The organism is Pseudomonas sp. 1912-s (genome assembly GCF_029269205.1).
Taxonomy (GTDB): domain Bacteria; phylum Pseudomonadota; class Gammaproteobacteria; order Pseudomonadales; family Pseudomonadaceae; genus Aquipseudomonas.
In genome coordinates, this window is sequence record NZ_JARIXR010000014.1 from 113,564 (window position 1) to 165,175 (window position 51,612).

Below are 51,612 nucleotides of genomic sequence, written 5' to 3' on the forward strand. Positions count from 1 at the left end.
CCTTGCCCGCGATGTAAGTGCCCGCATCGGACGCCGCGCTCGGCATCAACAACGCCTGGGCATCGGCATCCAGGTTTTCGACTTCCTCGATCACAAACTCCGGCCCGGCCTGCACCACTTTTTTCACGGTGCAACGGTCGATGGACCGCAGGATGCCCTGGCGGTCCTTGTCGGAGATGTCCGCCGGCAACTCGACCTGGATCTTGAAGATCTGGTTGTAGCGGTTTTCCGGATCGACAATGTTGTTCTGGGACAGGCGAATGTTGTCGGTGGGGATGTTGCGGGTTTCGCAGTACAACTTCACAAAGTAAGCCGCACACAACGCCGACGACGCCAGGAAGTAATCGAACGGACCGGGGGCCGAGCCGTCGCCCTTGTAGCGAATAGGCTGGTCGGCCACCACGGTGAAGTCGTCGAACTTGGCTTCAAGTCGAAGGTTGTCGAGAAAATTGACCTTGATTTCCATGCGGGATTACCAGAATAGCGAGCAAAATATGGCCGCCATTATCCGGGTTTCGAGGCGTAAGTCTTGTGCTTTCGGGCCTGGCCGATCGCTGGCGGTGGAGATCAACCGCGCTGAAAGTCCGCAATCTGTTGCCACATCGCGATCGGGTTGGAGTACATCGGGAAGTGCCCGCACTGCGCAATCGGCGCCAATCGCACGCCATGGGCCTGGATATGCGCCAGGTACGACAGGTGAGCATTCTGCTCGCCGTACATGAACATCCGCGGGCATTCCAGGCCGAGGAATTTACCCATCAGGTCGCCATCGTCGGACAGCTCTACCATCGACTGGAAAATCCCCCGCACCGCACCGGCGCGCACCTTGTGCCTCAGGCTCGCCGAATACAGCGCGCTGGCGTAGGCCGGTGCCTGGCGGGTGCGCTCGATGAAGGCGCTGAAAAATGCCTCGGGATCCTCTGCCGGGTAGTCGACGATCTGCCGGCTGAGGAAGCAGTCTTCCGGGGCGATATTGCCTTCGATATCGACAAAGCTCAGCACCCGGCCCGGAAACCGGTGCGCCAGCATCAGCGCGGTCAACCCGCCCATGGAGTGGCCCACCAGGTGGAACTGCTCGACACCGAAATGCTCCAGCACCTGCACGGCGGTCTGCAGCAGGAACGGGATGGAAATTTTCGACAGGTCGCTGCACTGGCTTTCACCGCAACCGGGGGCGTCGTAGGCAACAAACGGGTGACCATCAAACGCTGGCTGCAGGACGATGTCGGCGTAGTCTTCCTTGGTGGAGCCGAAGCCATGCAGGAACACAATGGGTGCCAGGGTGCCGGCGCGGTGGATTGTGGCGATGTTCAACGGCACGCCGTCGACGGTCATGGGGAGTTGCGTGTGGGTGAATGGCATGGTGAAGACTCCCTGAAAACCCGGATTGGCGGCTCAAAGCCGCTAATTTCAATGGTATTCAGGTTTCTGTAAATTCCTGATTAAGGAATGTATTCATAGGCTGATCGTATGAACTCATCGCAGGTTCACCTTGTTCAATAATGCGGAAATGTCGTCCTTGCTGCGCTGCGCCGGTTTGCACTCGATAGGCTCAAAGAGGTAGCCAAGCTTTTCATCGGGGATCGCGATGGCTGCCCTGCCGTCCGTCACGGGGGCAATCGCAACCCCTTTGGTTTCAGGCAGTCCGCAATAGGTGCCAGGTAAATGGAAGGAGGCAAATGCTATGGCTTGTCTCAAGCGTTTCTCGTAGAAATGTTTGCTGAGTAACAGCTCGGTCAAAGCGAACAGAATCAATACACAAAGAGGAATAGCCACCACCGCGCTGACGTCGCGAAGGCTGGAGCTCTTTTTCCCTTTGCGCCTTTGCTTCGGGCTCTCCCGATACATACTGCGCACAAACAAAATGACCATCAGCGCAACACTCAGATAGCCCGCCAGTGGTAGCAGCGCCATTAACCAAAAGGTCGGTGTCAACAGCACGGTCAGCAGCAACTGCGCACCCGGCAAGTCCTGCGGTGGCAGGCCGGTGAGTTCTGCAATACCTGAGTCAGAATAGATCTTCGATGCCGTCGCGATACAAAGGGTTATTCCACCCAACAGGAACTTGAGCGCTATCCCGTATCTTTTGATTTTGCCTGTAAGGTCAAAATAGCAGTAGAGGTAACCCAAAGCAGTCAGGCAAGTCAGCGAAAGCAGTGATATGGACAGAATAGGGTTGAGCTTCAACCCCAGCATCGCGAGCGTGCCGACCGTATACAGCACTGCGGTACAGCCCAAAAACAGTGCCAATGAATACTCAACTACGGTCCAGCTCTTTACCTCCCGATACTTGCGAAGATACCAGGCGCGCTTCTGCTGTGACCGTTGGACATTAGCGGCATAGCCCAAGACGACCGGCACGATGACGAACAGGCCAAATAACGCAGTAACGACGAGCATTGACGAGGCTTCCCTTTACTTTTTAACCGGCGCATCCCAGCACTCGGGGTTCCGTGCGCACACGTTGTATTGCCGGTCCATCAAGGCCATACGATTGATATGCGCATCGGCGGCGGCGCGCAGCGATTGCTCACTGGTGTTGATGTACTGCGACATTCTATCGGCCATGCGAGCGTTCCACTGGCGCCGCGTCTGTTCATCCAGGGTTTTGGGCGCCGTGACCATTACTTGCAGCGTGCGGTCATCTGCCCGCGTCAGCTCGTCGCGATAAGTCTGCACGTACTGCTCGCGGGCGGCGTCATGCTGATGATTGAGGTCGTACTGCATCGCTTCAAGATTTTGCTTATAGAGCGCCCAGTAACCTTCAGGCAGCGTGCCGCCGTCTGCTTTTTTTAGCTTGGCGATACGCGCGTCGTTATCAGAAGGCGCCAGAACCGGCTTTTGCGATGAGATCACCACCGGGTCCTTGGCGAGGATTTGGTGAATCAGCGCCGTACGGGCGCTGGTCTGCGCCAGCGGCTGGCCCAAAGGTTCCAGATTAAAAGGCTCCTGCGGCGCGAGGGAAACCTGAGGGGCTGAACAACCTGAAAGCAGCAACGCTACAGCGAGATAGCTAAAAATGAGGAGGTTGCGAAATGGCATAAGCTCTCCATGAGCATTAAGGTAAGGGTGAAGCATGGTCACTCAATCACCGCCACCGCCTCGGCAAACTGCGCATCACTGACATCATCGTTACCGCCCGAGCTACGAAAACTCAGTAGCGCCTGTTCGAAATACGCGCCACGAATCTCGCCGTCGGACCCTACAAACGCCAATGCGTCATTCTTGGCCGAAAGAAAGCTGCCCGGGCGCGTCGTCAGTTCCGACGTCAGCAAGGTGAAGGTGGAGAACCTCAGGCATGACCAACCCAGCGGATCGTCGGCAAAGGAGATACCGTCTTTGGCCTGGGCGGAAGTGGTGATGAGCAAGGCGAAGATGAACGCGAAGATTCTCAACGATCAGCCGCCCAGTTCGCAGACAGCGGTGCCTTTCATACCCGAGGCTTGCACGCTGACGTGCCGCACGGAAAAGCCGGGTTGCGTCACGGTTTTCTTTTCGGACCATTGCCCACCACTGGCGACCTGGTAACTGATGGAGCCATCGTCGGCCCAAGCCAGGCGCAGTGAGTAGACCCCGTTGTGATCGGCAGTGGTCAGCACCAGGCTATCAGTGACCCGCTGTGCCTTGTTGAACAGCCGCAGCTGGAAAGCCCTTTGATCGTCAGTACCTAGCGGGTAGCTGGAGAGAAACAGGATATTGTCCTGGGCATCATCTTCACCCGCCCCGAGAATGACCGAAGACACCCATTCCTCACCGAGATTGTTTTTTTCAGTGGTCACGTTGCAGGTCAACTGCCCGTGATTCCCGACCTTCTGCTTGAGGTAGGTGCCGTAAAAGCCGTGGGGCACATTGAACTTCAGCGTTTGCACCGGCCCAGTGCTGCAGCCGAACAGCAAGCTCAATAGCGATAGCCCGATCACTCCTTGAAAAACCTTCACACGCGCTTCCTTGCTTGAAATGGCTGATGACATCGGGGCGCAAGGCTAACCGTCTTGCCCCAGGCATACAATCGTCGCCCTACCCCGCACTCAACCCCCACAACACCTCCAGCACGTGCTGCGTCGGCCGTTCGACGTCTCCGGCACGATGCGCGATACCCAACTGGCGCCACAACAACGGCTGCAATGGGCGCATCACAATCCGGCTGTCGGTCAACGGTGTGGACGCTTCATGGGGCAACAACGTCGCGCCATAACCGGCGGCCACCAGGCTTTTGATCGCATCGTTGTAGTTCAGTTGAATGCGCGGCGTGGGCTGCAATCCTTCACTGGCAAACCACTCGGCGGTCAGGCGCGAAAGCCGGGTGGTGTTGTCATTCAGGATTAACGGCTGGGCAGCCAGCCAGGCGGGTGTTACCACCTCCGGGCATTCCCGGCGCGCCGGTAAAAAAGCCATGACCGGGTCGCGACGCCAGGGCTCGATGCGCAAGCCCTTCACCGGTGCCTGCGGCAGCGCCACCAGGCCGATCTCCAAAGCACCCTCGGCGAGCTTCTTCAAGGTGTCCTGGGAGGTGAGCACCGCGACCTGTACATCGATCGCGGGATGGTGCTGGCTCAAGGTCTCCAGGGCTTGCGGCAGCAACTGGGCGATGGCCCCGGTGGACGCGCCCAAACGCACACGCCCGGCCAGGCCCTGCACCTGGCGCTCCACGTCCTCCAGCGCCTGTTCCGCATCCGCCAACAATCGACGCGCGCGCTCCACCAGGGTTTCGCCAATCGCCGAAGGCTGCACGCGCCCACGGGTACGCGACAATAACTGCCCGCCTACCCGGGCTTCCAGGTCGGCAATGTGCAAGCTGACCGTAGGGGGCGCCAGGTTCAACATGCGCGCCGCTTCGGCGAAGGAACCGAGGTCGGCAATCGCCACCAACGTGCGCAGGCGGTCAAGGCTGATTTCGCGCATGGGTCGATCCTCATTCAGAAAACCTGAATATCATCGTTATGAAATTCAACTTTTCCTATCCTAGCCGCTCATTGAAGATTGGGACATCTGATTTCCTACCGAGCGCATTCCATGGCAACTCCTCTTGTATTTATCGACGGCGACCAGGGCACCACCGGGTTGCAGATCCATCAACGCCTGCGGGACCGCACCGACCTGCAACTGGTCACCCTCAGCCCCGAACACCGCAAAGACCCGCAGCATCGCGCCGAGATGATCAACGCCTGTGACATCGCGATCCTGTGCTTGCCCGATGACGCCGCGCGGGATGCGGTGGCAAGCATCGAAAACCCTGCCGTGCGGGTGATCGACGCGAGTTCCGCGCACCGTACTCATCCCGACTGGACCTACGGTTTTGCCGAGATGAACCCGCAACAGGCTCACCGCATCGCCACGGCGCAGCGCGTCAGCAACCCCGGTTGCTATCCCACCGGTGCGATCGGGCTGTTGCGCCCCTTGCTTGAAGCCGGGCTGCTGCCAAAGGATTACCCGGCGACGATTCATGCCGTGTCGGGCTATTCCGGCAAGGGCCGCGCCGGGGTGCAGGAGCATGAGGGCCCCGACGCCTCACAGGCGCCCGCCTTCCTGGTCTATGGCCTGGGGTTGGCGCACAAGCATGTCCCGGAGATTCAACGGCAAAGCGGGCTGACGGAGCGTCCCGTGTTTGTGCCGTCCTACGGGGCGTTCCGCCAGGGCATCGTACTGACCATCCCGCTGCAACGGCGGCTGTTGGCACCGGGGGTGGATGGGGTGCTGTTGCATGACTGCCTGACGCAGCATTACCGCGACGCCAATCACGTCGAGGTGCTGTCGATGCAGGCCGCCAACGAGCTGACCTGCCTGGACCCTCAAGCGCTGAACGGCACGGATGACTTGCGTTTGATCGTGCGTGAAAACCACGAGACGGGCCAGGTCTTGCTGGCAGCGGTCTTCGACAACCTCGGCAAAGGCGCCGCAGGGGCTGCCGTGCAAAACCTGGACCTGATGCTCAAGCCGAAACAGTAGCGATAAAGGCTCTAAAATCCGCCAGCATCAACGCCGGCTGCTCCCAGGCCGCAAAGTGACCGCCGGCAGGCATTTCGCTCCAGTGCACGATGTTGAAGGTTTTCTCGACCAATGAGCGCGGCGGCGGCACGAACACCGGGTCGCGAAAGGCGGCGAACCCGGTCGGCACCTGGATGCGGGTGCCGGCCGGAAACTTCGACGAGCCCTCCAGGCGTTTGCCGTGATACATCCAGGTTGCGGTGACCATGGAAGACGGTGCGAGATACAGCATGATGTTGGTCAGCACTTGCTCTTCGGTAAACCGGCTCCAGAGGTCCGGACTGCCGTCGGTGGTCTTGGGCAGGTCGGCCCAGGTGCCGATTTTTTCCAGAATCCAGCCGGCGGCCCCTACCGGGCTGTCGGCCAGCGCAACACCTAACGTCTGTGGGCGGGTTTCCTGCAGGTGGTTGTAGCCGGTCTCCCAGTCGATCAGCACGTCGCGCCGGGCCACAAATTCTTTCTCTTGCGGCGTGGTAGCGACAGTGCCCTGGGCCACCAGGTCGGCCATGTTCAGGTGAATCCCGAGTAATCCGTCAGGCCGATCATGGGCCATCCAGCCCGCAATACCGGAGCCCCAGTCGCCGCCCTGGACGATGAAACGGGTTTGCCCGAACAACCGAGCCATCAGCCCGTGCATCAGCTCGGCAGCCCGACGCGGGCCAATCACCCCGGTGATCGGCTTGGAGAACGCAAAGCCCGGCAGCGATGGCACGATCACATCGTGTCCGTCAGCCGCCAGCGGTTCAAGCAGTGCCTCAAACTCAAGATACGAACCTGGCCAGCCGTGCAGCAGCAACACCGGCGGCTTGGAACCGTCGCCCCGTACGTGGACGAAATGCAGGTGCTCGCCCTCGATCTCGGTGATGAAGTTGGGCAGTTGGTTAAGGTGCTTTTCCACCTTGCGCCAGTCGTAGGCGTCCAGCCAGTAACGCGCCAGGCGCTTGAGGTCAGTGACGCCCACGCCCGAGTGCCACCCGCCCAAATCGGGAAGTTGGGTCCAGTCGTAGGTGGCGACTTTGTCGCGGATCGCAGCAAGGCGGTCATCGGGGATGTTGATGGTGTAAGGCAAGATCATGGGATTCTCCGGTGAGTTTCCGTATTACATTGCTTTACGCAATACTGGACGCCATAAAACCGGATGTGAACCCCATTACACCGCTCAAGGCCTTTGCGCCAAACGCATAAGTGAGTGTCCCGTGGACATAACGGACGAACTGGAAATCTTCACCCTGGTGGCCGAGACTGCGAGCTTCTCGGCGGCGGCGCGTCGCCTGAACCTTGCGCCGTCCTCCATTGCCCGGGTGCTCGACCGCATGGAAGCGCGCCTTGGCGTGCGCCTTTTGCTGCGAACCACGCGGTCACTGACCGTGACCCCGGAGGGCGCGGCCTACCTGTCGTGCGCGCGGCGCATCCTCGTCGACCTGCGGGAAACCGAGCAGCAGATAACCGACCAGAGTTCACCCCGTGGTCGCCTGCGTGTGAGCAGTTCGCTGCTGTATGGCAGGACCTTCGTGATCCCGCTGTTGGCCGAGTTCATCCAGCGCTACCCGGATATCCTGGTGGACATCAACCTGACCGACACCGTGGTCGACATCGCCGCCGGCCAGGCCGACGTCGCGGTGCGATTGGGCCCGTTGCCCGACAGCGCCCTGACCTCCCGCCGGCTCGGCGCTACCCACAAGGTCATCATCGCCTCACCTGGCTACCTCGCGCGGCGCGGCACGCCGCAGGTGCCGGAAGACCTGCTGAATCACGACTGCATCGGGTTCAACTTCAAACGCGCCGCGCCCACCTGGCCGTTTCGCAAGGATGGCCACGACTACTCACTGCCGATAAAGGGTCATGTGGAAACCAATAACGGCGACACCCAGGGCCAGTTGGCGGCCGAAGGCATCGGCATCGCGCGGGTCTGCGCCGAGACCGTTGAAGACGCGATCAAGGCGGGCCGGCTGGTGCCACTGCTGGAGGCCTTCAACCCCGGCGACGGGGAAGAGATTCATGCCGTGTTCCTCGGTGGCACCCACACGCCGGCGCGGGTGCGTTGCTTTGTCGATTACCTGGTTGAGCGGTTCAAGTAAGCGTTAAGCCGTATGGCTGCTCAGCTCAACATAGCTCGACTCCCCGCCGCCCTCCGCACCCGACAACCAGCCCCACACGAAGGCCAACGTGGTACGTCCGGCGTCATCCACGCCGACCGTGCCCCGTGACCATCCGGCCAGAATCTCGCCCTCGGTGGTCAGGCACTGATACAACAACTCGATGGTGTCCGTGCCGGTGGCGCGCCCGACTTGATTACCCATGCGGATCCGGCCGCCCTGGTACGTGCCCCAGATGGCATTTGCATCGACGTGGTACTCAAACACAGTGCCCGTACCCGACAGCCCATGGGTGTTGCCCGCCACGATAAATCGGCGATTGTTCAGCCGTTCGCTTATTTGGGAAAAGGCGGTTTGCATATAAAGCACTTCCTTGATCGACAGGGTCCGTTCCGGGCAATAAACCTACCTCATAAGTCTTTAACCGGTCATTTAAAAGCTGCACAATTGCCGGCTTTACCGCGACAGGACGTCCTCATGCAACGCATCGTGATTCTCGGCAATGCCGGCAGCGGAAAATCAACCCTCGCCCGCACTCTCGGCGAACGCCTGGGCCTGCCCGTGGTGCACCTGGACCGCCTGTTCTGGTCCCCCGGCTGGGTCGAGCCCGACGCCGAGCAGTTCCGCACGCGGGTGCGTGAAGCGGTCGCAACGGATACCTGGGTGTGCGAAGGCAACTACGCCCGGCGTACCTTCGACCTGCGCCTGCCCCGTGCCGACCTGATCATCTGGCTCGATACGCCTCGGCTCACCTGCTTTACCCGGGTGATCCTGCGCAGTGCACTGAAACGCCCGCGCCCGGACATGGCGGCAGGCTGTACCGATAGAATCGACCGGGCGTTCCTGACTTTCCTGAAGTTTGTGTGGACGTTTGATCGCAGCTACCGGCCGGGAATCGAGGCGGTGCGCCTGGCGGTAGGGCCGCAGATTCCGGTGGTGCACTTGCGGGGTAGTCGGGAGATTGAGGAGTTTCTCGTTCACGGACCAAACTGCATAGAAGGAGCACTATGATTGTTTGCCTGGATCAACCGTTCCCCGAACAGCAACTCGCTGAAAACGATGAGCTTGACCTTCGGAACGTTTCAGCAAAGGTATGGCCAACGGTGCTGTCCCGGTGCACCGCCACGGAGCTGCGCCTCTACAACCTCAAGCTCTCCTCGCTCGAGGGACTCGATACCTTGACCCACACACGCAAATTGAAGCTTGAGCGGGCGACAAGGATCGAAGTGCTGGACCCTGTTTTCAACCTGAATGCGTTGACCGATCTGTCAGTGGGAGACTTCCCGAAACTGCGTCGACTCGACGGCATCGAGGCGCTGGGTGAGCTGAGCGAACTGCGCTTGATGGGTAACCTGGGTGGCGGGTCGTCACCTCTGCACCTCAGCTCAATCGAACCGGTATCCCGCCTACCCACACTCACCAGCCTCTCGTTGGCGTTTGTAAAGTTTGAACTCGACGATATCACCAGCCTGGCTCGTTGCTCGCACTTGCGCCATTTGAGCCTGACCAATCAGTTTGATCGGGCGCAGGTGGCTTTTCTTGCAAGTCGGTTAAACCATCAACTTGTAGAGCCCCTTACGGCGTCTATCACGACACATCTGCGCTGCAAGCAGTGCGATGGCCACACGTCGATGTTCACCGGACGACGAATGCCTTTCCTCTGCCCGGCCTGTGATGCATTGCGGTTTGAAAAGCTGACCCGGCAGTTCGAGCAGATGGTGGCGAACGCGTAATGGAACCTCTCAGTGCGATGGAGGGGTGGGGACCGGAACATTCGAGCAACCGTTCAACACCAGGGCCAGGGTATGGCTGCTTCAACTCAGCAACGGGCCAAGCGGGGTTAGTTTATTTATAGATAAATTCATACCTTACGATATAAGAGCCCAGTTTGTTTGAGTGAGCAGTCACCCACAGGGCATTCATGCCTCTTTTTCTTCGTTCCGACAATTCCAGATTATCAGTGCACAGCACAATCCAGCGATCGGTGTTTAGATCCTTAAATCCCAAACCTGCCTCACAACGGTTAGTCCTTCCAAGGGAAGGGCCTGGAAATCTCAACTCATACGCCGCTTCATACTGAACAAGGTCACCAGGCAATAGGTAAACACAGACTTGATAAATATTCAGAGAAAGAAAAAAACTAAGGCAAAAGCCACCAAAGAAAGACTCTGCGAGACGTTTCAGGCTTTTCCCCTCAGGGCGAGAGTAGAATGTTCTGCCCGCAAACACGAGTCCAACAAGAGAGGCGAACGCTATATAGGTACCCAACTCTGGAATCCACGGCATTAAAACTGTTTGTCTCGCAATGCGAGCCCCCTTGGACATATAAAAAAAACATAGCCCAAGCAACAAAAGTACAATCATCAAAGCCATTGCTTTTTTAAACTTGCTGCTAAATGGGGACTCTTTCACTTCTTGCACACTCTATTTATTTTAATTCCGGCACGAGTCGAAAGCAGCGCGACCTTGCGGGCTTATATCTAACCAGGGTAACCGCCAGCATCAATGAATAACTGGCGAAGCTTCTTTTGGGCGGTCGCTGAAAGGCGCAGTGAATAGCGTTGAAACTCCTCCTCCGCGGCATCAGGCTTGCCATCCATGGCCAACACAAAGGCATATGCAAGAGGGTGCTGTGTGTAGTTGTAGAAACCCAGCCCCCCTTTCGACAGATGCTGCCTGACCCGCTCGAAGGCGCCAGGCAAGTCGGCTATCGAACGAGCCGCGCTCCAGAACGACTCAGCATCTGCAATGGCCGCCCTGAGGATATCGGGTGCACACCTCGCGATGGTTTCAGGTCCATAACTGTAGGAAATATCAAACGCACGATCTCGCACATCGAATATCAGGTCAGGTCGCGCTGACTTGGGCGTTCTGTGCCATTTGAAGTCATTTCCGGAGAGGTGCGGGACAAAATCCAACGACAGCCCCCATGACGGTGCCAGCTTGCCGCCTTTCCACTGCGCAAGGCGAAAGACCTGGCGAATGGGGGCATCAGCGCTGCGAATCCAAGTCAACGGGCCTTGAACCTCGAAACCCAGCGGCTGCAACAGGGACTCTACGGTGGGCGAGACTATTTCGTGGATTTGATCTATTCGGACTATCTGGAACGCTGTTCCTTGCATTGCCAACTCCATGCTCATGGGGACGGATCCATGGGTGCGCAAGGTTACGTGATGCAATCCGGCACCTCAAATTGTGCTGCCCCCCTTAAACCCCTTATCCTCGTGATATTACCTGCCACCGCCCGCCGGAGCCCACATGGACGTCGCCACTCTCACCCTGTTCCTCCCCGCCTGTTTCGCCCTGAACATGGCGCCCGGCCCGAACAACTTGCTTTCCGTGAGCAATTCCACCCGCTACGGCTACCGCACTTCCTGCCTGGCGGGCATCGGGCGTTTGTTGGCCTTCGCCGGGATGATCGCCCTCGCCTCCGCCGGGCTGGCGGTGGTGCTGCAAACCTCGGAGTTGTTGTTCTACGGGATCAAGATCCTGGGCGCGGCGTATCTGTTTTATCTGGCGTATCAATTGTGGCGTGCCAACCCGCAGGCGGAAGTTGAATCGACGGTGGCCAGGGCGGGGTTGTGGGCACTGGCGCGGCAGGAGTTCCTGGTGGCCGCCGGCAATCCCAAGGCGATCCTGATTTTCACCGCCTTCCTGCCGCAATTCGTCGACCCGGCCCAGCCGATCACCCCGCAATTCGCCCTGCTGGGTGCGATGTTCCTGGCGCTGGAGTGGATCGCCATCAGCGCCTACGCCTACATGGGTTTGCATATGCGCCGCTGGTTTGCGCTGCCTCGGGGCAAGCGGATTTTCAATCGCTGCTGCGCCGGGTTGTTGTCGGCGGCGGCGACGGTATTGCTGATGGCGCGCCGGGCCTGAACAAGAGGATGAACGATGAGCTTCGCAGGCAATATCAGAGTAGCAGCCACCGCAGATGCCCCAGCCATCCAGGCGATTTACGCACCGATGGTGGAGCGCACCGCGATCTCTTTCGAGCAGGAAGCGCCGAGCGTCGAGGAGATGGCCCAGCGGATCAGTACCACCCTGAATCTCTACCCTTACCTTGTGGCCGAACGGGATGGACAGGTCGTGGGCTACGCCTATGCCAGCCAGCATCGGGCTCGGGAAGCCTATCGCTGGTCGGTCGATGTTACGGTGTATATCGATCCGGTGGCGCACCGCATCGGAATCGGCCGGGCACTGTACGAGCGGCTGTTACCCCTGCTTATGCGCCAGGGCTACCACGCCGCTTATGCCGGGATCGCCCAGCCGAACGCCGGGAGCGTAGCGTTGCATGAGGCGCTGGGGTTCACGCATATCGGCACGTACCCTGAGGTGGGATTCAAGCATGGCCAGTGGCATGACGTAGGCTACTGGCGCAAGGCATTGGATGGATCGACGCCGCCCAGGCCGATCATTCCATTCCGCGAGTTGCAGGTTGATACGAGCCTTTAAAAAACGCGAAAGTTGATCAATACAGCCAGCGGTGAGCGCTGCGAAAAAGCCACCCGAACGCTTACAATCGCCGTCTCACCGCAACTCAGGCAGGCCAGTCCATCCATGGCGCTCGACCCCATTACCATTCTGGTCCTCACCATCGCCCTCGCAGGCGCCGCCGCGCTGTACCTGGCGGTCGAGTGGCGCAATGTCCGCGAGCCTTCGCTGCTGTACTGGACCGCTGGTTTCGCCATCATCAGCGTGGGCAGTACCTTGGCCTTGCTGCGAGCCAGCGGTCTGCTGTTGATTGGCATCTGGTTCGCCAACGGGCTGCTGATCACCGCGCACTGGTTTTTCCTGCTGGGCGTCGCGCGTTTCACTCAGGTGCGGCTGTCTCGCGGCTGGTACCTGATCTTCGTCGCCTGGTTTGCCATGCTGCTGTTGCCGGAAGGACAGTCGTGGTCCAAAGCCATGCTGCTGGCCAATTCACTGCTGGTCGCGCTGCCGACCTTGCGCGCAAGTTTCCTGCTGCGCCCCCATGGCCGCTCGCTCAGTGTGGGCGCGGTACAACTGCGTTATGTGCTGCTGGCCCACGGGCTGTTTTATCTGGCCAAGGCGCTGTCGGCGGTCGTGCCGGGTACGCTGATCGACCTGACGGCGTTTCGTGGCGAAATCATTCAGGTGTCGCTGGTGGAGGGTGCGATGGCGATCATGCTGATTGCACTGTCGATGACCGGCACCGAGCGCTACCGGCGTGAAGAGCAAATCGCACGGCTGGCCGCCCGCGATCCCTTGACGGCCTTGTACAATCGCCGCGCCCTGGAGCTGCGGGCACCGAGCCTTCTGAACGAGGTTTCGTACGCCCGGCCAGGCGCGCTGCTGGTGATCGACATCGACAACTTCAAACTGATTAACGACCTGTACGGCCATACCGCAGGCGATCGGCTGCTGGTGGCGCTGAGCGAGATGATCCGTGCCCAATTGCCCGATGATGCGCTGGCGGCGAGGCTGGGCGGTGACGAGTTTGTGATCCTGCTGAACAACACCTCGAGCGAGCGGATCGTCGCGCTGGGCAGCGCCCTGCGTGAACAGTTTCACCACGCCGCCTCCCAAGCATTCGTCACGCCCGAAGCGGTGACCCTGAGCATCGGCGCCTGCCTGTTCGACACGCCGCCCGCGAGCCTGGCGGCGTTGATTGAGCAAGGCGATGCGGCGCTGTATGAATCCAAGCGTGGCGGACGCAACAGTGTTCGTCTGGTTGACCACACGGCAGTGGGCGCCCATGCACTGCCGACCGATTGATTCAGTCGGCCGAGTCACTGCGTCGCTTCAATCACTGCTATATCGATCCTGGTCATCCCCATCATGGCATCAAACGCCCGCTTGGCGGCTGCCCGGTCGGGGTTGGTGATCGCCGCCGACAACACCTTCGGGGTGATCTGCCACGAGATGCCCCATTTGTCCTGGCACCAGCCGCAGACGTTTTCCTGGCCGCCATGGCTGACAATCGCGTGCCAGAGGCGATCGGTTTCCGCCTGGTCGTCGGTGGCCACCTGGAACGAAAACGCCTCGTTGTGCTTCACGCCAGAGCCGCCGTTCAGCCCGAGACACGGGATGCCCATCACCGTGAATTCCACGGTCAAAACGTCGCCCTGCTTGCCCGCCGGATAATCCCCGGGGGCGTGATGAACTGCCGTTACGGCACTGTTCGGGAAGGTCCTGGCGTAGAAGTTCGCCGCATCCAGTGCGTCGCCGTCGTACCAAAGGCAAATCGTGTTTTTGCTCATCATGACGATTCCCCTGAAGGGAGGTTTGGACTTGCAGTGTAGTACCGGTAACGACAAAAATGCGCTCGCGTATCGGCGCGCCTCCCGCCTTCCCCAACGGTGCAGATCATGAGTAACGGCGTAAAAATCGACCTCCGAATCATCCCGGTTCCCCAGTCCATCAGCCCCGAAGCCCAGGCGGCATTGCAGCGCCTGGTGAATGAAGATGGCGTGCCGTTGAACAGCCTGTACACCCTGCCCGCCGCCGACGACCACGACGGCTGGCGCCGCATGCAGGCGGCTGTCGCCCAACAGTACGCTGCGTCACAGGCGGGGCAGGCCGCGAACCTGCGAGCCCGTATAGAGACGCTCACGCTGGAAAGCGCCACGGTGTACCGGGCCACGCCAGCCGACGGGGCCGAGTTCGCCTACATCGACCTGCACGGCGGTGCGCTGGTGTTCGGCGGCGGCGAAAACGCCCGTCTCGCTGCCGGCAAACACGCCGACCTGCACGGCATGACCTGCTACGGCGTGGACTACCGCATGCCACCCGATCATCCGTACCCGGCGGCACTGGATGACTGCATGGCGACCTACCGGTATGTACTGTCGCATCACGCACCGGACAAGATCGTGATCGGCGGCCGATCAGCGGGCGGCAACCTGGCCGCCGCCACCGTGCTGCGAGCCCGCGACGAAGGCTTGCCGTTGCCGGCAGCGCTGGTGTTGCTGTCGCCCGAAGTGGACCTGACCGAATCGGGCGACAGTTTCCAGGTCAACCGCACCGTCGACCTGGTGCTGCCCAATCCGCTGATGAGCGTCAACCTGCTGTACGCCGCCGGCGCCGATTTGGCTCACCCGTACCTGTCGCCGCTGTTCGGGGATTTCACGCAGGGCTTCCCGCCGACATTCGTGCAAAGCGGCACCCGGGACCTGTTCCTGTCCAATGCCGTGCGCCTGCATCGGGCGCTGCGACGGGCCGACGTCCCGGTGGAGCTGCACATTTTTGAAGCCATGCCCCACGGCGGTTTCATGGGAACACCGGAGGATGCGGAACTCTCGGCGGAAGTGCTGCGTTTTGTGCGCCACTGGCTGAAGCGCGACTGATCTCTGCGAGTTGACACACCCTGTAATAATCCATAAAGATGAGCGTCTTCTTCAGGGTGTGTCCTCAATGTCTGCAACGACCTTCAACTTTTCCGTCATTGGCTTGATTGCCAAGGCGCAAGGTTGCGTTGCGCACGCCCTCAAATCGAAGAAACAGTCGCTCATGTGACCGGGGCGCGCTGTCCCGTCAGATGAGCTGACAGGACATTGAGCGCGAAGGCCCCCTCCTCTTGCTTACCTCCCTCTGCCCTTCTGACGGTGACGAAATCGGTCAACCATCAGGAGAAAGCGCATGTCATCGTTTCAAGGTATCTGGGTTCCCGTCGTCACACCGTTTCATAACGGCGCCATCGACTTCATCGGCTTGCGCCGCCTGGTCTGCCATCTGCTGGAAAAGGGCGTGGCCGGGATCATGGTCTGCACCACCACCGGCGAAGCTGCCTCGCTGAGTCGCCAGGAGCAACTGGCGGTGCTGGATGCCGTACTGGAGCTGGTGCCGCCGCAGCACGTGGTGATGGGCCTGGCGGGGTATAACCAGATTGAGCTGTTGCAGTTCCAGGCCCAGATTCTAAAGCGCCCGGTGGCCGGTTTACTGGTGCCGCCGCCGAGCTACATCCGCCCGTCCCAGGCTGGCCTTGAGGCGTTCTTCCGCAGCGTGGCCGATGCGTCCAGTGTGCCGATTATCCTGTATGACATTCCCTACCGCACCGGCATTGCGTTCGAACAGGCGACGCTGCTGAACATTGTTGCCCATGAGCGAATCGTCGCGATCAAGGATTGCGGCGGCAACCTGGCCAACACCCTGGCGCTGTTGGCCAGCGGGAAGGTCGATGTGTTGTGTGGCGAGGACGTGCAGATATTCAACGCGTTGTGCCTGGGAGCGACCGGCGCGATTGCCGCGTCGGCGCATGTGCGTACCGAGGCGTTTGTGAGGCTGCATCGACAGGTTCGTGATAACCAATTGATGGCGGCTCGTCAGACGTTTTTCGAGCTGCTGCCGTTGATTCACACGATGTTCGTGGAACCCAACCCCGCGCCGGTGAAAGCCGCGCTGGCGATGGAGGGGTTGATTGGCAGTGAGTTGCGCGCGCCGATGCTGGAGGCGAGTGAGACAGTGGTGAATCAATTGCAGCAAGTCTTGGCCACGCTGGAATAACCTGTGGCGAGGGAGCTTGCTCTCGCTGGGGTGCGAAGCGCCCCCAAAACCGGACACCTCATTTTATCGGATGAAAAGAGGTGTCTGGATTGGGGCTGCTGCGCAGCCCAGCGGGAGCAAGCTCCCTCGCCACAGGGATTGGGGCCAGCCAACTTTTCAGTGTGAAGGGCTTATCCCCTTGCCACCGCCAACCGGTGCAATGTGATCTTGCGCACCTCCTGCTTGCTCACCTCAATATGGGCCTTGAGCAGTTGCTGCGCCTGATCGCTTTGCCGCTGCAGGATCGCCCCGAGGATCAACCCGTGCTCCTCATACGTCGCGGCAATACGCGATTGCCGGGTGAAATCCAACCGCCGAATAATGCGGATTTTCTCGGTGATCTCGTAATGCATCCGCGCCATTTCGGCGTTGCCCGTGGCCTGTACCAGCCCGCAGTGAAACGCCTCATCCAGTGCCGAGACGACCTGGGCGTCATCCAGCCGTGCACTTTCGTCCACCCGCCAAATCGCCTCAAGCGGTTCAAGCCCCTGCTGCGCCATGCCACACAAGCGGCTGATGGCGGCTAACTCGAGCACGATCCGAACGTCGTACAGCTCCTCGAAGTAGTTGAAGTCGAACGGACGCACCTGCCAGCCACTCCGGAAAAACACCTCCAGGTACCCTTCCCGCTGCAGTCGGTAAAGCGCCTGGCGCACCGGCGTGCGGCTGGCCTGCATGCGCTCGGCTATCTCGCCTTCGCTGAAGCGATCACCCGGCAGCAGGCGAAAGTCGAAGATGTCAGCCTTCAACCGCTGGTAGACCTGCTCCGCCAGGCTGTCCGGCCGCTCGCTGGAGGTGCTCGTAGTCGAGAGCTGCATGCCTACGCCCTGCTCGCCATGTAGGCGCGCCAGCCGCCGAACTCGGTGATGTCGGTGGCGCCTGCCAGGGCCCAGGGTTCGCAGATAAACCCCTTCACGCTGCGCCCGTCAGCCAGGGTCAAATTGCCGATGCCCAGCGGGGCCGGAATCTCGGCGACAAACTCGCCAAAGCGCGCGACAGGCATGTCCCACAACTCAACGATGATCGAGCCGCCCGAGTCATCCTTGACCAACCCGGGCTTGGGCGGCACGGTGCCCGGCAGCGCATGCAGGCGGTACTGGCTTGCTGTCAGGGTTTGTTCCACCAGCACTGCATTGCGGCTGGTCAACTGGAAGTTCAGCGGCATCCCGGTGAGGTGCGCGCCCACCACTGCCACCCGCACACTGCCGGGCGCCTGTCGTGCAACTGCGGGTGGCGGCAGATAGCGTTCGGTAGCCCCCAACGGCAGGTCGAGGCCGGTCTGCCAGCGTTTGCCCAGATGGGTCAGCGCCGCGTCATGCCAGGCAGGCGCGATCAGGGTGATGCCGCATGGCAGGCCATCGCTGCGCAGCCCGGCGGGAACGGCCAGCGCCGAAAGGTCCGCCAGGTTGGTGAAGTTGGTGTAGAAGCCAAACTGCGAGTTGTAGAGCACCGGCTCCACGGCCATTTCCGCCAGGGTACGAATCGTCGGCGAGGTCGGCACCAGCAAGGCGTCGAAACCGATGAGGGTGTCGTTGATACGCCGGCTCAGTTCGGCCCGCAGGTATTCGGCCTTATAGGCATCGCAGGCGCTGTACTTGAAGCCGTTTTCAACGATGCCGCGCACCACCCGGTTGATCGCTGCGGGGCGGCTGGCGAGCATGCCTTCCAGCGCGACCGTGCGCTCCGCCACCCAGGAACCGAAATACAGTTGCTCGGCGAGCTGCTGAAACGGGCTGAAATCCACTGGGGTGATGTCGGCGCCGAGGGCCTTGAACCTGAGCAGCGCCTGTTCAAACACCGCCTGGTTCTGCGCGTCGCCAAAAAATTCCAGGTCGGCCGGCACCGCCAGCTTGATCGTGGCGCCGACCGCGACCGGCGCGGTGTTGGGATTGACGCGGGAATACGCATCGCTGGCGTCGTACGCCGCGGCCACACCGGCAACCCGTTCGGCATCTTCGACGGTCAATGCAAACACCGAAATGCAGTCCACCGTGCGACAGGCCGGCACCAACCCGGTGTTGGACAGGCGGCCCTTGGTCGGCTTCAACCCGACAATATTGTTGAAGCCCGCCGGTACCCGCCCGGAACCGGCGGTGTCGGTGCCCAGGGAGAACGCCACCAGGCCACGGGCAACCACCGAGGCCGAACCCGAGCTGGAGCCACCGCTGACATAGTCCGGGTTGAAGCTGTTGCCGACTGCACCGTAGGGCGAGCGGGTGCCCACCAGCCCCGTGGCGAACTGATCAAGATTGGTCTTGCCCATCAGGATCGCCCCCGCCGCCCGCAGCCGGGCCACCACCGACGCATCGGTCTGCGCGGTGTAGGCAAATTCAGGGCACGCAGCCGTGGTCTCCCAACCCGCTGCGTCGATGTTGTCCTTGATGGCGAACGGCACGCCATACAGCGGCAGCTTGTCGATATCGCCGTCGACCGCCGCAAGCCGCTCGGCCAGTTGCGCCAACTGTGCACTCAACTGCTGCGGCTGCACCCGGCTGATCCAGGCGGTGTCCTGGTCGGGAAAGGTGCTTGCCAGGGTCAACAGAATATCGGGGGTCAGCGCCTGGCTGCGGTAAGCGGCCTGCCATTCACCCAGGGTCCAGCCGAGTTGTTCGTTGCGCATTGGGGATTCCATCTTGTATCCAAGTTTGGATTTCTTTTAGCAAGCGCTGGGCCAATTCGCTGCAAGCCAGTGAACACGTGGCCTCGGCAAAAAACTGGCGGATTGGCCGCCCTCAACCGTGCTCCGTGATGAAGCAGCAATGCGCCAAAAAAAGACATTCAGGCGGCCGCAAGGTTGCGAGCGGCTCGATACCGGCCTATGTTCGAAACCATGCTGCAAAAGCTGCTGTCCATCCCATACGCCCCTTCCGTAGCCAGGTGACGACATGCCCACCGCTTCTCGCCCCGCCGTGCTCGAACTGATCGGCAATACCCCGCTGGTGCGGGTCAGCCGTTTCGATACCGGCCCGTGCACGCTGTTCCTCAAGCTTGAATCCCAGAACCCCGGCGGCTCCATCAAGGACCGCATCGGCCTCGCCATGATCGACGCCGCCGAACGCGACGGCCGCCTGCGCCCCGGTGGCACCATCATCGAAGCCACCGCCGGCAATACCGGCCTCGGCCTGGCGCTGGTAGGCCGCGCCAAAGGGTATCGGGTGGTGCTGGTGGTGCCGGACAAGATGTCCACCGAAAAGGTCTTGCACCTGAAAGCCATGGGCGCCGAGGTGCACATCACCCGCTCCGATGTCGGCAAGGGCCACCCCGAGTATTACCAGGACGTCGCCGCCCGGCTGGCCAAGGACATTCCCGATTCCTTCTTCGCCGACCAGTTCAACAACCCGGCCAATCCCCTGGCCCACGAAACCAGCACCGCGCCGGAAATCTGGGCCCAGACCCAACATGACCTGGACGCCATTGTGGTCGGCGTCGGCTCGGCCGGCACCCTCACCGGCCTGACCCGTTTCTTCAAGCGCGTGCAACCCGACCTGGCCATGGTGCTGGCCGATCCGGTGGGGTCGGTGATGGCGGAATACAGCCGCAGCGGCACCATGACTGAACCCGGTTCGTGGGCGGTGGAAGGCATCGGCGAAGATTTCATCCCCTCGATCGCCGACCTCTCCAGCGTGCGCCACGCCTATTCCATCAGCGACGAAGAAAGCTTCGACCACGCCCGCCAACTGCTGCGGGCCGAAGGCATTCTCGGCGGTTCTTCCACCGGCACCCTGCTCGCCGCGGCGCTGCGTTATTGCCGCGAACAGACCGAGCCCAAGCGCGTCGTGACCTTCGTTTGCGACACCGGCACGCGCTACTTGTCGAAGGTCTACAACGACCAATGGATGAACGACGCCGGCCTGCTGCAATACAAACACTACGGTGACCTGCGCGACCTGATCGCCCGGCGGTTCGAGGACGGCCGCGTGATCAGCGTCGGCCCTGACGACAGCCTGCTCACCGCCTTCCAGCGCATGCGCCTGGCGGACGTCTCGCAACTGCCGGTACTGGTGGACGGCCAGCAACTGGTGGGGGTGCTCGACGAATCGGACGTGTTGCTCGGCCTGCATCAGGACGCCGCGCATTTCTCCATGACCGTGGCCAGCGCCATGACCAACGCCCTTCACACCCTTGCGCCCAGCGCCAGCCTTGCGCAATTGCAGGCCGAGCTGGATCGCGGATTGGTCGCAATCATTGCCGACGCGTCGGGCTTTCACGGCCTGATCACCCGCGTCGACCTGCTTAATCACTTACGGAGATCCCTTGCATGACCCAGCACGATAAAAGCGCCTTCGCCACCCGCGTGATCCATGCCGGGCAATCCCCGGACCCGACCACCGGGGCGCTGATGCCGCCGATCTACGCCAACTCCACGTACCTGCAGGACAGCCCCGGCGTTCACAAAGGCTTTGACTACGGGCGCTCCCACAACCCGACGCGCTTTGCCCTGGAACGCTGCGTGGCCGACCTTGAAGGTGGCACCCAAGCCTTCGCGTTTGCCTCCGGGCTGGCGGCGATCTCCACCGTGCTGGAACTGCTCGACGCCGGCGCCCACGTGGTCTCCGGCAACGACCTGTACGGCGGCACCTTCCGCCTGTTCGACAAAGTGCGCCAACGCAGCGCCGGGCATCGCTTCAGCTTCGTCGACCTGACCGACCTGTCGGCCTTCGAAGCGGCGTTGCAGGACGACACGCGGATGGTCTGGGTCGAAACCCCAAGCAACCCGCTGCTGAGCCTGACCGACCTCGCCGCCATCTCACGCATCTGCCGGGCGCGCGGCATCATCTGCGTGGCCGACAACACCTTCGCCAGCCCATGGATCCAGCGCCCGCTGGAGCTGGGATTCGACATCGTGGTGCACTCCACCACCAAGTACCTCAACGGCCACTCCGACGTGATCGGCGGCATTGCAGTGGTCGGCCAGAATCCCGAGTTGGCCGAGCGCCTGGGCTTCCTGCAAAACTCCGTCGGTGCGATTGCCGGGCCGTTCGACGCCTTCCTGACCCTGCGCGGGGTGAAGACCCTGGCGCTGCGCATGGAGCGCCATTGCAGCAACGCACTGGAACTGGCGACGTGGCTGGAGCAACAGCCGCAGGTGGCGCGGGTTTACTACCCGGGGCTGGCCTCGCACCCGCAACATGAACTGGCCCGCCGGCAGATGCGCGGGTTTGGCGGGATGATTTCGGTGGACCTGAAAAGCGACCTGGCGGGGGCGACACGCTTCCTGGAAAACGTGAAGATTTTTGCGTTGGCGGAGAGTTTGGGCGGTGTGGAAAGCCTGATCGAACACCCGGCAATCATGACCCACGCGAGCATTCCGGCGGCGACCCGGGCGCAGTTGGGGATTGGGGATGGGCTGGTGCGATTGTCGGTGGGGGTTGAGGATGTGGAGGATCTGCGGGCGGATCTGGCGCAGGCGTTGTCCACGATCTAAATAACAACGCAGAACACTGTGGCGAGGGAGCTTGCTCCCGCTGGGCTGCGTAGCGGCCCCAAAATTCCGGGAGCGCTGCGCACTCCAGCGGGAGCAAGCTCCCTCGCCACAGGTTACTCGGTGAGGCTAAGGCCGAGCAGACCGGCCAGCCCGCACAGGCAAGCCACTCCCACGCAGTAAGCGACCGTACGCCACGGCTGGCGGCCGTTCAAGTACATCAGCGTATGCATCACCCGGGCGACGGTAAACGTGCAAAACAACCAGGTCGTGGCAACGCTGGTCGCCTCCAATGCGACGCACAACCCGCCCAGGACAAAGAACAACGGGATATTCTCCAGGTCATTCGCCCAGGCTCTGGCACCTCGGCTGACTTGCGGCAGTTCCTGCGAATTAGCCGCCCGCTTGAAGAAGCCGGCATCCTCACTGTTGATGAACGCAAGGTGCCTGAGGCGGAAATAGCCTTGATAGCAAGAGATCGCCAACATCTTGATGAACAGTACCAACACGCACAGGGCATACACCGTCATCGTCGGCTCCCCGAACAGCGGCGGAACCCGTTGACCACGAGATACAACAGCGGCCCCACGGACACAAAAACCGCCGTTATCAACCAATACGGCAGCACCGACGCCAGTGACTTTCCTCTGGCCCGCGCATCCCGGTACATCCACACGCACGCCATCACTGCCATCAGGTACAGGTCAATCACCACCTGGGCAGTGTCCGGCCTCGCCATCAATTCACGCCCGAACGCCATGAGCGACTGCTCGGCCATCAGCATCGTGATCACGGTGTACAGGGCAAACGCCAACAACCCGACAAGGGCGATCCAGGGTCTGTGCATGCTCTCCTCCTTGGAGACAACGGTTCGGGAAGCTGCACATTAGTGATAACGTCCGTCCCTTCTCAATGACCTCACAGGTCATCGACATCACCGACCCGCACGGCCAGAGTCAGCCCATGAGCAGCCCACCTTTCCCCCGCGCAAACCCCGACACCACCGCTGGCTCGCAACTGCGCGCGCTGCGTCGGCAAGCCCGATTGAGCCAGCTGGAACTGGCGCTGATCACCGGGGTTTCCCAGCGCCACTTGAGCTGTGTCGAGACCGGTCGCGCCAAGCCCAGCCCGGGCACGTTGCATAATCTGTTGATGGCCCTGGAGGCCCCGCTGGAGCAGTGCAACAACGTGTTCCTGGCCGCCGGCTTCGCCCCACGCTATGAGGCGACTCCGCTCGCGTCACCGTCGATGGAAGCCATTCGCGAGGCCATCAACCATGTGCTGCACGCGAACAATCCTGCACCGGCCATCGTGCTGGGCAGCCATTGGGAAGTGCTCGCCGCCAATGCCAGTACCCAGGTGCTGTTCGATCTGGTGGGGATCAAGCCGGAGGCGGCTGAGGGGCTGAATTTGCTGGTCACCCTGCTGCAGCCTGGCCGCCTGGGTGATCATCTGGTCAACGCCGAAGAAATCCGCACCGTCGCCTGGCAACGTGCATCCCGCGAGGCGTTGGGCAATCCGGAACTTGCCAGGATTCTGGACAGCCTGCCGGCCCCGCAGAGCCCCGGGGCCTTGGCCAATGAACTGCCGCCACTGGTGCTGACATGCCTCCACTCCCGGGAAGGTGAGTTGAACTTCATGTCGACCTTCACCACCTTCGGCATGCCGCAGGACATCACCGTGACGTCCCTGCGCATCGAGCATTTGATTCCGGCGGATGCACAGACGTGGCAGGTGATGACTGCGGCGTATGAACGGTCGAAATAGGCAATGCCTTGCCGGATCCGGCAACCCCTGACCACTCTCCTGTTCCCGCGCGCCCCGCAGCACAAGGCTTGCAGCACATGGCCTGACTCTTGCTGTGCTCCCGTTACCAACCAGGGAGCAGCATCATGATCGGAAGCACCAGCCTTATCGCACTGGCCCAGAAGAGCCTGACTCAGTCCATGGAAAACGGCACGCTTCGGGCCGGGAGGATTGAGGTCATCAACGCCACACCAGAGATCAAGGCCAAGCTGGAAGCCAGCTATCAGGAGCAAGTGCGCTCGACCGCGCAAACCGTTGCCACCGCCAGAGCCAATCCGTCGTGGGCGACCTTCGACGATAAAAACAATGCCGTCGAATTGCCTGATGTGCAGTCCCTCAGCAAAAGCGACGCCACTCACGTGGCCAACGGTCTGCAGTACCTGCTCGATATCGGGCGCCTGGACGGCAAGACCGTCACCGCGAAAAACGGCGACCAGTCGACGGACAACATCGCGGTGTACAAGGACTGGCTGCAGGCGCACATCGGCGTTGATGTGCAAGCCTGAAGCGGCTCACACCATCGGCACGGCAATCAGCAAAATCGCCCTGCCATGGGTCGCCGTCGCCGCCACCACGCCGTAGCGCAGGCGCACCAGCCCGCAGGCCAGCAGCAGGATAACGATGCGCACGCCCGGCACTGTTTTCGGCGTGAGGACAAACCACAGGCCAAACAGGATCAGCCCGGGAAGCAGATACACCCCATAGTGGACCAGTACCGCAAAGGCCTCGGCGATCACCCGGCGTCAGCCCTGTGCCACGGCGACCATGTCGATTTCCACCGCTGCGCCCTTGGGCAGTTGCAGCACGCCCACCGAGGTGCGTGTGTGGGCCCCAGCCGCGCCCAGAATCTCGTTCAGCAGGTCGGACGCGCCGTTGGCCACTTCGCTTTGCTGGTCAAAGTCCTCCGCGCTGCGTACGTACACATTGATCTTCAGGATCGCCTTGACCTGATCCAGCGAGCCCAGCGCCTGCTTGAGCAGCCCCAGGCAACGCAACGCGCTGACGCCCGCCGCAATCTGTGCGTCGGCCAGACTGAGGCTTTCACCGACCTTGCCCGGCAGCACGATGGCGTCGCCCACCCGCGGGATCTGGCCGCTGATGTAAACGTGATTGCCATCCCTTAACAGCGGCGTGTAGTTGCCGCCGATCTTGAACTCGTTGAGTTGATAACCCAGGCGCACCATGGCGGCCGCGTACTTTTGATCCGGTGTCATGTGTGGTTGTCCTTGTTGGCTGTTGCGGCGCTGGCATTCATCCACCGCATCGCCCAGGGTCTTGGGGATATGGGTGTTCCGGCCACAGCATAGCCATGTGCCATTTGCTCTGGAAGTACTGCCGAGCATTTCATCAGTGATACGACAACCAACAGTATTCGATAGCGCCTATATACGGGCCCACGAGAAATTTCACTTTCCTTGACGACCTGAAATACGGCATGGTTGTACGACGACTACAAAATCTCTCCTGTGTCGTACCAGTACCCCACAACAACAAGGAAACACCCATGCAAAACGTCAAGGTTCTGATTGGTTTTCTGTGCCTGTTCAGCGGCTACGCGGCCGCCGCCCCTGCTGCGAGTGACAAGGATGTAGCCGCTGCGGTCGATCACCTGACCCAGGCCATGCTGCACAAGGACATCCCGCAACTGCAGGCCCTCACTGCGAACAACCTCACCTACGGCCACTCCAGCGGCAAGACCCAGAACAAGCAGGAATTTATCGCGGACATTGAAACCGGCAGAAGCGGTTTCAAGACCCTGGAAATGCAGAAACAGACCATCACCCTGAATGGCGACACCGCCCTGGTGCGCAACCACTTTTCCGCCCAGGCGGTGAACAGTGGCGTTGAGGTGCCTACCGAAATTGAGAACTTCCAGGTCTGGCAGAAACAGAAAGGCAAGTGGCTGCTGATTGGGCGCCAGGCCTACAAGTTCTGATAACAGCCGGATGCTTTCCTGTGAGGAAGGAGCTTGCTGTGGTGAGGGGGCTTGCTGTGGCGAGGGAGCTTGCTCCCGCTGGAGTGCGCAGCGCTCCCAAGGTTTTGGGGCCGCTACGCAGCCCAGCGGGAGCAAGCTCCCTCGCCACAGGGGCTCCCGGGCCACACTCAAAAAGGGGTAGGATCGCGCTTTAACCAGACGCCGAGCCTGAACATGGACTTTCACTCCCTACTCGCCTACACCCTCGTCGCCGCCATTGCCATCGCCAGCCCGGGCCCGGCGATCCTGATGGCGCTGAACAACAGCCTGGCCTATGGCGCACGCTCAACGCTGTGGTCATCGCTGGGTAATGTCAGCGGCGTGTTCTGCGTATCCGCCGCGGCGATGCTGGGGCTGGGTGCGTTGATCCTCAGCTCCGAATGGGTGTTCAACGGGGTAAAAATCCTCGGTGCCGGCTACCTGTTTTATCTGGGTGCCAAAAGCCTGTTCAAGAAGACCCCATTGCTGGCCGCCAACTCCCAGGCACCGACGCGGGTCAACGCCCCTTCGCCCTGGAAACTCTACAAGCTGGCGTTCCTGACCGCCGTCACCAACCCCAAGGCCGTGTTGTTTTTTACCGCACTGTTCCCGCAGTTCATCAACCAGCACGGCGCACTGCTCCCACAATTCATGGTGCTGACCCTGATTTTCATGGCGCTGTCGGCATTGTCGCTGACCCTGTACGCCCTGCTCGCCGCACAGGCCAAAGGCTTGCTTGCGCGGCCAACATTTTCCAAGTGGGTGGACCGGGTAGTGGGCTCGACCTTTATCGCGTTCGGCACACTGCTGCTGACGATGCGTCGGCAAACGGCCTAGTACGCCTCCACCGCCCAGCGCACTTTCACCAGCGCCTCGCGCAGCACCTGCAGATCCACCGACCCCAGCGCCACGCGCAAGGCATGGGGCACGTGGGCCGAGACGGCAAACGGCTCGGCGGTGGACACCGAGATATTTTCCCGCGCCAGCGCCATGGTGATCTGGTCGGCGCGGGCGTCTTCCGGCAAGGGCAGCCACAAGAAATACGAGGACGGATGGCGGATCACATTGAGCCCCGCCAACACCTCATCGGCCACCGCCTGGCGCGCCCGGGCATCCTCGCGTTTTTGCGCTTCCAGTTGCTGCACGGTGCCGTCGTCGAGCCACGCAGCCGCGACGGCAGTCATCACTCCAGGGGTGTTCCAAGTGGTGGCCATGACCGTACGTTCCAGCGCCGCCATCCACGGCTGGGGCGCGGCAACAAAACCCACCCGCAGCCCGGTGGCGACACTCTTGGACAGCCCCGACACATACACCGTGCGCTCCGGCGCCAGTTCAGCCAAGGGTGGCGGCGCGTCCTCGGCTAGAAACGCGTAGGCGGCGTCCTCGATCAGGGTCAAATCATGCCGGCGGGCAATCGCCACCAGGTGCTCGCGCTGCTCCATGCTCATCACCCAACCCAACGGGTTATGCAAGGTCGGCATGCTGTACACCGCACGTACCGGGCGCCGCGCACAGAGTTTTTCGAGGAAGATCAGGTCCGGCCCGGTCGCAGTTACCGGGATCGCGACGATTTCCAGGTGCAGTGTCTCGGCCAGTACCTTGAACCCGGAATAGGTCAGCGCATCCACCGCCACCACATCGCCGGGCTTCAACAGCGACATCATGGTCACCGCCAGCCCGTGCTGGGCCCCGCTGACAATCAGCACCTGCTCGGCTTGCACCGTCAGGCCACGGCTCGCCAGATGCCGCGCCACCGCCGCCCGCTCATGCAGGCGGCCGGCATGAGGCTGATAGCGCAGTAGTGCGGCCAGGTCGCCGGAGAGCGCCAATTGGCGCAACGCCGTGCGCAGCAGGTCAGTCTGGCCCGGCAGCGACGGGTAATTGAAGTTGAGGTCGATCATGCCCGCGGCCACCGCGATCTGACCGACGCCCTGCCCCGGCGACAACGCGATTTCCCGCACAAAGGTCCCGCGCCCGGTCTCGCCACTGACCAGGCCCATGGCTTCCAGCTCGGTGTACACCCGGCTGGCCGTGACCAGCGCCAGGCCGTGGCTGGCGGCCAACTGGCGGTGGGTCGGCAAACGGGTGCCCGCCGCCAGTGTGCCGGAGCGGATATCCCGCGCGAACGTATCCACCAGGGTCTTGTAGCGGGCGCGAGGCATAGGCGATGTATCCATGACAATTCTTTGATTGTCTTAAGGGTGAATCATAGGATGCGAAGGACGCAACTTATCCTTTCATCGAGCCCTACGCCCATGGAACGCACCACCCACCTCAACACCCGGGAACACAACGCCAGCGGCTGGATCAATGGCTTTATCGGCGTGGTGATCTTCAGCGGTTCACTGCCCGCCACGCGCCTGGCGGTGCTGGAATTTGATCCGGTGTTCCTGACCGTCGCCCGCGCCACCATCGCCGCCCTGCTCGGCCTGTGCCTGCTGTGGCTGTTCAAGGAAAAGCGCCCGGCCCGCCACCAGTTACTGCCCCTGGCAATCGTCGCGCTGGGCGTTGTGATCGGCTTCCCGCTGCTCACCGCATTGGCCTTGCAGTACGTCACCAGCGCCCACTCCATCGTGTTTGTCGGCCTGCTGCCGTTGGCCACTGCGGTGTTCGGCGTGTTGCGTGGCGGCGAGCGGCCCAAGCCGGTGTTCTGGCTGTTCTCGATCCTCGGCAGCCTGCTGGTGGTGGGCTACGCCGTGTCCCAAGGACTGAGCGCCGCGCCACTCGGGGATGTGCTGATGCTGCTCGCGATTGTGGTGTGCGGCCTGGGTTATGCCGAAGGCGCCAAACTCTCGCGCACCCTGGGCGGCTGGCAGGTGATCTGCTGGGCACTGGTGATCTCGCTGCCGATCGTCGCGCCACTGACGGCGATTTTCGCCCCGCAGTCTTTCACCGGCATCAGCCTGCCCGCCTGGCTCTGCCTGGCCTATGTGTCGCTGTTCAGCATGCTGATCGGGTTTGTGTTCTGGTATCGCGGGCTGGCCCAGGGCGGCATCGCCGCCGTGGGGCAGTTGCAGTTGCTGCAACCGTTCTTTGGCCTGGCACTGGCGGCCACGCTGCTGCGTGAACAGGTGAGCCTGGGCATGCTGGTGGTGACGGTCGCGGTGATTGCCTGTGTGGCGGGCGCGAAAAAGTTTGCGCGCTAGGCGGTCTTCCTCAACATCAGCAACGCGATAAACAGTCCACCGGCCACGCCGACACTGATCATCAAGCCATGAGGGCTGACGTAAGACACCGTCGCCCCCGTGGCAATCGGCCCGAGCACGCTGCCCAGGGTGTAGAACAGCGCAATCGCAGTCATCGCGGTAGACACCTGATGCTCGGCCACCCGGTCTCCCGCCTCGATCACCGCCAGGGTGTTCATGCCGCCAATCGCGCCGCCCCACACAAACACGATCAGCGTCGACAACCACGGCAGCGATTGGCTGAAGGGAATCGCCAGGGTGCCCAGCAGCACCACCAGGCCGCAGACCAACTGGCCGGTCTTGTACGAGCTTCTGTCCGCCATCCAGCCGATGGGCAGTTGCAGCACGGTACCGCCGATGCCGAATACCGAGATCAGCAACGTCGCCGCCGTCAGCACATAGCCCGTCGAGAGACTGTAGGCACCGAGGAAGGACACCGATGAGGTCTCCGAGAACCCGGCGATAAACGCGCCGCACAACGCCACCGGGATCACGCTGAACAGTTTGCCGTGGCGTTTCTCCGCCGGTGTTTTCGGCCGCGAATCGTGCCCTTTCAAGCTCAACGCAAGGCCACCGGACAGCAGCACGATGGCCGCACAGGCGTAATAGGGAATCGCACTGTCGACCCCGAACACCACCAGGAGCAAGGGCCCGACGGCAATTCCCAGGCCCATCAGGGTTTCGTGCACGCCAATGGCCCGGCCGCGTTCGCTGTCGGTGGCCACGGAGACGATCCAGGTATCACAAGCGATCCAGCGCAGGATCAAGCCAATGCCCAGCACAAAGTTCAACGTGAACAGCAGCGCCAGTTCACTGGTCAGCGTCATGCCGATCAGCCCCAGCACAGTCAGGACCACACTGAGCAGATTGGCCCTGACCAACCCCAGGTGCCCCAACAACCGTGGCACGACCTTGTACAGCAGCAGGATCGCGATCCACGAGGCGCTGACGATCACCCCGATTTTCGCCGCGTCCACGCCCTTCTGTTCCAGGGACAACGACAGCAACGGCGTGATGGTGCCGATTTGCACAATCTGGGACAGCACCGACAGGGTGTTGATGCGGGTCAGGGCCAGCCAGCGTTGTTTGTCGCTGTAAGCAATATCGTCCATGACGTTACCGGGGGGTTATTCAGAGTCGCCAGAGTCTCAGCTCTCAGCGTTCAGGCGCAACCATCTTGAACTTGATGAGGATCTCGTTCGACACCACGCTGTCAGCCCACTCGCCCGCGCCGATCTTGAAGTCGTCGCGCTTGAGCACGAATTCGCCGTCGAACACGCCAATGCCGCTTTGCTCCTTCAGGGCCACCTTGACCTCCACCGGCCTGGTCTGGCCCTTGAGGGTCAGGTTGCCGCTGAACAGGTAGCGGTTGTCGCCCAGGTCGGTGATATGGGTGGAGGTAAAGGTGCCCACCGGGTAGGTGGTCATGTCGAACCAGCCGGGCTTGGGCAGTTCGGTGTTGGCGTCGTCGCTGCCGGCATTGATGCTCGGCAGTTGGATGGTCAGCACGGTGCTGGCGGCAGCGGGGTTTTGCGTATCGAAACGCAGAGTGGCCGAATACGTGCCGAAGGTGCCGTACACCTGCTGGCCCATCTGGTCATAGGTGAAGCTGATGGTGCTCGCCGCCGGGTTGACGTCGGTGTATTCCACGGCATACGCGCTGGACAAGGTGCCGAGGGTAAGGAAGGCGGCTAGCAATCGACGTTTCATGGGGTACTCAACTGGAAATGAACACGCTGTGCAGTAGTAACAGCGTAGGTGCTGGATTTATTCCCGCGCCTGGCATTAGGCTCGTGCCCCGACGGAACTCAAACAACAAGGAGCCACGATGCCCGCGCTTTCCCTGCAAGACACCACCGCCCCCGAAGGCGTCTGTTACGGTTGCGGCAGCAGCAACCCCCACGGCCTGCACATCAAGAGTCGCTGGGACGCCGACGGCATCCACGTGATCGCCGAGCACCAGCCCGACGCCCAATACTGCGGCTGGCCAGACCTGGTCTACGGCGGGTTGATCGCGATGCTGGTGGACTGCCATTCGAACTGGACCGCCATGGCCTATCACTACCAGGCCGAACAGCGTGAACCGGGGACCCTGCCGCGTATCGACTGCGTCACCGGTAACCTGGGCATAAAATTTATCAAGCCCACGCCGATGGGCGTGCCGCTGACCTTGCGCGCGAAAGTCAAGGGTGAGGTCGGCCGCAAGACCCGCGTGGTGTGCGAGGTGTACGCCGATGGCGTGCTGACGGCAATTGGCGACTCGGTGTTCGTGCGGGTCGACACCGGGCGATTGGCCGCCGCGGCCCATGGCCGGGAAGCCTGATACTGGTCTACATTCAGTCCCACCGCTAATCGAGGACGCCACCGATGACTCGTTTGACCGCCAAAGACTTCGCCCCTGAACTGCTGGAGCTTTACGACGGCTACGCCCACGGCAAGATCAACCGCCGGGAATTTCTCGACCGCGCGGCGCTGTTCACCTTTGGCGGGCTGACGGCGTCGGCCCTGCTCGCCGCCCTGAGCCCCAACTATGCCTTGGCCGAGCAGGTAAAATTCACCGACCCGGAGATCGTCGCCGACTACATCACCTACCCGTCACCCAAGGGCAACGGTACCGTCCGGGGCTACCTGGTGCGCCCGGCCAAGGCCACCGGCAAGGTGCCAGCGGTGGTGGTGGTGCACGAGAACCGTGGGCTGAACCCGTATATCGAAGACGTCGCCCGCCGGCTGGCCAAGGCCGGGTTTATCGCCCTGGCGCCGGACGGCTTGACCTCGGTGGGTGGCTATCCCGGCAACGATGAGAAAGGCGTGGAACTGCAGCAGAAAGTCGACCCCGAGAAGCTGATGAACGACTTCTTCGCCGCCATCGAATGGCTGATGCACCACGACGCCAGCACCGGCAAGGTGGGGATCACCGGGTTCTGCTACGGCGGCGGCGTGACCAATGCGGCAGCGGTGGCGTATCCGGAACTGGGCGCGGCGGTGTCGTTTTACGGGCGCCAGCCGCAAGACAAGGACGTGCCACGGATCAAGGCGCCGATCATGCTGCATTACGGTGAACTGGATACGCGAATCAACGAGGGCTGGCCGGCGTATGAGAAGGCGTTGAAGGCCGCGGGTACGACGTATGAGGCGTTTATCTACAAGGGCGCCAATCATGGGTTCCACAATGATTCGACGCCGAGGTATGACGAGGCGGCGGCGAATCTGGCGTGGGAGCGGACGTTGGGTTGGTTCAAGAAATACCTGGCCTGAAACCGATCATGTAGGAGCTGGCTTGCCTGCGATGGCATCACCTCGGTGTGTCAGATGCACCGCGGTGATGCCATCGCAGGCAAGCCAGCTCCTACAGTGATTCAGGTGTTTCCCGGGTCAGTGCTCCAGCGCATACCGCCGGCAATGATTCAAATACCCTTCCTCGTGGCTCCCCACCAACTGCACCACGCTGGTCCACAGCCACGAAGGCGCATCCAGCCGCTTCGAGCGGTTCTCCTGCAACATCGCCATCCAGTCCTTGCGCGTATCCCGGTCCATCTGCCGTGCATGCGCGACGCCGACCACCCGCGCCAGGTACCCGGCCGCGTGCATCGCATCTATTTCGCTGAGTTCATCCAGTTCCAGTTTCATGTCCTGGGGCAGCAATTCACGGATGAAAAACCCGTGGTCCAGAAACCGCGTCGCCAGCATCCGTTCTCCCAACGCCGGTGACAAATGCCGTGCGCCCTCCACTACTCGCCGGCCGTTATCCCGAGGCATCTTCGCCCGGGCCGCACGCGGCGCCGCAGCGCCAACCGCTTCCTTGATATCGATCAGGCAATACTCCTGATCAGCCCCATCCCCTACCCCCAACAACACCGCATACCGCAATAACCCAAGGGAGCTGCAACCCTTGACCCAATACGCCGAGTCCAGCAACTCAACCTGGTCATCGTTGGACCGGCCTTTAAGGGAGGTGACCAGCCGGTGGATTTCATCCGAGGCGCACAACGTCTCCAGGGCTGACTTTTCCGCCCGGGACAACGACCAGAAATGTTTGCCCAATGGAATCGTCGGTCGAGTGCTTTCGATACGTTCCCGGGCCAGATTTTTCCAGGTGCGCTCCACCGCACTGCGCATCCCGGCCTTGACCTGGGACGGGCGCGGCGGTGCTTCGTCGGGCTTGTCCTTAAACGCCTGGGCGTACCCCACCATCATCTCTTCGAGCATGCGGGCGGTGGTCACCCCCGGCAAATCCGAACCCCGGGCAGCAGTGGCCAAAGACAACGCCAGGCGCACCAGGTCATGGGCCGGGTTACCGATCACCGCCTGGTCAAGGTCACGGATATGCATGTCGATCCGGCCCTTGGTGTCGCCCGTGGGCCCGAGGTTGCCGGCGTGGCAGTCGCCACAGATCCAGATCGCCGGCCCGTGAGGCAAGCGCCGGCCGTGCTGGCTGTGCAGCCACTCATAAAACTGAACCGTACTGCCCCGCACATAAGCGTGGGCGGAGCGCGCCATCTTCAAGTTGCGCAGTTGCGTGAGGTGGGGCATTCGCGAAGAGGGACGCGGCGTTTTCATAGAGGCACTCGTCATGGGGCTACGGTAGAGGCTTGCCCGCGACAAATGTTTCATTTTGTTTCAAGAAGCTCTATTAACGGAGCGCCTGATTAATAAGCCACACCAAATAATCCCACTGCAATCGGTCTTTCTATTCCTCCCGCCCCCGGGACTAGCATCGGGGCAACTCGATGCAGCGAGTCACAACCCTAACTGCACACATCCCCAAACACTGCCGCCCTAACAAAAGAGATAAAGCAGATGAATGAAGTGATGAACACCGCACCCGCCAAGATCAACCTGGTCAAGGCCCGAGGCTCGCTGGTATGGGACGACCAGGGCAAGGAATACATCGACTGTACCGCCCAGGCCTGGTCAAACAATTTGGGGGCGAATGACCCGCGGGTGGTGGAAGCCGCCGTCGCGCAATTGCGCGAAATGACCCACATCCGCCCCAACTTCGGTTCGCCCGCCCACACCCGGCTGGTGAAGAAGCTACGAGAAGTCTCCCCCGGCGCCCTCAACCAGATGGGTTTCGCCCTGCATGGCAGCCTCGCCGGTGAAATGGCAATGAAACTGGCCTTCAAGAACCGCCCCGGCGCGCAAAACCTGCTGGTGCTGCAAGACGGTTACCACGGCCGCTCCCTCGCCACCCTCGGCGCCAGTTGGCCCCATCCGAACAACCCGTTTTTGCCGATTCAACCGCGCTTCACCCGTGTGCCCCATCCCAACCCCTACCGCACTCGCCTGGGCATGGACCCGGAAACCGAGTCGCAGCTGTGCCTCGGCCTGCTGGAAGAAACCATCCTCAAGGGCGTCGACGGTGGCGTGGCGGCGGTGATGATGGAACCGATCCAGGGCAATGGCGGGCACATCGAATTCCCGCGCTCCTACTACAAGGGCGTACGCGAGATCTGCGACCGCCTCGGTGTACTGCTGATTTTTGACGAGGTCCAAACCGGCTTCGGCCGCATGGGTACGATGTTTGCTGCGGACTATTACGACGTGCTGCCCGACATCATCGTATTCGGCAAGGGCGTCGGCGGTGGCTTCCCCCTGGCCGGGATCCTGGCCGATGACAAGCTCAAGTGGTTCGACGAAGGCGAAGAAGCCCTGACCTTCGGCCACTTCCCGGTCTCGCTGGCCGCCGGCTACGCCACGGTGGAAGCCATCGTCGCCGACAACCTCTGCGAAAAAGCGCGGGACTCCGGCGACTACATCACCGCCCGCCTCAAGGACATGCAAACCCGCCACCCGTTGATTGGCGACGTGCGCTGCCCAGGGCTGATGGCTTCCATTGAGCTGGTCAAGGACCGCACCACCAAGGAGCCGGCCTGCCGGGAATCCCAGGAGGTGTATCGCCTTGGAGTGGAGCGCGGCGTATTGTTTGGCGAAAGCCGTTACGCAGGGCTCGGCAACCTGATCAAGGTCAAGCCGCCGCTGGATATCGAACGCCCGTTGCTGGCCAAGGCCCTCGACGTGCTGGACGAGGTGATCGGCATCATCGAGGAGCAACGGCCATGAGCACATTTGTCGAAAACACCGTGACCGCCCCGCCGAATGCCCAGGCACCGTTGTCCAGCGACGACGCCGACCTCGCGAGCCTCGGCTACGAGCAAAAGATGCACCGCACCATGAGTTCGTTTACTTCGTTTGCCCTGGCCTTTTCCATGGTCTCGATCAACACCGGGGTGGTCACGCTGTTCGCCGACCCGTTCAACCGGGTCGGCGGTATCGGCATTCTCCTGTGGCTGCTGGTGATCCCGCTGGTGTGCTGCATCGTCATGGTCTACTGCCACCTGGCCGGGCGCATTCCGCTTACCGGCTACGCCTACCAATGGTCCAGCCGGCTGGCGGGCAATCACTTCGGCTGGTTTACCGGCTGGGTCGCGTTCACCTCGTTTGTGGCGGGAACTGCAGCCACCTCGGCGGCCATCGGCACGGTGTTCGCACCGGAGATCTGGGCCAACCCGACACAGGGCCAGATCCAGGGCCTGAGCATCGGCGCGACCCTGGTGGTGGGCCTGCTGAACATCTGCGGGATACGCCTGGCCACACGCATCAACGACATCGGCGCAATCATCGAAATCATCGGCACCGTGCTGCTGGCGATTGCGTTGTTCTTCGGGGTGTTTTTTTTCTTCGAGCACACTCAGGGCGTGGCGATCCTGACCTCGGCGCAGCCGGTGAGCGGCGCCGGCATCAGCTTTACCACCCTCGCCCTCGCCACCCTGCTGCCGGTCTCGGTGCTGCTGGGTTGGGAAGGCGCCGCCGACCTGTCGGAGGAAACCAAAGACCCACGCCGCGCCGCACCCCGGGCGATGATTCGCGCGGTGCTGGTGTCCAGCGTATTGGGCTTCGTGGTGTTCGCCTTGCTGAGCATTGCGATCCCGGGCTCGGTCAGCGAGTTGCTCAGTCACAGCGAAAACCCGGTGATCAATATCGTGCGCCTGCAACTGGGCAACGCCGCCGGCATGGGCATGATCGTGATCGCGTTTGCCTCGATCCTCGCCTGCCTGATCGCCAATATGGCCGTGGCCACGCGCATGACCTTCGCCCTGTCCCGGGACAACATGCTGCCGGGCTCCAACGTGCTGGCGAAGATCAACCCGCACTTCGGTACGCCGGTCGCTGCGATTGTGCTGATCACCGCCATCGCCGTACTGCTGAACCTGGCGAGCGGCGGGTTTGTCACCGCGATCTACTCGATGGTCGGCCTGACCTACTACTGCACCTACCTGCTGACGTTGATTGCCGCGTACCTGGCCTATAAAAACGGCAGGATGCCCGGGGCGCCCGACGGTGTATTCAGCCTGGGCCGCTGGTTGTTGCCCATGATCATCCTCGGCGGCCTGTGGGCCATCGCGGTGATCCTGACCCTGAGCGTGCCGGAAGAAAGCCACACCGGCGCCGTCACCACCGGGGTTACACTCGGCGTCGGTGTGCTGTGGTGGTGGTTCTCGCTGCGCACGCGCCTTAACAATGGCACCGCCGGGCCGAGCAGCAAATTGCTCGATCACTAGTCGCTGATTGCAGCCAAACAACAAAACCCCGAACGCCGGGGTTTTGTCTTGTCACCCACAAGGAGCTTCCCGATGTTTGAACAGGCCAGCTGGCTCAATCAACCCCGGCACTGGAGCCGAGAAGGCGAACGCCTCAAGGTCCGCACCGATGCCAGCACCGATTTCTGGCGCGAAACCCATTATGGTTTTGTGCGCGACAACGGGCATTTCCTGTTTGTCGAAACCGACGGCGACTTTACCGCCCAGGTCAAAATCCACAGCGAATTTACCCACCTGTATGACCAGGCCGGCCTGATGGTGCGGGTCGATGAAGCGCATTGGGTGAAGATCGGCGCAGAGCTGTCCGACGGCGTGACGCTGCTGAGCAGTGTGTTGACCAATAGCGTGTCGGACTGGGCCACCGGTGTGTTCCCGGGGGACCCCGAAGCGTTCTGGATTCGCGTCACGGTGGCCAAGGGCGTACTGCGCGTGCAGGTGTCGGTAGACGGCGTGAGCTGGCCGTTGGTGCGTCTGGCGCCGTTCCCCGTGGCCGCGTCCTATCAGGTCGGGCCTTACTGCTGCACACCGGAACGTGGCGGGCTGGAGGTGGAGTTTTCCGAACTGCAGGTCAGTGCGCCCAATGGCAAATCCCTGCACGACCTGTCCTGACTAACGCCGGCTGCTCGCCACTTCCATCGCCAGCTCGGCAAAATTGCGCGCCGCCACACTCGGGTGTGGCGGCAAGGCCACAGCCACTTCACACATCGGCATATCGCTGATCACCGGGAATGCCAGGCCAGGGCGTGCATAGAAGCGTGCAGTGGACAGCGCGGTGATGCTGATCCCGCGCTCGGACGCTACTGCCTGCAACTCGGTTTCCACCGTCGAGGCTTCATGGACGATCCGTGCCGGCTGACCGTCGCGGTAAGCGTCGGCGGTCCAGAAACTGCGCCACACGCCGGCTCCCGGTGCGGCAATGATCGGCTCCTGCAGTACATCGTAGATGCTCACGCTGCTCTGCCCGGCCAACCGGTGGCTGGACGCCAGGCACGCCACGCACGGTTCGGTCACCAGGGTGTGCAACTCGATATCGGCCAGTCCCAGTGGCGGGCGCAGCACCGAGACGTCCATGCCTTCATCGATCCCGGCATGGGGCGAGCCGAAGTCATACTCGCGCACCACCAGCTCGATCTCCGGGTAGCGCCTGGCAAACACACTGAGGATCTGGGGCATCAGGTCCACGCCGGCGCCAATCAGGAAACCGATATTCAACGAGCCGCGCACCCCGCGTGCATGCTCCTGGGCGGTGCGCACCAGACGGGTCACGCCATTGACGATTTCCCGGGCCTCTACCAGCAATGCCTGGCCGGCTTCGGTCAGCGTCACGTTGCGGGTATTGCGCAGGAACAGCTGCACATCCAGCAGCGCTTCAAACTGGCGGATGGTCTGGGACAGCGCCGGTTGCGAGACATGCAGGCGAGTTGCCGCGCGCACAAAGCTGAGCTCCTCGGCGACTACCACGAAGGCCTTGAGTTGACGGATGTCCACGCCGGAAGTTTGCATCAGGGCTCCTTATGAGAACGATCATTTACACCGGTGCTGCCACTTCGCGCAACCAAGCCTTGAATGCCGCCATCGCCGGTGTCTCGGCCCGCGACTGCAACCGGGTCAGCCAATAGCTGCCGGTGGTGATGCCCACCTCGAACGGCTGGCGAATCACATCCGTCGCCAGTTGCCGGCTGAACATCATCGCCGGGGCCAACGCCACACCTGCACCTTGCAGCGCGGCTTCCATCATTGCCAGGGACGAGTCAAACACAATGCTGCGCGGCACCAGCGTGTCAGCCGGCAGCCCGGCGGCCTGGAACCACTGGGTCCATTCATCAGCGCGGTAAGAACGCAGCAATGTGTGTTTCAACAGGTCTGCCGGGGCCTGCAATTGACGGGCAATCTGTGGCACGCACAGCACCGTCAGCGGCGCTTCCAGCAACTGGCACGCCTCGGTGCCGTGCCACGCGCCCGCGCCAAAGCGGATCGCGTAATCCAGGCCTTCAGCAGCCACGTCAACGCGGTTGTTGTTGGTGGACAGCCGCAAGTCGATAAACGGGTAGCGCGCCTGGAAATCCGCAAGCCTGGGCAACAACCAACCCACGGCAAAGGTGCCCACCGCGCCCACCGTCAACACTTCGCGGTAATGCCCGGCTTCAAACTGGCCTAAGGTTTGAGCAATCCGGTCAAAGGATTCCCGCAGCACCGGCAGCAAGGTTTCGCCTTCGCTGGTGAGCATCAGGCCGCGGGGCAAGCGTTTGAACAGCGTGACATTGAGCTGGGCCTCCAGGCTTTTCACCTGGTGACTGACCGCCGCCTGGGTGACGCACAACTCGATGGCCGCCCGGGTAAAACTCAAATGCCGCGCGGAGGCTTCGAAGGCCCGCAGCGCGTTGAGGGGCAAATGGGAGCGGAGCATGGCTTGACCTTAAATTTTCTAATGGCTGCTGCGAGATATCATCGTTTGTCGAAGTCGTACAATCTGCCTAAATTTGCGGCGCCCGCGCAGGTATTGGTCATCAACACATCACTTTATGGAAGCCGGATCATCATGCACGAACGTTCTTCAACAGCAGCAAGAGTCAGCATACTCGCCTTATTGCTCGGCGCGGGCAACTGCATGGCGGCCACAGACCTGCGCCAGGTCGTGGACAGCACCATCGAACCCCTGATGCAGCAGCAGGATATTGCCGGCCTGTCGGTCGCGGTGATTCAGGACGGCAAGGCGCAATACTTTAACTACGGCGTCGCCAACAAGGACGGCAAACAACCGGTCACCGAAAACACCCTGTTTGAAATCGGCTCGGTGAGCAAGACCTTCACCGCCACCCTCGCCGGCTACGCGCTGGCCAACGGCAAGCTGAAACTCTCGGACCCGGCCAGCCAGTACCTGCCGGCGCTGCGGGGCGACACGTTTGACCACATCAGCCTGCTCAATCTCGGCACCTACACCGCCGGTGGCTTGCCGCTGCAATTCCCGGATGAGTCCGATAACGCCAGCAAGATGATCAGCTACTACCAGCACTGGAAACCGGATTTCGCCCCCGGCACCCAACGCCTGTATTCCAACCCGAGCATCGGCCTGTTCGGCCACCTCGCCGCCCAAAGCCTGGGCCAGCCGTTTGACCGGCTGATGGAGCACACCCTGCTGCCGAAACTCGGCCTCAAGCACACCTTCATCACCGTGCCCAAGGCGCAGATGAACCTGTACGCCCAGGGTTACGACAAGGCCGGCAAACCGGTGCGTGTCGGTCCTGGCGCCCTGGACGCCGAGGCCTACGGCATCAAGACCAGCACCTCGGACCTGATTCAGTACGTTGAAGTGAACATGCACCCGGCGAAGCTGGAAAAGCCGCTGCAACAGGCAATTGCCGCGACCCACACCGGCTATTACACGGTTGATGGCATGACCCAGGGCCTCGGCTGGGAGATGTACCCCTACCCGATCACGCTGGACGCCCTGACTGCAGGCAACTCGGCGCAAATGGCCTTCCAGCCCCACAAGGTCAGCTGGTTGACACCACCGCAAGCGCCCCATGCCGACACGCTGGTAAACAAGACTGGCGCCACCGGTGGCTTTGGCGCCTACGTGGCGTACGTGCCGAGCAAAGGCCTGGGGGTGGTGATCCTGGCGAACAAGAACTACCCGAACGCCGAACGGGTGAAAGCGGCCCATGCCATTTTGAGTGCGATGGATAAATAAGCAAAAAAATGGGAGCCCAAGGCTCCCATTTTGTTTTCGGTGTGGCTTACATCCCCAGCCAGTGCGGCAAGGCCAGCGAGATGAACGGCAGGTAGGTGACCATGATCAGGAACACCAGCAGGATCATCAGCCACGGCAATGCCGCGCGGATGGTCTGCCCCAGGGTCAGCCCGGTCACTGCAGAGGTCACAAACAGGTTCAACCCCACCGGTGGATGCACCAGGCCAATCTCCATGTTGACCACCATCACGATCCCCAGGTGAATCGGGTCGATCCCCAGTTTCATCGCGATCGGGAAGAAGATCGGCGCCAGGATCAACACGATCGCCGACGGCTCCATAAAGCTGCCCGCCACCAGCAGCACCACGTTGACCATGATCAGGAAGCCAATCGGCGTCAGGCCTTCAGAGATCACCCACGCGGTGATTTCCTGGGGGATTTGTTCAGTGGTCAGCACGTGGGCAAAGAGCATGGCGTTGGCGATGATAAACATCAGCATGATCGCCAGGCGCCCGGACTCCAGCAGGACTTTGGGGCAGTCCTTGATCTTCATGTCCTTGTAGACAAACAGCGCGACAAACGCCGAATACACCGCCGCCACCGCCGCCGCTTCAGTCGGCGTAAACATGCCGCTGTAGATGCCGCCCAGGATGATCACCAACAGCAGCAAACCCCAGAATGCCCGGCGGGCGCAGGTCAGCCACTCGCGGAAGGTCGCCCGAGGCTGAGCCGGCAGCTTCTTGATGCGCGCAACGATGTAGATCGCGACCATCAGCATCAAGCCCAGCAGCAGGCCCGGAATCACCCCGGCCATGAACAGCTTGCCTACCGATGTTTCGGTGGCCGCCGAATACACCACCATCACAATCGACGGCGGAATCAGGATGCCCAGGGTACCGGCGTTGCAGATGATCCCGGCGCCGAATTCCTTCGGGTAGCCCGAGCGCACCATGCCCGCCACGGCAATCGACCCCACCGCGGCCACCGTCGCAGGCGATGAACCCGACAGCGCGGCAAACAGCATGCAGGCCAACACGGCGGCAATCGCCAGGCCGCCCCGGATGTGCCCGACGCAGGCGTTGGCAAAGTCGATCAGCCGTTGCGCCACGCCGCCGGTGGTCATGAACGCACCCGACAGCAGGAAGAACGGAATCGCCAGGAAGGTGTAGGCGTCCGAGGTTTCAAACAGCTTGATCGCCAGCGAACTCACCGAGTCCGGGCTGAACATCAGGATCGACACCGCGCCCGACAAACCCAGGGAAATCGCGATGGGCACGCCGAGGAACATGAACACGAACAGCAGCAAAAACAGACACAGAACGGCCATCAGTGACGCTCCTCATGGCTGCCGGCCAACTTGCTGGCTTCACCGGCTTCGTCGGCCAGGCCCAGCCCGGTTTGGCGGTGAGTGAAGATGCGGTAGAAGATTTCGAGGTAGCGGATGAACACCAGCGCAAAGCCAATCGGCACGATCACCACAATGTCGCTGACATCGATGCCGAACTTGTCGAGGTCTTCGGCGCCGATGTGCGCGGTCGTCACCGCCGTCAGCCACTTGTAGCTGGCGACCATGAACAGCCCGGCGTAGGCCAGGCAGCACAGGCAGGCCAGCATGCCCAGCACGCGCTGCACCCGGCGTGGCGTCAGCTTGACCAGCGCATCCACCCCCAGGTGGCCGGCGGTACGTACGCCGTAGGAGATACCGAAGAAAATCAGCCAGCCGAACATGGCCTTGGTCAGCGCTACGCTCCAGGTCATGTCCTGGGCCCAGCCCATGGTGTGGTCACCCAGGGCGTTAAAGAATCCGCTGCTCCACGCCCATTTATCGGCAAGGGAAAAGAACAGCGTGTAGATGTTGTTGAGCATGACGTAGACAAAAGTCACCAGGGTCATGGCGGCCAGCAGGATGGCGATAACGCCTTCCTCCAGATGCTCCCAGACGCGCCTTAGCGTTTGCATGGCAAAACCTCGCGAAACTGGACGGGGATATTCACGACAAGTCACTGACGAAACCGGATCAATGTGGGAGCTGGCTTGCCTGCGATGCGCGCGACTCGGTCTTTCAGGAACACCGAGGTGACGCCATCGCGGGCAAGCCCGCTCCCACAGGAGTCGGTTTTTTTCAGCAATCGATTACTGGTTCGACGCATCCGCCGCCTTGATCAGGTCGGCACCGATTTCACCTTCGAACTTCTGCCATACCGGGCGCATGGCTTCGCGCCAGAGCTGGCGTTGCTCAGGCGTCAGTTCGATGATTTCGCTGGTCTTGGCGTCGATGATCTTCTGCTTGGCCGACTGGTTCAGCGCTTCGGCCTGTTTGTTCACCTCGACGGTGACTTCCACCATGATCTGGTCCAGGGTGGTGCGCACGTCCGGCGGCAGGCCGTTCCAGAACTTGGCGTTGGTGATCACCATGTAGTCGATCAGGCCATGGTTGGACTCGGTGAAGTACTTCTGCACTTCGTTGACCTTCTGGCTTTCATAGTTCGACCAGGTGTTCTCGGTGCCATTGACGGTGCCGGTCTGCAAGCCCTGGTACACCTCGGCAAAGCTCATCTTGCGCGGGTTGGCGCGGATCGCCTTGAACTGTTCTTCGAGCACGCTGGAAGCCTGCACGCGGAACTTCAGGCCACGGGCATCCTTGGGTTCATGCAGGGCCTTGTTCGATGACAGTTGCTTGAGGCCGTTGTGCCAATAGGCCAGGCCGAGGATGTTCTTGTCTTGCATCGAGGTCAGCAGCGCCTTGCCCTGGGCGGCCTGGAAGCGGTCGACCGCCGCCAGGTCGTTGAACAGGAACGGCAGGTCGTAGATCTGTACTTGCTTGGTGTATTGCTCAAACTTGGCCAGGGACGGCGCCAGCATCTGCACGTCCCCCAGCAGCAGCGCCTCCATTTCCTTGCCGTCGCCGAACAGCGAGGAGTTGGGGTACACCTCGACTTTTACCCGGCCAGGCAGGCGTTCTTCAGCGAGCTTCTTGAACAGCAACGCGCCCTGGCCTTTCGGGGTGTTCTCAGCGACAACGTGGGCGAACTTGATCACGATGGGGTCGGCCGCCTGGGCCAGGCCCGCGGCAAACAAGGTGGCGGCGCAGAGCAGCGCCCGAGAAAGCTTGAGCATGGAAAATCACCTTCTTATTGTTGTGTGATGAGGGCAAGGTGCCTGATGTCACGCGTATAGAGAATTTCGAATTTTAGATACCTGCGTTCGGCGTGGACGAACGCCGACCTGGCTGACAACCGAGATCAACTGTAGGAGCTGGCTTGCCTGCGATGCAGGCACCTCGGTGCTTCAGACAAACCGAGTTGATCCCATCGCGGGCAAGCCCGGCTCCCACACAAGCCCGTTCCCACATGTTTACGGTTGTGCGGCCAATAATCTTTGGGCCCGCAACAACACCGGTGCGTCGACCATTTGCCCGTCCAGTTGATAGGCCCCTGCCCCATGGGCACCGGCTTCCACCACCCGTTTCGCCCACGCCAGATCCTCGGCGCTGGGGGCCAACGCCTGATGAATCACCGCCACCTGCTTGGGATGGATACACAGCGCGCCGGCAAAGCCCATTTCATAGGCATGCCGAATCGAGCGGCGCAGGCCCTCGGGGTCGTCGATGGCCGGGTGCACACCGTCCAGCGGCGCCACCAGCCCGGCGGCGCGGGAATGCACGATCAAGGCCAGGCGCGCCTGGTCCAGGGCAAATTGAGCGGCCGGGGAGTTGCTGCTCAGGTTCAGGTCCAGCGCCAGGTCCAGGCCGCCGAATGACAGGCGTTCCACCGACGGCGCATGGGCGATTTCCGCCACCGCCAGCAAGCCACGTGCACTCTCGATGATCGGCCAGATCGCCTTGCCCGTGGCGGCCACCACGGCCACCTGGGCCGCGCTTTCAACCTTGGGCAGCAACACCCCCGCGACCCCGGCATGGGCCTGACAGAACGCCACATCGGCAAAATGCTCAGGATGCTCAGGCGCATTGATCCGCACCCACACCCGCGCCGCCGGCGTCGCCTGCAAAAACACCCCGAGGTTGTCCCGGGCTTGACGCTTGAGCGGCTCTTCCACCGCGTCTTCAAAATCCACAATCACCGCATCGGCGCCACTGGCCAGGGCCTTGGCAAACCGTTCCGGTCGGCTGCCGGGTACAAACAGCGCAGAACGCACAAGAGAGGTTGGCATCGTTCAATTCCTTATCAGATAACGCCGCGTGCACGCAGGCTGTCGATGGCTTCAGCGGAATAACCCAACTGGTCGAGAATCCCCTGGCTGTGCTGTCCCAGCCCCGGCACCGCGTCCATCCTTGGGGTAAACGCGGCATTGCGCGCCGGTGGCAGCAACGACGGCAACTTGCCCGCCGGGCTGTCGACTTCGCGCCAGCTGTCCCGGGCCTTGAGCTGCGGGTGATCCCACACGCCTTGCATGTCGTTGACCCGGGCGCTGGCGATTTGCGCGTCTTCCAGGCGCTGGATCACGCCTTCGGCGCTCATTTGCGCGAAGCTGTCGACGATGATCTGGCGCAGCACGTCGCGATTTTCCGAACGCTTGAAGTTGGCCGAGAAACGCTCGTCAGTGGCCAACCCAGGCGTGAGCAGCACCTTGTCGCAGAACGCCGCCCATTCGCGTTCGTTCTGCAACCCGAGCATCACCGTGCCGCCGTCGCCGGTAGGAAATGGTCCGTACGGGTAGATCGTCGAATGCGCCGCACCCGCCCGCGGTGGCTGGGGTGCGCCGTCGAAGGCGTAGTACATCGGGTAGCCCATCCACTCCACCAGGCTTTCCAGCATGCTGACGTCGATGCGGCTGCCCTGCCCGGTCTTGCCCCGCAGCAGCAACGCCGAGAGGATGCCGCTGTAGGCATACATCCCGGCGGAAATGTCGGCGATCGAACAGCCGGCCTTGGCCATCTGGTCCTCGCCCGGGCCACCGGTCACAGATAGGAAGCCGCCTTCGCTCTGGATCAGCAGGTCGTAGGCCTTTTTCTTCTCATACGGCCCGCCCTCCCCATAGCCGGAGATGTCGCACACGATCAGCCGTGGGAAGCGTTCATGCAGCGCCTCGAATGACAGCCCCATGCGCGCCGCAGCACCCGGTGCGAGGTTCTGCACCAGCACGTCGGCGTCGGCCAGCAGAGTTTCCAGGATGTCCCCGGCCTCATCGTGCTTGAGGTCCAGGGTCAGGCTTTCCTTGGAGCGGTTGGTCCACACGAAATGCGAGGCCAGCCCGCGCACGCGCTCGTCGTAGCCACGGGCAAAGTCACCGGCGCCCGGGCGTTCGATCTTGATCACACGGGCCCCAAGGTCGGCCAACTGGCGGGTACAGAACGGCGCGGCAATCGCGTGTTCCAGGCTGACGACGGTGATGCCGTCCAGCGGTCGTTGATTAGCAGTCATGACGATTCCTTAAAGCCAGTGAGCGAGGGACACGGCGTTGCGCAGGTCCCAGACTTTTTCGATCAGCCCGCCGGTTTGCGCGGGCGTGCGGGCGCCGCTGAATTGGGTCAGGCGCTGGAATTTATCGGCCAGTTCTGCACGGTTCAGCGTGTTGCCGGGGTCGCCCTTGGGTTCGTCGATGGCGCCGTGCAAGGTACGGCCATCGGCCGTGGTCACGATCACCCGGCCCAGCCAGCGCTGGGGATAGGCACCGTCGACCTCGGCGTCGAGGGTCATGCTGACCTTGTCGCGAAACGCCGACACAGCCCCGTCGTTAAGCGCCAACTCGTGAAACTCAGTCAGCCCGGCCTTGCCATGCACGGCAATCAGACCCAGCACGGTGCCCATGGAGAACTTGGCCTGGTGCACGGTCTGCGGCAACGTCACCCGGCCCAGCACGTCGATGGCGCCCTGGTGAACCCGGGTTTCCACGTGGGTGATGTGGTGATGGCTGAGGCCTTCACGCTGCATCAGGTCCAGCAACGCATCGGCGGCCGGATGGGTGTGGCGGCACGAGGCGTGGAACTTGAACGAGGTTTCCAGCAGCGCCCAACGGCTGCCGAGGCGATCCGACAGTTTGCTCGGGTCCGCGTCGGTGGACATGCCGGCGGCCATGCCCTGGTCGCCTTCCAGAATATTGCGCGCACCGGTCAGCCCGTCCGCCGTCAAATAGGCGGCCAGCAAACCATCGGCCGCCGCCTTGGCGGTGTGCAATTGCTTGGAGTCGGCGGCATCCCGCAGGAACTCCCACAAACCGGCCGCCTGAGTGCCGGCACTGCCCAGCAGGTTGATGAATTGCTCTTGGTTGAAATCCAGCAGCTTGCCCACCGCGACAGCCGCCGCGAGGGTGCCGACGGTGGCCGTGGTATGGAAGATCCGGTAGTGGGAACGGCCCATGAATTCGCCGATGCGAATCCCGGCTTCGTAACCGGCCACCGACGCCAGCAGCAGTTCGCGACCGGACTTGCCGAGGTCTTGCGCTGCCGCGAATGCCGCCGGAAACACCACCGTCGCCGGGTGCAACACCGAGCTGTTGTGCAGGTCATCCTGCTCCACCAGGTGCGACGACGCGCCGTTCACCAGCGCAGCGAAATAGGCGCTGCTGCTGCCGCCGTTGACGATCACCTGCGCCGGGCCATTGGCCGGGCCCATCGTGCGCGCATAACGCTCGAACAACGGGATCGGATGGGCGCCCTTGCTGGCCAGCGCCGAGGCGAGCCAGTCGAGGAACAGGTCTTCGGTGCGGGCGAGCACCTCGTCCGGCAATTGTTCGTACGTCAACTCGGCGAGGAACCGGCACAGCGCTTGGGTATGGCTCATGGTCGGCGCCTCAGAAGCTGCGTGGCAGTTCGAGCAAATGCTCGGCCACGTAGGACAGGATCAGGTTGGTGGAGATCGGCGCGACCTGGTACAGGCGGGTCTCGCGGAACTTGCGCTCCACGTCGTATTCGCAGGCAAACCCGAAGCCGCCGTGGGTTTGCAGGCAGGCGTTGGCGGCCTCCCAGGACGCCTTGGCCGCCAGGTACTTGGCCATGTTCGCACTGGCCCCGGCATTGGCGCCGCTGTCGTATTCCTCACAGGCACGCCAGCGCATCAGGTCGGCGGCTTCGATCTCGATATGCGCTTCGGCAATCGGGAACTGCACGCCCTGGTTCTGCCCGATGGGCCGGCCGAACACCACGCGGTCGCGGGCATAGGCGCTGGCTTTCTCGATAAACCAGCGACCGTCACCAATGCACTCGGCGGCGATCAGGGTACGTTCGGCATTCAGCCCGTCGAGGATGTAGCGGAAGCCCTTGCCCTCCTCGCCAATCAGGCTGTCGAGGGGCAACTCCAGGTTGTCGAAGAACAGCTCATTGGTCTCGTGATTGACCATATTGGCGATGGGCTGCACGGTCAGGCCGTTGCCGATGGCTTCCCGCAGGTCGACCAGGAAGATCGACATGCCTTCGGATTTTTTCTTCACCTCGGCCAGCGGCGTGGTGCGGGCCAGCAGGATCATCAGGTCGGAATGCTGCACCCGCGAGATCCACACCTTCTGGCCGTTGATCACGTACTTGTCGCCACGCTTGACCGCGGTGGTCTTGATCTTGGTGGTGTCGGTGCCGGTGGTGGGCTCGGTCACGGCCATCGATTGCAGGCGCAGTTCGCCGTTGGCGAGCTTGGGCAGGTAGAAGCTTTTCTGCGCTTCGCTGCCGTGGCGCAGCAAAGTGAACATGTTGTACATCTGGCCGTGGACGGTGCCGGAGTTGCCGCCGCAGCGGTTCACTTCTTCCAGAATCACCGAGGCTTCCGCCAGCCCGAGGCCGGAGCCGCCGTAGGCTTCCGGGATCATTGCCGACAGCCATCCGGCGTCGGTCAGGGCCTTGACGAAGGCTTCGGGGAAGCCTTTTTCTTCGTCGACCTTGCGCCAGTAAGCAGCGTCGAATTCGGCGCACAGGGCGCGCACGCCTTCGCGGATGGCATTCAGTTCTTCGTTGTCATTCGGGTTCATTAACGGCTCTCCGCCTGTTGTTCTTGGAGGTTTATTCGAAATGCAGTTCGGCGCGCTGGGCCAGGCCGTCAGCGTTGCCCGCCCAGAGTTCAGCCACACCAGGCCCGGTGATACGCCCGCCGACTTCAAAGGGTTGCGGGGCAATCAATGGGCGCACGCCGCGATACGAAAAACGGCGCAACGTGGCCTCGGGGTTTGCGCGGCAAAAGGCGCGCAGGCTCAGGGTGGCGATCAGCGGCCCGTGCACCACCAGCCCCGAGTAACCTTCGGTGCCGGTGACGTAGGGGTAGTCGTAATGGATGCGGTGGCCGTTGAAGGTCACGGCGCTGTAGCGAAACAACAGGGTGGGCGTCGGGTCGACCGCTTCGCGCCAGGCGCCTTCAGGCAGCACATCACCACTGCCCTGCTTGGGCGGCGTGGGTTCGCGGTAGACGATGTCCTGTTCTTCGCGCAGGGCCAGGCGACCGTCCTGGGAATAGTCATGGCGCACGGTGACGAACAGCAACGAACCGGTGCGGCCGGTTTTTTCTTCCACCTGGGTGATGGTCGACACCCGGGTGGCGGACTCACCGGCCCGCAACGCATGGAAGAACTCGATACGCCCACCGGCCCACATGCGATTGCGGTTATCGGCCGGCGGCAGGAAGCCGCCACGGGCTGGATGGCCATCGCCGCCCAGGGCGGACTCGGGCAGCGGGTCCTGGAAAAAGCACCATTGCCACAGGGGCGGCACCGCTTCGCCCTCCGCCGGTACAGCTTCGCCAAAGGTGGCGGCGATGCGTTTGAGCAGGTTGTGGCTCAAGTGGTCGTGGGCTGTTTCGCTACGGCCGATCCAGTCTGTGGCGCTCATCAGGTGCATGTCCTCGGGCAGGGAATCTGAACCGGATCATGCTGGGCCGTAGCCGTTCTGAGAATTTGCATTTCAATAAAGCAGCGTTCGGCTATGCTGAACGCCGCTGACCGCAACCGGAGCCTTCCATGCACTTTGATCTGGCGGACTTACGCCTGTTTATCCATATCGCCGAATCCCCCAGCCTGACCCAGGGTGCCAAGCGCGCGTTCCTCTCGCCCGCCGCCGCCAGCGCGCGGATCAAGGCCCTGGAAGGCCAACTCGACACCCGACTGCTGTACCGCGACAGCCGTGGCGTGGAAATCACCCCGGCGGGCGAACGCCTGCTGCACCACGCGCGGTTGATCATGCGCCAGGTGGATTACCTGAAAAGCGAGTTCACCCAATACGGCATCGATTCGGCCGGGCACATCCGCATCTTCGCGAACACCACGGCGGTGACCGAGTTTCTCCCGGAAGTGCTGGCAGGCTTCCTGTCCCAGCGCCCCGGCGTGACCGTGGACCTGCAGGAGCGGTTGTCCCGTGACATCGTGCGCGGCGTACTCGACGGCACCAGCGACATGGGCATCATCGCCGGCCCGGTGGAGGCGTCGGGCTTGCAGGTGTTGCATTTCAGCACCGACCACCTGGTGCTCACGGTGCCGGTGGGGCATCCCCTGGCGGCCCTGCCTTCGGTGACGCTGGAGCAAACCCTGGCCTATCAGCATATCGGCCTGCATGACGGCAGCACGTTGCTGAGTTTCCTGCGGGAGCACGTGGAACGGCTGGGCAAACACTTGTCGTTGCGCATCCAGATGTCGAGCTTCGAGGCGATCTGCCGGATGGTCGAGGCTGGCGTCGGGATCGGCATCATTCCCGAGTCGGCGGCGGTGCGGCACAGCCGGACCATGCAGTTGGTGACGGTCAGGCTGGATGAGGTCTGGGCCGTGCGCGAGCGCAGCATCCTGGTGCGGGAGCTGGAGGCGTTGCCGGGGACCATTCGTGCGTTGATCGCGACCTTGATGCCGGAGATGGAACCGCCTCGGCTGCCGGGCGCCTAAGCTAACGTTCATCTTTTGCGAAGGAGATCAGGTCATGCAGCTTGAAGGTTCCTGCCATTGCGGCGCGGTTACGTTCAGTCTTGAGAGTGCGCATCCGTATCCCTATCAGCGGTGTTACTGCTCGATTTGTCGCAAGACCCAGGGGGGTGGCGGGTATGCGATCAACCTTGGGGGCGACGCTAAAAGCCTGAAGGTGCGGGGGCGCAAGTTGATTTCGGTTTATCACGCGCGGATGAAGGGACCGGGGGATAGCCGGGCGCATGCGAGCACGGCCGAGCGGCATTTTTGTTCGCAGTGTGGGTCGGGGTTGTGGTTGTTCAGTCCGGAGTGGCCGGAGTTGATTCATCCGTTTGCTTCGGCGATTGATACGCCGTTGCCGGTGCCGCCGGAGCATACGCATTTGATGCTGGGGTCGAAGGCGCCCTGGGTTGAGGTGAGTGTTCGGCCGGGGGATTTGCGGTTTGATGAGTATCCGAAGGAGTCGATTGCCGAGTGGCATGAGCGGTTGGGGCTGGGTTGATTGATTGAGTGAATATCCGTTATTTGGGTGATGGCTGATATGGGTTCCGCCCTTACGGCGGCTCACTTTTGAAAAGCGCAAAAGTAAGCAAAACGCTCTTGCCCCACCACTCGGCACCTCGCTAAGGCTCGGTGTGCCCTCACTCCGGCTTTGGACCGTGGGCCGCCGCGATGGGCCATCCTTGGCCCAGCGCGGCTAACCCGGCGTCCTGCCGGGTTACCCACGCTCCAAAGCCTGCGTTCGGCCAGCGTGGTTTAACGGGGCGCCTAAGATCAAGATCAAAAGCAGATCAAGAGCACAGCGGCCTACAGGCCGGCTTGAGTGGTGTGAAGCAAAGGCAAGATCAAAATCTAAAGCGGCCACGATCCCCTGTAGGAGCTGGCTTGCCGGCGATGGTCGTTAACGATGACGTAGGCATCCTGATTCAACGCGGCGTTCTCAGGTTTTTCGCCGGCAAGCCGGCTCCTACAGAAAAGCGGCTCTGCTTTGGCTTTTGATCTGGCTTCTACCACTCAAGCCGGCCTGTAGGCCGCTGTGCTCTTGCTTTTGATCTTGATCTGGCTCTGACTGCCCCAATAAGCCCGAGGCCGAACGCAGGTGGTGCGGAGCGGGTAAACCGGCAGGACGCCGGTTTAGCCGCGCTGGGCCAGGGATGGCCCATCGCGGCGGCCCGCGGAGCARYGCCGGAGTGAGGGAACRCCGAGCCTAGGCGAGGYGCCGACAGGCGGGGCAGAGCSYTTTGGTTACTTTGSSGCTTTTTGTACGGACCGGACACATGGTGGACACATGTACGGGGACATGGTTGACACATTATGAACCGTAATCAGGCTGCTTCACGTCGATCGTTCGCAAAAAGTGATGGCAGAAATAGACATCAAACAGCCCGTCACTTTCAGTGTTCGGACGTAGTGCAACGTGATGTCCAGCCAGGCCTTTGGCGATCCTGAAGTAGCGCTTCTGAAACTTAAATCGACTGTGATAAACCTTGGCCTTTAAATCGTCCGGCCCGTACTCAAACTCCAAAAGCGTCTCCGGATAAGCCCAGG

The 51,612-nt window shown here is 61.9% G+C and carries 55 protein-coding genes and 2 pseudogenes (1 of these 57 running past the window's edge); 24 read left to right on the forward strand and 33 right to left on the reverse strand.

The features are described from left to right. The 7 genes from P3C29_RS18655 to P3C29_RS18685 all read right to left on the reverse strand — a co-directional run. Positions 1-466, reverse strand: the 5' end (the start) of a protein-coding gene (locus P3C29_RS18655) for an OsmC domain/YcaO domain-containing protein (RefSeq protein ID WP_275965140.1). The gene continues 1,730 nt to the left of window position 1, outside the view; 466 of the gene's 2,196 nt are visible here — the first part of the coding sequence; the start codon lies at positions 464-466; its stop codon lies beyond the left edge, outside the window. A gap of 101 nt (positions 467-567) precedes the next feature. Continuing rightward, the gene (locus P3C29_RS18660; protein WP_275965141.1) at positions 568-1,362 is read right to left on the reverse strand and encodes an alpha/beta hydrolase; all 795 of its coding nucleotides are present in this window, start codon (positions 1,360-1,362) and stop codon (positions 568-570) included. Between the two features lie 114 nt (positions 1,363-1,476). Further along, positions 1,477-2,400, reverse strand: coding sequence for a hypothetical protein (locus tag P3C29_RS18665; RefSeq protein ID WP_275965142.1), 924 nt, complete (start codon positions 2,398-2,400; stop codon positions 1,477-1,479). A gap of 15 nt (positions 2,401-2,415) precedes the next feature. Beyond that, positions 2,416-3,042: a hypothetical protein gene (locus tag P3C29_RS18670; RefSeq protein WP_275965143.1), complete on the reverse strand. Its 627-nt coding sequence runs from the start codon at positions 3,040-3,042 to the stop codon at positions 2,416-2,418. 38 nt (positions 3,043-3,080) lie between these two features. Beyond that, entirely contained in the window at positions 3,081-3,395 is a 315-nt protein-coding gene (locus tag P3C29_RS18675) for a DUF2388 domain-containing protein (protein ID WP_275965144.1), read from the reverse strand. Between the two features lie 3 nt (positions 3,396-3,398). After that, positions 3,399-3,971 carry a hypothetical protein gene (locus P3C29_RS18680; RefSeq protein WP_242487057.1) on the reverse strand — a complete coding sequence of 191 codons (573 nt, stop codon included), beginning with the start codon at positions 3,969-3,971 and terminating at the stop codon, positions 3,399-3,401. A 46-nt stretch (positions 3,972-4,017) separates the two neighbouring features. Further along, on the reverse strand, positions 4,018-4,902 hold the full coding sequence (locus P3C29_RS18685; RefSeq protein ID WP_201123711.1) for a LysR family transcriptional regulator: 885 nt from the start codon (positions 4,900-4,902) through the stop codon (positions 4,018-4,020). 111 nt (positions 4,903-5,013) lie between these two features. Between P3C29_RS18685 and argC the strand changes: the two genes are divergently transcribed. Continuing rightward, the gene (argC, locus tag P3C29_RS18690; RefSeq protein ID WP_201123709.1) at positions 5,014-5,946 is read left to right on the forward strand and encodes an N-acetyl-gamma-glutamyl-phosphate reductase; all 933 of its coding nucleotides are present in this window, start codon (positions 5,014-5,016) and stop codon (positions 5,944-5,946) included. On the opposite strand, the gene P3C29_RS18695 is transcribed toward argC, so the two are convergent. Further along, positions 5,930-7,060: an epoxide hydrolase family protein gene (locus tag P3C29_RS18695; RefSeq protein WP_201123707.1), complete on the reverse strand. Its 1,131-nt coding sequence runs from the start codon at positions 7,058-7,060 to the stop codon at positions 5,930-5,932. The two genes, argC and P3C29_RS18695, sit on opposite strands and share 17 nt — an antisense overlap. 121 nt (positions 7,061-7,181) lie before the next feature. On the opposite strand from P3C29_RS18695, the gene P3C29_RS18700 reads away from it, so the two are divergent. Further along, positions 7,182-8,063 (forward strand): LysR family transcriptional regulator, encoded by an 882-nt coding sequence (locus tag P3C29_RS18700; RefSeq protein WP_201123705.1) that lies wholly within the window; start codon positions 7,182-7,184, stop codon positions 8,061-8,063. 3 nt (positions 8,064-8,066) lie between these two features. Here the strand turns inward: P3C29_RS18700 and P3C29_RS18705 are convergent, their stop codons facing one another. After that, complete coding sequence (locus tag P3C29_RS18705) at positions 8,067-8,441, reverse strand: hypothetical protein (protein WP_275965145.1); 375 nt, start codon at positions 8,439-8,441, stop codon at positions 8,067-8,069. A gap of 117 nt (positions 8,442-8,558) precedes the next feature. Between P3C29_RS18705 and P3C29_RS18710 the strand changes: the two genes are divergently transcribed. Further along, entirely contained in the window at positions 8,559-9,092 is a 534-nt protein-coding gene (locus tag P3C29_RS18710) for an AAA family ATPase (protein ID WP_201123703.1), read from the forward strand. Continuing rightward, positions 9,089-9,814, forward strand: a complete 726-nt coding sequence (locus tag P3C29_RS18715) for a leucine-rich repeat domain-containing protein (RefSeq protein ID WP_275965146.1) — start codon at positions 9,089-9,091, stop codon at positions 9,812-9,814. The genes P3C29_RS18710 and P3C29_RS18715 overlap by 4 nt, the downstream gene beginning before the upstream one ends. Before the next feature lie 112 nt (positions 9,815-9,926). On the opposite strand, the gene P3C29_RS18720 is transcribed toward P3C29_RS18715, so the two are convergent. After that, on the reverse strand, positions 9,927-10,502 hold the full coding sequence (locus P3C29_RS18720) for a hypothetical protein (RefSeq protein ID WP_275965147.1): 576 nt from the start codon (positions 10,500-10,502) through the stop codon (positions 9,927-9,929). Positions 10,503-10,561: 59 nt separating this feature from the next. Beyond that, on the reverse strand, positions 10,562-11,221 hold the full coding sequence (locus P3C29_RS18725) for a hypothetical protein (protein WP_275965148.1): 660 nt from the start codon (positions 11,219-11,221) through the stop codon (positions 10,562-10,564). A gap of 118 nt (positions 11,222-11,339) precedes the next feature. Between P3C29_RS18725 and P3C29_RS18730 the strand changes: the two genes are divergently transcribed. The 3 genes from P3C29_RS18730 (at position 11,340) to P3C29_RS18740 (ending at position 13,820) form a co-directional block, all read left to right on the forward strand. After that, a complete protein-coding gene (locus P3C29_RS18730; RefSeq protein WP_275965149.1) occupies positions 11,340-11,960 on the forward strand; it encodes a LysE family translocator in 621 nt (206 codons plus the stop codon). A 15-nt stretch (positions 11,961-11,975) separates the two neighbouring features. Continuing rightward, positions 11,976-12,536 carry an arsinothricin resistance N-acetyltransferase ArsN1 family B gene (locus P3C29_RS18735; RefSeq protein WP_010169722.1) on the forward strand — a complete coding sequence of 187 codons (561 nt, stop codon included), beginning with the start codon at positions 11,976-11,978 and terminating at the stop codon, positions 12,534-12,536. A gap of 105 nt (positions 12,537-12,641) precedes the next feature. Continuing rightward, entirely contained in the window at positions 12,642-13,820 is a 1,179-nt protein-coding gene (locus P3C29_RS18740; protein WP_201123692.1) for a GGDEF domain-containing protein, read from the forward strand. Positions 13,821-13,834: 14 nt separating this feature from the next. On the opposite strand, the gene P3C29_RS18745 is transcribed toward P3C29_RS18740, so the two are convergent. After that, complete coding sequence (locus P3C29_RS18745; protein WP_275965150.1) at positions 13,835-14,308, reverse strand: VOC family protein; 474 nt, start codon at positions 14,306-14,308, stop codon at positions 13,835-13,837. A 105-nt stretch (positions 14,309-14,413) separates the two neighbouring features. Here P3C29_RS18745 and P3C29_RS18750 point away from each other — a divergent pair, with 105 nt between their 5' ends. Further along, the gene (locus P3C29_RS18750; RefSeq protein WP_275965151.1) at positions 14,414-15,391 is read left to right on the forward strand and encodes an alpha/beta hydrolase; all 978 of its coding nucleotides are present in this window, start codon (positions 14,414-14,416) and stop codon (positions 15,389-15,391) included. A 292-nt stretch (positions 15,392-15,683) separates the two neighbouring features. Continuing rightward, a complete protein-coding gene (gene dapA, locus P3C29_RS18755) occupies positions 15,684-16,547 on the forward strand; it encodes a 4-hydroxy-tetrahydrodipicolinate synthase (protein WP_275965152.1) in 864 nt (287 codons plus the stop codon). A gap of 170 nt (positions 16,548-16,717) precedes the next feature. On the opposite strand, the gene P3C29_RS18760 is transcribed toward dapA, so the two are convergent. Then, a complete protein-coding gene (locus tag P3C29_RS18760) occupies positions 16,718-17,404 on the reverse strand; it encodes a GntR family transcriptional regulator (RefSeq protein ID WP_275965153.1) in 687 nt (228 codons plus the stop codon). A gap of 2 nt (positions 17,405-17,406) precedes the next feature. Further along, positions 17,407-19,206 carry an allophanate hydrolase gene (gene atzF, locus P3C29_RS18765; RefSeq protein WP_275965154.1) on the reverse strand — a complete coding sequence of 600 codons (1,800 nt, stop codon included), beginning with the start codon at positions 19,204-19,206 and terminating at the stop codon, positions 17,407-17,409. 265 nt (positions 19,207-19,471) lie between these two features. On the opposite strand from atzF, the gene P3C29_RS18770 reads away from it, so the two are divergent. Together P3C29_RS18770 and P3C29_RS18775 are read left to right on the forward strand one after the other, a co-directional pair. After that, positions 19,472-20,848, forward strand: a complete 1,377-nt coding sequence (locus P3C29_RS18770; protein WP_010169729.1) for a cystathionine beta-synthase — start codon at positions 19,472-19,474, stop codon at positions 20,846-20,848. Then, on the forward strand, positions 20,845-22,011 hold the full coding sequence (locus tag P3C29_RS18775; RefSeq protein WP_275965155.1) for a cystathionine gamma-synthase: 1,167 nt from the start codon (positions 20,845-20,847) through the stop codon (positions 22,009-22,011). The genes P3C29_RS18770 and P3C29_RS18775 overlap by 4 nt, the downstream gene beginning before the upstream one ends. A 113-nt stretch (positions 22,012-22,124) precedes the next feature. Here P3C29_RS18775 and P3C29_RS18780 read toward each other — a convergent pair whose 3' ends face one another. Both P3C29_RS18780 and P3C29_RS18785 read right to left on the reverse strand, forming a co-directional pair. Next, positions 22,125-22,538, reverse strand: coding sequence for an MAPEG family protein (locus tag P3C29_RS18780; RefSeq protein ID WP_275965156.1), 414 nt, complete (start codon positions 22,536-22,538; stop codon positions 22,125-22,127). Next, on the reverse strand, positions 22,535-22,855 hold the full coding sequence (locus tag P3C29_RS18785; protein WP_275965157.1) for a DUF2834 domain-containing protein: 321 nt from the start codon (positions 22,853-22,855) through the stop codon (positions 22,535-22,537). Before P3C29_RS18785 ends, P3C29_RS18780 begins: the two co-directional genes overlap by 4 nt. A gap of 116 nt (positions 22,856-22,971) precedes the next feature. On the opposite strand from P3C29_RS18785, the gene P3C29_RS18790 reads away from it, so the two are divergent. Both P3C29_RS18790 and P3C29_RS18795 read left to right on the forward strand, forming a co-directional pair. Beyond that, entirely contained in the window at positions 22,972-23,775 is an 804-nt protein-coding gene (locus P3C29_RS18790) for a helix-turn-helix domain-containing protein (RefSeq protein WP_275965158.1), read from the forward strand. Positions 23,776-23,900: 125 nt separating this feature from the next. Beyond that, entirely contained in the window at positions 23,901-24,320 is a 420-nt protein-coding gene (locus P3C29_RS18795; protein ID WP_275965159.1) for a hypothetical protein, read from the forward strand. An 81-nt stretch (positions 24,321-24,401) separates the two neighbouring features. Here P3C29_RS18795 and P3C29_RS18800 read toward each other — a convergent pair. Together P3C29_RS18800 and P3C29_RS18805 are read right to left on the reverse strand one after the other, a co-directional pair. Next, positions 24,402-24,551, reverse strand: a pseudogene (locus P3C29_RS18800) (CPBP family intramembrane glutamate endopeptidase); the annotation flags it as partial. Between the two features lie 6 nt (positions 24,552-24,557). After that, positions 24,558-25,028, reverse strand: coding sequence for a RidA family protein (locus P3C29_RS18805; protein WP_169388205.1), 471 nt, complete (start codon positions 25,026-25,028; stop codon positions 24,558-24,560). 290 nt (positions 25,029-25,318) lie between these two features. On the opposite strand from P3C29_RS18805, the gene P3C29_RS18810 reads away from it, so the two are divergent. Further along, a complete protein-coding gene (locus P3C29_RS18810) occupies positions 25,319-25,750 on the forward strand; it encodes a nuclear transport factor 2 family protein (RefSeq protein ID WP_275965160.1) in 432 nt (143 codons plus the stop codon). 213 nt (positions 25,751-25,963) lie between these two features. After that, on the forward strand, positions 25,964-26,605 hold the full coding sequence (locus tag P3C29_RS18815; RefSeq protein WP_275965161.1) for a LysE family translocator: 642 nt from the start codon (positions 25,964-25,966) through the stop codon (positions 26,603-26,605). Here P3C29_RS18815 and P3C29_RS18820 read toward each other — a convergent pair. Further along, a complete protein-coding gene (locus tag P3C29_RS18820) occupies positions 26,602-27,930 on the reverse strand; it encodes a PLP-dependent aminotransferase family protein (protein ID WP_275965172.1) in 1,329 nt (442 codons plus the stop codon). The genes P3C29_RS18815 and P3C29_RS18820 overlap by 4 nt on opposite strands. 93 nt (positions 27,931-28,023) lie before the next feature. On the opposite strand from P3C29_RS18820, the gene P3C29_RS18825 reads away from it, so the two are divergent. Continuing rightward, positions 28,024-28,914 carry a DMT family transporter gene (locus P3C29_RS18825; RefSeq protein WP_275965162.1) on the forward strand — a complete coding sequence of 297 codons (891 nt, stop codon included), beginning with the start codon at positions 28,024-28,026 and terminating at the stop codon, positions 28,912-28,914. On the opposite strand, the gene P3C29_RS18830 is transcribed toward P3C29_RS18825, so the two are convergent. Together P3C29_RS18830 and P3C29_RS18835 are read right to left on the reverse strand one after the other, a co-directional pair. Continuing rightward, positions 28,911-30,065, reverse strand: coding sequence for an MFS transporter (locus P3C29_RS18830; protein WP_275965163.1), 1,155 nt, complete (start codon positions 30,063-30,065; stop codon positions 28,911-28,913). The two genes, P3C29_RS18825 and P3C29_RS18830, sit on opposite strands and share 4 nt — an antisense overlap. Before the next feature lie 43 nt (positions 30,066-30,108). Then, on the reverse strand, positions 30,109-30,663 hold the full coding sequence (locus tag P3C29_RS18835; RefSeq protein WP_201123664.1) for a YceI family protein: 555 nt from the start codon (positions 30,661-30,663) through the stop codon (positions 30,109-30,111). A gap of 118 nt (positions 30,664-30,781) precedes the next feature. Here P3C29_RS18835 and P3C29_RS18840 point away from each other — a divergent pair, with 118 nt between their 5' ends. Both P3C29_RS18840 and yghX read left to right on the forward strand, forming a co-directional pair. After that, positions 30,782-31,276 carry a PaaI family thioesterase gene (locus P3C29_RS18840; RefSeq protein ID WP_275965164.1) on the forward strand — a complete coding sequence of 165 codons (495 nt, stop codon included), beginning with the start codon at positions 30,782-30,784 and terminating at the stop codon, positions 31,274-31,276. A 44-nt stretch (positions 31,277-31,320) separates the two neighbouring features. Beyond that, positions 31,321-32,208: a YghX family hydrolase gene (yghX, locus tag P3C29_RS18845; protein WP_010169744.1), complete on the forward strand. Its 888-nt coding sequence runs from the start codon at positions 31,321-31,323 to the stop codon at positions 32,206-32,208. A 117-nt stretch (positions 32,209-32,325) separates the two neighbouring features. Here yghX and P3C29_RS18850 read toward each other — a convergent pair whose 3' ends face one another. After that, positions 32,326-33,510 (reverse strand): DUF2252 family protein, encoded by a 1,185-nt coding sequence (locus P3C29_RS18850; RefSeq protein ID WP_169388198.1) that lies wholly within the window; start codon positions 33,508-33,510, stop codon positions 32,326-32,328. Between the two features lie 240 nt (positions 33,511-33,750). Between P3C29_RS18850 and P3C29_RS18855 the strand changes: the two genes are divergently transcribed. The 3 genes from P3C29_RS18855 to P3C29_RS18865 all read left to right on the forward strand — a co-directional run bounded on the left by P3C29_RS18855 (position 33,751) and on the right by P3C29_RS18865 (position 37,160). Continuing rightward, a complete protein-coding gene (locus P3C29_RS18855; protein ID WP_010169746.1) occupies positions 33,751-35,013 on the forward strand; it encodes an aspartate aminotransferase family protein in 1,263 nt (420 codons plus the stop codon). After that, the gene (locus tag P3C29_RS18860; RefSeq protein WP_275965165.1) at positions 35,010-36,512 is read left to right on the forward strand and encodes an amino acid permease; all 1,503 of its coding nucleotides are present in this window, start codon (positions 35,010-35,012) and stop codon (positions 36,510-36,512) included. Before P3C29_RS18855 ends, P3C29_RS18860 begins: the two co-directional genes overlap by 4 nt. A 72-nt stretch (positions 36,513-36,584) precedes the next feature. Beyond that, a complete protein-coding gene (locus tag P3C29_RS18865) occupies positions 36,585-37,160 on the forward strand; it encodes a DUF1349 domain-containing protein (RefSeq protein WP_201123658.1) in 576 nt (191 codons plus the stop codon). Here P3C29_RS18865 and P3C29_RS18870 read toward each other — a convergent pair whose 3' ends face one another. Further along, entirely contained in the window at positions 37,161-38,054 is an 894-nt protein-coding gene (locus P3C29_RS18870) for a LysR family transcriptional regulator (RefSeq protein ID WP_169388196.1), read from the reverse strand. A gap of 25 nt (positions 38,055-38,079) precedes the next feature. Beyond that, a complete protein-coding gene (locus P3C29_RS18875; protein WP_275965166.1) occupies positions 38,080-38,958 on the reverse strand; it encodes a LysR family transcriptional regulator in 879 nt (292 codons plus the stop codon). A 132-nt stretch (positions 38,959-39,090) separates the two neighbouring features. Between P3C29_RS18875 and ampC the strand changes: the two genes are divergently transcribed. Then, the gene (gene ampC / locus P3C29_RS18880; protein ID WP_275965167.1) at positions 39,091-40,242 is read left to right on the forward strand and encodes a class C beta-lactamase; all 1,152 of its coding nucleotides are present in this window, start codon (positions 39,091-39,093) and stop codon (positions 40,240-40,242) included. 46 nt (positions 40,243-40,288) lie between these two features. Here ampC and dctM read toward each other — a convergent pair whose 3' ends face one another. From dctM to P3C29_RS18920, 8 genes are all read right to left on the reverse strand, one after another. Next, positions 40,289-41,569 carry a C4-dicarboxylate TRAP transporter large permease protein DctM gene (gene dctM, locus P3C29_RS18885; RefSeq protein ID WP_010169752.1) on the reverse strand — a complete coding sequence of 427 codons (1,281 nt, stop codon included), beginning with the start codon at positions 41,567-41,569 and terminating at the stop codon, positions 40,289-40,291. After that, complete coding sequence (locus tag P3C29_RS18890; protein WP_275965168.1) at positions 41,569-42,201, reverse strand: TRAP transporter small permease; 633 nt, start codon at positions 42,199-42,201, stop codon at positions 41,569-41,571. The genes dctM and P3C29_RS18890 overlap by 1 nt, the downstream gene beginning before the upstream one ends. Before the next feature lie 174 nt (positions 42,202-42,375). Continuing rightward, entirely contained in the window at positions 42,376-43,359 is a 984-nt protein-coding gene (locus P3C29_RS18895; protein ID WP_010169754.1) for a TRAP transporter substrate-binding protein, read from the reverse strand. A gap of 237 nt (positions 43,360-43,596) precedes the next feature. Further along, positions 43,597-44,412: a CoA ester lyase gene (locus tag P3C29_RS18900; RefSeq protein WP_010169755.1), complete on the reverse strand. Its 816-nt coding sequence runs from the start codon at positions 44,410-44,412 to the stop codon at positions 43,597-43,599. A 14-nt stretch (positions 44,413-44,426) separates the two neighbouring features. Then, on the reverse strand, positions 44,427-45,623 hold the full coding sequence (locus P3C29_RS18905) for a CaiB/BaiF CoA-transferase family protein (protein ID WP_169388192.1): 1,197 nt from the start codon (positions 45,621-45,623) through the stop codon (positions 44,427-44,429). 9 nt (positions 45,624-45,632) lie between these two features. Beyond that, positions 45,633-46,982 (reverse strand): MmgE/PrpD family protein, encoded by a 1,350-nt coding sequence (locus tag P3C29_RS18910; RefSeq protein WP_275965169.1) that lies wholly within the window; start codon positions 46,980-46,982, stop codon positions 45,633-45,635. A gap of 10 nt (positions 46,983-46,992) precedes the next feature. Then, a complete protein-coding gene (locus tag P3C29_RS18915; protein WP_169388190.1) occupies positions 46,993-48,156 on the reverse strand; it encodes an acyl-CoA dehydrogenase family protein in 1,164 nt (387 codons plus the stop codon). 31 nt (positions 48,157-48,187) lie between these two features. After that, a complete protein-coding gene (locus P3C29_RS18920) occupies positions 48,188-49,006 on the reverse strand; it encodes a MaoC family dehydratase N-terminal domain-containing protein (protein WP_275965170.1) in 819 nt (272 codons plus the stop codon). A gap of 128 nt (positions 49,007-49,134) precedes the next feature. On the opposite strand from P3C29_RS18920, the gene P3C29_RS18925 reads away from it, so the two are divergent. Continuing rightward, positions 49,135-50,046 (forward strand): LysR family transcriptional regulator, encoded by a 912-nt coding sequence (locus tag P3C29_RS18925; RefSeq protein ID WP_169388189.1) that lies wholly within the window; start codon positions 49,135-49,137, stop codon positions 50,044-50,046. A gap of 34 nt (positions 50,047-50,080) precedes the next feature. Then, entirely contained in the window at positions 50,081-50,566 is a 486-nt protein-coding gene (locus P3C29_RS18930; protein ID WP_201123651.1) for a GFA family protein, read from the forward strand. An 810-nt stretch (positions 50,567-51,376) separates the two neighbouring features. On the opposite strand, the pseudogene P3C29_RS18935 reads toward P3C29_RS18930, so the two are convergent. Further along, a pseudogene (locus P3C29_RS18935) lies at positions 51,377-51,612 on the reverse strand (IS481 family transposase); the annotation flags it as partial.

Excerpts from the sequence above, each read along its gene's own strand:
- P3C29_RS18685 (WP_201123711.1), bottom strand. The coding sequence starts at position 4,902 with ATGCGCGAAATCAGCCTTGACCGCCTGCGCACGTTGGTGGCGATTGCC.
- P3C29_RS18815 (WP_275965161.1), top strand. The coding sequence starts at position 25,964 with ATGGACTTTCACTCCCTACTCGCCTACACCCTCGTCGCCGCCATTGCC.
- P3C29_RS18695 (WP_201123707.1), bottom strand. The coding sequence starts at position 7,060 with ATGATCTTGCCTTACACCATCAACATCCCCGATGACCGCCTTGCTGCG.
- P3C29_RS18895 (WP_010169754.1), bottom strand. The coding sequence starts at position 43,359 with ATGCTCAAGCTTTCTCGGGCGCTGCTCTGCGCCGCCACCTTGTTTGCC.
- P3C29_RS18810 (WP_275965160.1), top strand. The coding sequence starts at position 25,319 with ATGCAAAACGTCAAGGTTCTGATTGGTTTTCTGTGCCTGTTCAGCGGC.
- P3C29_RS18820 (WP_275965172.1), bottom strand. The coding sequence starts at position 27,930 with ATGCCTCGCGCCCGCTACAAGACCCTGGTGGATACGTTCGCGCGGGAT.
- P3C29_RS18715 (WP_275965146.1), top strand. The coding sequence starts at position 9,089 with ATGATTGTTTGCCTGGATCAACCGTTCCCCGAACAGCAACTCGCTGAA.
- P3C29_RS18750 (WP_275965151.1), top strand. The coding sequence starts at position 14,414 with ATGAGTAACGGCGTAAAAATCGACCTCCGAATCATCCCGGTTCCCCAG.
- P3C29_RS18790 (WP_275965158.1), top strand. The coding sequence starts at position 22,972 with ATGAGCAGCCCACCTTTCCCCCGCGCAAACCCCGACACCACCGCTGGC.
- dctM (WP_010169752.1), bottom strand. The coding sequence starts at position 41,569 with ATGGCCGTTCTGTGTCTGTTTTTGCTGCTGTTCGTGTTCATGTTCCTC.
- P3C29_RS18905 (WP_169388192.1), bottom strand. The coding sequence starts at position 45,623 with ATGACTGCTAATCAACGACCGCTGGACGGCATCACCGTCGTCAGCCTG.
- P3C29_RS18760 (WP_275965153.1), bottom strand. The coding sequence starts at position 17,404 with ATGCAGCTCTCGACTACGAGCACCTCCAGCGAGCGGCCGGACAGCCTG.
- P3C29_RS18775 (WP_275965155.1), top strand. The coding sequence starts at position 20,845 with ATGACCCAGCACGATAAAAGCGCCTTCGCCACCCGCGTGATCCATGCC.
- P3C29_RS18740 (WP_201123692.1), top strand. The coding sequence starts at position 12,642 with ATGGCGCTCGACCCCATTACCATTCTGGTCCTCACCATCGCCCTCGCA.
- P3C29_RS18865 (WP_201123658.1), top strand. The coding sequence starts at position 36,585 with ATGTTTGAACAGGCCAGCTGGCTCAATCAACCCCGGCACTGGAGCCGA.
- P3C29_RS18825 (WP_275965162.1), top strand. The coding sequence starts at position 28,024 with ATGGAACGCACCACCCACCTCAACACCCGGGAACACAACGCCAGCGGC.
- P3C29_RS18855 (WP_010169746.1), top strand. The coding sequence starts at position 33,751 with ATGAATGAAGTGATGAACACCGCACCCGCCAAGATCAACCTGGTCAAG.
- P3C29_RS18850 (WP_169388198.1), bottom strand. The coding sequence starts at position 33,510 with ATGAAAACGCCGCGTCCCTCTTCGCGAATGCCCCACCTCACGCAACTG.
- P3C29_RS18670 (WP_275965143.1), bottom strand. The coding sequence starts at position 3,042 with ATGCCATTTCGCAACCTCCTCATTTTTAGCTATCTCGCTGTAGCGTTG.
- P3C29_RS18735 (WP_010169722.1), top strand. The coding sequence starts at position 11,976 with ATGAGCTTCGCAGGCAATATCAGAGTAGCAGCCACCGCAGATGCCCCA.
- P3C29_RS18930 (WP_201123651.1), top strand. The coding sequence starts at position 50,081 with ATGCAGCTTGAAGGTTCCTGCCATTGCGGCGCGGTTACGTTCAGTCTT.
- atzF (WP_275965154.1), bottom strand. The coding sequence starts at position 19,206 with ATGCGCAACGAACAACTCGGCTGGACCCTGGGTGAATGGCAGGCCGCT.
- P3C29_RS18890 (WP_275965168.1), bottom strand. The coding sequence starts at position 42,201 with ATGCAAACGCTAAGGCGCGTCTGGGAGCATCTGGAGGAAGGCGTTATC.
- P3C29_RS18780 (WP_275965156.1), bottom strand. The coding sequence starts at position 22,538 with ATGACGGTGTATGCCCTGTGCGTGTTGGTACTGTTCATCAAGATGTTG.
- P3C29_RS18770 (WP_010169729.1), top strand. The coding sequence starts at position 19,472 with ATGCCCACCGCTTCTCGCCCCGCCGTGCTCGAACTGATCGGCAATACC.
- P3C29_RS18705 (WP_275965145.1), bottom strand. The coding sequence starts at position 8,441 with ATGCAAACCGCCTTTTCCCAAATAAGCGAACGGCTGAACAATCGCCGA.
- P3C29_RS18910 (WP_275965169.1), bottom strand. The coding sequence starts at position 46,982 with ATGAGCCATACCCAAGCGCTGTGCCGGTTCCTCGCCGAGTTGACGTAC.
- P3C29_RS18665 (WP_275965142.1), bottom strand. The coding sequence starts at position 2,400 with ATGCTCGTCGTTACTGCGTTATTTGGCCTGTTCGTCATCGTGCCGGTC.
- dapA (WP_275965152.1), top strand. The coding sequence starts at position 15,684 with ATGTCATCGTTTCAAGGTATCTGGGTTCCCGTCGTCACACCGTTTCAT.
- argC (WP_201123709.1), top strand. The coding sequence starts at position 5,014 with ATGGCAACTCCTCTTGTATTTATCGACGGCGACCAGGGCACCACCGGG.
- P3C29_RS18840 (WP_275965164.1), top strand. The coding sequence starts at position 30,782 with ATGCCCGCGCTTTCCCTGCAAGACACCACCGCCCCCGAAGGCGTCTGT.
- P3C29_RS18830 (WP_275965163.1), bottom strand. The coding sequence starts at position 30,065 with ATGGACGATATTGCTTACAGCGACAAACAACGCTGGCTGGCCCTGACC.
- P3C29_RS18870 (WP_169388196.1), bottom strand. The coding sequence starts at position 38,054 with ATGCAAACTTCCGGCGTGGACATCCGTCAACTCAAGGCCTTCGTGGTA.
- P3C29_RS18915 (WP_169388190.1), bottom strand. The coding sequence starts at position 48,156 with ATGAACCCGAATGACAACGAAGAACTGAATGCCATCCGCGAAGGCGTG.
- P3C29_RS18785 (WP_275965157.1), bottom strand. The coding sequence starts at position 22,855 with ATGCACAGACCCTGGATCGCCCTTGTCGGGTTGTTGGCGTTTGCCCTG.
- P3C29_RS18680 (WP_242487057.1), bottom strand. The coding sequence starts at position 3,971 with ATGTCATCAGCCATTTCAAGCAAGGAAGCGCGTGTGAAGGTTTTTCAA.
- yghX (WP_010169744.1), top strand. The coding sequence starts at position 31,321 with ATGACTCGTTTGACCGCCAAAGACTTCGCCCCTGAACTGCTGGAGCTT.
- P3C29_RS18805 (WP_169388205.1), bottom strand. The coding sequence starts at position 25,028 with ATGACACCGGATCAAAAGTACGCGGCCGCCATGGTGCGCCTGGGTTAT.
- ampC (WP_275965167.1), top strand. The coding sequence starts at position 39,091 with ATGCACGAACGTTCTTCAACAGCAGCAAGAGTCAGCATACTCGCCTTA.
- P3C29_RS18710 (WP_201123703.1), top strand. The coding sequence starts at position 8,559 with ATGCAACGCATCGTGATTCTCGGCAATGCCGGCAGCGGAAAATCAACC.
- P3C29_RS18795 (WP_275965159.1), top strand. The coding sequence starts at position 23,901 with ATGATCGGAAGCACCAGCCTTATCGCACTGGCCCAGAAGAGCCTGACT.
- P3C29_RS18660 (WP_275965141.1), bottom strand. The coding sequence starts at position 1,362 with ATGCCATTCACCCACACGCAACTCCCCATGACCGTCGACGGCGTGCCG.
- P3C29_RS18725 (WP_275965148.1), bottom strand. The coding sequence starts at position 11,221 with ATGAGCATGGAGTTGGCAATGCAAGGAACAGCGTTCCAGATAGTCCGA.
- P3C29_RS18925 (WP_169388189.1), top strand. The coding sequence starts at position 49,135 with ATGCACTTTGATCTGGCGGACTTACGCCTGTTTATCCATATCGCCGAA.
- P3C29_RS18900 (WP_010169755.1), bottom strand. The coding sequence starts at position 44,412 with ATGCCAACCTCTCTTGTGCGTTCTGCGCTGTTTGTACCCGGCAGCCGA.
- P3C29_RS18920 (WP_275965170.1), bottom strand. The coding sequence starts at position 49,006 with ATGAGCGCCACAGACTGGATCGGCCGTAGCGAAACAGCCCACGACCAC.
- P3C29_RS18745 (WP_275965150.1), bottom strand. The coding sequence starts at position 14,308 with ATGATGAGCAAAAACACGATTTGCCTTTGGTACGACGGCGACGCACTG.
- P3C29_RS18835 (WP_201123664.1), bottom strand. The coding sequence starts at position 30,663 with ATGAAACGTCGATTGCTAGCCGCCTTCCTTACCCTCGGCACCTTGTCC.
- P3C29_RS18730 (WP_275965149.1), top strand. The coding sequence starts at position 11,340 with ATGGACGTCGCCACTCTCACCCTGTTCCTCCCCGCCTGTTTCGCCCTG.
- P3C29_RS18860 (WP_275965165.1), top strand. The coding sequence starts at position 35,010 with ATGAGCACATTTGTCGAAAACACCGTGACCGCCCCGCCGAATGCCCAG.
- P3C29_RS18875 (WP_275965166.1), bottom strand. The coding sequence starts at position 38,958 with ATGCTCCGCTCCCATTTGCCCCTCAACGCGCTGCGGGCCTTCGAAGCC.